Below are 56803 nucleotides of genomic sequence, written 5' to 3'. Positions count from 1 at the left end.
GCCCACCAGGTCGCATCCGTCCCGCTCCATCCGGATGATCTCGGCTGAAGTTTCCAACCTTGGCCCCTGGGTTGCGCCATACACTCCGAAACCGGAAAACGGCACGTCTTCTGCACCGGCCGCGTCTATCAGAATCTGGCGGGCACTCTCATCATAGGGCCAGGTGAAATCAATGTGGGTCACCGAGTCCAGGTCACCCTCGAAAAAGGTGCTGGCACGCCCCCAGGTGTAATCGATAATCTGATCTGGAATAACGACATGGGCAGGGCCCATATCCGGGTGGATACCGCCGACGGCGTTGACACCCACTACCGTCCGGACGCCGGCATCGAAAAGGGCCGTCAGATTCGCCCGGTAGTTTACTTGATGGGGCGGAATCCGGTGCGGATTACCATGTCGCGACAGAAAGATAACAGGCTGATCGCCAAGCCGCCCTTCCACCAGTGGCGCAGATGGACTGCCCCATGGCGTGCCTGCCTGCCTTTCACCGGTGATTTCCAGGCCCGAAAGAGTGGTCAGACCGGTGCCGCCAATAATACCAACAGGGTGCATTTTCTCCGGTGACGTCATTCTGCCTCTCCTGAATCTTCCACATCTCCGGTTGCCTGACGACTCTGCGATTTCCCGGCACTCTTGCTGGAGGAATCCGCCGCTCTTTCGTCTGAGGAGTCATCGGACTGCGATCCGGAGAGCCTCACGCCATCCGGAAGATGCAGCGTGCGGGTCGGGAAGGCCACTTCGGCACCGTAACCTTCAATGATGTCGCTGATTTTCAACAGCACATCCTGCTTCACCTCATGGAACCGGACCCACTGGGTGGTTTTGGTGAAGGTATAAACCATGATATCCAGCGAGGACGCATTGAACGCAAGGAAGTTCACGATCAGGGTCTCGTCGCTGTCAATCTCCTCGTGCTCTTGAAGCATGGCCTTGATGTCATCGACGATGGACGCCATCTGACCCACGTCGGCATACCGGATGCCAACGGTTTCGTAGATCCGGCGATTGGTCATGCGCGACGGATTCTCTACTGCGATGGTGGTGAATGCCGCATTCGGCACATAGAGCGGACGTTTGTCGAAGGTTCGGATTGTGGTCAGGCGCCAGCCGATGTGTTCAACCGTGCCTTCAATGTTCCGGTCCGGCGAACGCACCCAGTCCCCGACCTTGAATGGCCGGTCGAGATGAATAATAAAGCCACCGAAAAAGTTGGCGAGCAGGTCTTTGGCGGCAAAGCCGACGGCAATGCCACCCACGCCGCCAAATGCCAGGACCCCGGAGATGCTGTAACCCATGGATTGCATTGCAATCAGTACCGCGGTGATGATGACCACGGCCCGGGAGAGTTTGCTCACCGCGTTGACGGTGGTGTAGTCCATCGGCTGCTTCATTTTCAGGGGCGATACCAGTATCCCCTCTGCCTCCTTGATCAGGCGCAAAACCACCCAGACCAGGATGAAGATGAAACCAATCTGCAGTACCGACTCATTGGCCTTGAAAATCTCGGCTTCCGAGTATTTGTGGGCCACTTCTGCAGCCCAGTAGACCCCCTGCAGCCAGACAAACGCTACGACCGGCTTGCGAGCCGCATGCAGTAACGCATCGTCGAACAGGTTTTTTGTCTGGCTGAATTTGCGTTCAAGTGCCCCGATGATGTGGCTGGCGATATACGCCACTGTGGCCGTTCCGAAAACCAACGCAAATACGACTATGCCGACGCGCCAGGCTTCAGACAGCAGTCCGAAATTCTCGATCCAGCCATTCACCATGGCCATGAAATCCCCGATCATCGGATCCCTCTGATATGTGTATGTTTATTGAATGGAAACGGCGGTTCCAGGACCGACACGATCAAACAGATCAATAATGTCTTCGTTGCGCATCCGGACACAACCGTGGGACAGCGGCACCCCCATCGGCTCGCTGTCCGGGGTGCCGTGAATGTATATGAAGCGGCGAAAAGTATCGACACCCGGCCCACGGTTTTTGCCCCACTCACGGCCGCACAACCAGAGAATCCGACTGAGGATCCAATCACGGTCGGGATGTTCACGGGCTAGTTCGGAGCTATAGGTTTCGCCTGTCGGCCGCCGGCCACGGAATACCGTTCCTACAGGAAGCCCCGAGCCAATACTCGCGCGAACGTAGTGTTCGCCTCGTGGAGTGCAGCCACTGCCATCGTTCTCACCGGCCCCGTTGAGCCCGGTGGAAACCGGATAGGAGGCGATAAGCTCCCCGCCTCCGGTTTCAAGCCGCAGGCGCTGGAGGGTCAGATCAATGACAATGTGGACGGATGAAGAATGGATCAAAACCGGTCAGGCTCCCTTGGAGATCAAGGAGAAAGCCTAACCGACAGAGAGGAACTCAGGCAACCGAGACCCTGCTACCGGCGGGCGGAATCAGCATGGCATCTTCTGCCTGCATGCCCGCGGCCAGGAAGGGTACCAGTCGGGCGGCAATTTCCTGAACGGTGGTTTCCACACCCAGTTTGTTCTGAAGGATATCCCTCAACGCATCACTGCTGGACATGGTGAACGCCGTTGCCCCGAGCATGAACTGGATGCGCCAGTATCGATCCACCGAGGACAGTTGCGGGGTCGCTTCCTTGAGCAGCCTCATGAAACGGCTGAAAGGCTCGCTGTATTCCTGCTCCAGGAACTTGCGCAAATGGCCCTGGGACTGGGTGTAGGCAAGCCCGAGCAGGCGCATGAAAATCGAGATACCCTTCTCGTTGCGCTGGGGCATGCGCACTGCGCTTTCGGTGAGCGCCCAGAGGGTCTGGTTCAATGTGGGCGGTTTACCATCACACCGCTCCTCAAGCTCATCAAAGGCGTTTTCCAGGGTTGCGGAAAACGGCGTCAGAAAGCGCGCAAAAACGGCGTGAATCAGAGCGTTCTTTGAACCAAAGTGGTAATTGACAGCGGCCAGATTTACTTTAGCCTTACTGGTAATCATTCGGAGCGAGGTTTCCGAAAAACCCCGGTCGGCGAACAGCTCTTCGGCTGCATCGAGAATCCGGTCAACGGTATCAGAGTGCGCCATTTTATTATCTATGCCTCTAGCAAACGTCTGTTTGAAACATACGTTTGAAGCGCACTTATGTCAAGCTCTGGGCTCGGGCTCTGCCGCCACTTCTTCCCATCCCTGATCAATCGCCTCCTGGTGTCCCTCGAAAAAAGCCTTCTGGACGCGACTATAGGCTTTCTCGGCTTCCAGCAGATAGATCAGATAAAGACGCACATGCTCACGGCGCGTCAGATGCCTGGAGAGGCTACGCCTTTCGGACAACCTCAAAAGGTGGCTGAACCGGGTATTCTTTAGCGCGGGGTTGAAATCGGCCATCCGGGCGCACTGCCAGATCAGGCCATCCGAGCCTTCCAGATGCGCGACGTGCTGCCTTGCCTCGCGAAGCATCCGCTGGCGAGTCATGATCAGATCAAGATAGGAAGGTTTCGACGTGTAGATTCTTCGTACCGCCGGTATCCCCAGCAACAGAATGATCACGAAGGCACCAAAACCACCGCCTGCAATCCAGGCCGGCACAAACCCGGTCAGACCGCTCAGAAAGATCGCTGCGGCGATCAAGGAACTGAACAACCAGAGGTCCCGGCCCCGACGCGCCTCGGCCATTGTGTAGTTGTCCGGCCAACCGTTCATGGCGAGGAGGTCGAAATCCATCAGCAGTACCCGATCACACTGCCGCAGCATCAACCGGAGTCCGCGCTGCCGGGATTCTGCCAACACCCTCTCTGTCACGCCACTCCCCCCCTCCCGGGACGCTTCAGCGCCCGAAGGGCTATCAGGCTCGGCATTGGCGTCCGAGGCCTGATCGGGTGGTTCGTTTTCTGCAGCCTGGCTGGCAGATGTCGGGGCACCCGCTGTTACGGGCGCTGGCACAGGATCGGCGGCCCGGCCTGGCCTCAGTACCGGTGCCTGCGCCGGTTCATTCGCCTGGGTAGCAGCCTTACTCTGATTTTCAGCCATGGCGGGTTGTCCGGATTCAGGGGTTTAAACAAGTATCGACCATCGCAGCCGATACTTGAATTCCACTTCTCCGATCTTGGCATTGATCAGTCCGCTCGCTATCCTTGGCGCACCTGCCAGAAAGGCATCCGTACACCATATCCAACGAGGTCAGGATTATGTTCACAGGCATTGTCCAGGGCATTGCAACCATCGAAGACGTCGACGCTGAGCCCGGGCTGAGCACCTTTGCGATACGACTGCCAACAGACAAGGCAAGTGGCGTGTCCATTGGCGCCTCGGTGGCAATCAACGGAACCTGCCTGACCGTCACACGCCAACAAGACAGCGTCCTCTATTTTGACGCCATGCAGGAAACCCTGAGACTGACCACCCTGGGAGACCTGAAGACAGGAGACCAGGTCAATTTCGAACGGGCCGCCCGGATCGGGGATGAAATTGGCGGCCACCTGTTGTCTGGACACATCCACACCACAGCCCAGATCGTCGAGATTCTGCGACCGGAAAACAACGTCACCCTGTGGTTTGAAGTGCCCGACGAATGGACACGCTACATTTTTCCCAAAGGCTACATCGCCATCAACGGCGCCAGCCTGACGATAGGCGAAGTTCGAGGCAACCGGTTCAACATTCATCTGATTCCGGAGACCCTGAGGGCCACCACTTTTGGCACCTGTGAAGAAGGTCAACGGGTGAACATCGAAATAGACAGCCAGACCCAGACCATCGTCGACACTCTGGCGCGCCTGGGTTACGACCGCCCGGCCCCGACGCTTTGATTCTTTGACCCTTCAGCGTCTGCCAGCCCGGAAAACGACAAACTTGGGGCTGGCATCGAGTTGCTCTACACAAGAGAAATACCGCCGCAGGCTTCGGTGATAACCCAGGTGGCGATTTCCCACCATGAGCATGTGACCACCTGGCTTAAGGTGTTCTGACGCCTGCTCAAACAAACGCAGGGCAATATGATCACCCACTACACCGCCCTCGTGGAATGGTGGATTCAGCAGGATCAGGTCGAAAGCGCCCGCATCAGCGTCAATGCCGTCGCAGTGAGAGAAACTTGCGTGGGCCTCAGGAAATGCCTGCTCGACGTTATGACGGGCACTGAGCACTGCCTGGCTTGAAACATCGCTGAAGCGGAATTGTAAGTCTTTGCGCTCTGCTAAAGCTGCCAGGCCCAACACACCGTTGCCACAGGCCAGATCCAGCACAGAGTCGCCGGCTTGCAGAGCCGATGCTGCTTTGGCCACATGAGGCAGAAGCAAGCGACTACCGATATCCAGCCTTTCCCTGGCGAATACTGCGGGCAATGCTTGCACCGCCAGCTCACCGGTGCTGCCGGTTAATGCATACCCGCTCCAGGCACCCGGCCAGCCCGCCAGAGTCGCAGCGCCTTTGCGGCAACGAATTACCCGAGCCTTCTTGCGCGCTGGCAGAACCTGTTCCGTCTGCACCGCTTCGGCAAACACCTCGACACTTTTCGCCGGCAAATGCTTGATCATTCCTCCGGCCAGCAACACACCGGAATCCGCTATCACACCATTGAGCCAGCGCAATAACCACGCCAGATAGTCGGCCTGGCGCGGTATTCTCATCACCACCAGATCGAACGGGCCCGCCGGCGGACTGATCCAGCTACAAACCGGCCCTGGCGCAGGAAAACCGGGGTTCAATGAGGCATTGGTTAGCAGTGAGGATGGCAATACGGCGCTATCAGCAACGATGGTCGGCGAAAACTGCGAGAGCCCCAGCGCAAGCGCTCCGAACTGGTCATCCACCACCAGGATCCGGGGCTCATCGAAGCCGGCTGCGGCATCAATAGCCTGTTCCAGCAGGAGCTCGTCCGCCGCATCCCACGCCCTCAGCGTCGGATCGCCGGTACCCGGGCGGCTGAGAGTCAGCCTGCCCTGGGAAAAAACGAGTTCGGCAGTTGTCATTTCGGGCATCCTGGAGGCTTTCTGTCACAAAAGCGCCATTCTAGGCTGTTTATTCTAGAAATTAACCCTAACGTGGAAGGTGTTCACGCTGAACATCCCTTTTCCGGTTGGCTCCGTTTTTCTGGACGCGAACCTCTTGCCCCTCACCCCAGGGGCTTTTTTCGTTCAGGAACGGCGAAATGCCCGATAGACGGTAAATCGTCGATCTTCCTGCAGGCGCTCAACCGGGCCAATGCATCGCTTCATCAATGGCTCGTAGGGCAAAAAACTGTTCGCCACTAGACGAACCTCACCACCCGGCGCCAGGTGACGCACCACCTCTCGAAGAAAGCGCTCGGTCATCGACAGATCGGTTCTGACACCGGTATGAAAAGGGGGGTTGCTCAGAATGACGGGCCAGGTGCCCTCAACCCCCGAGAGGCCATCCGAGGCCAGAATACGCCCGGAGACGCCGTTGCGCTCATAGGTGGCCCGGGCACAGATAACCGCCTGGGACTGCACGTCGATTCCGTCGACCGTTACCGTGAGTCGATTCTGCCCCTCGTGCCAGCGATGCAGCCAGGCACCAAGGACACCGGCACCACAAGCAAAATCCAGCACGGGGCCAGACCGCAATGGATTTTCGTCCAGCGTCTCCAGCAGAATCCGGGTGCCCTCATCCAGCTCACCGAGACTGAAAATTCCCGGCAGCCCGGCGACTTCCAGATGTACCGTTTTGCAGTCAATACCTGTCCAGGTCATCCATTGCTCAAGCGAGAAATCCGGCAGCGACTCTACAGTCTCAGCACACCAGACCTGGCAGTGTCTGGCACTGTCGATCTTGGCCGCCTGCGGCGCCACGGCCTTGAGCTGCTTGACGGCCCCGGCAACACCTTCCTTCTTTTCACCAACAAGCACCAGCCGCGCGCCCTGCACCGCCAGCCATCGCGCCAGGGCAAGGCGTAAATCAAGCTCTGCGCGGGCTTTGGGCAAAAACACCACCAGGGTGTCAAAACTGCCGGCTGCGAGAGCCGGATCGTTGTAGCCGAAACAGACCTCCCAGCCGTCGTACCCGGCAAGCGCGGCGCAGACACCGGCATGCTCACTCATGGCCATACCGCCGGCAGGCAGATCAGACAGTAGCCCGTTGGCGGAAACGCCTAACAAAGCCACCCGCCCCTGCAAGAGATGGCGGTTTCGCAACAGGACTTCATGGGAGTTGGGCAATGACATGGATTGGTTGATCCCGCGTGGGTAGTTCAAGGACGGGATATGCTAACCGGAATGAGCCCTCGCGTCTCCCCTACAAGGTGGAGACCGGAGGGCTTTCAGAGGGTAAATACCACGGCAAACTCAGTCACTTGTAGCGGGCAACCGTTCCAACCCGCAAGGCATCTTCCGGGGACATGCCCCAGTCTTCGGACTGACTGGCTTCAGAAGGTTTCTGCCCCCGACCCCGTTGCTCCGGGCCGCCAGTCAGGTCTTTCCGCTGGTTCAGGGCAGTCAGGGCTTTTTGCATCAGTTCTTTCATGGTCTACCTCCTCGCTTACTGCAAGAACTACTCTAACAAAGCGGGAGGTGACCAACTGTGATGACGCCGAGGGTCAGGAAGTGACGCTCATCACGAATTTTTGACGCGATTTTACATTCTTTACTGAGCGATTTTCTGACGCCCGGAGCGAACCGGTCTCTCTACCAATTCATCGATACTGTTCTGGCGGACCCGCTCACGATTCTCCTCACTGGAGACCGACAGCCCCATATCCCGGAGCACACCGTCAGCCACATCGTAGACAAAGCCATGGACCGTGAGTGGCTGACCCCGCCTCCAGGCCTCCTGGACAATGTTGTTCTGGCAGACATGCCCGACCTGCTCAACGACATTGAGTTCGCACAACCGATCCACCCGGTCCTGGACACTTGGCAGATCATCCAGCACCTGTTGGTGACGATCACGGACATCCTGCACATGGCGAAGCCAGTTGCTGATCAGCCCGAATCCTTCGTTGAGCAATGCCGCTCGCACACCACCACAGCCATAGTGGCCAACCACCAGAATGTGCTTCACCTTCAACACTTCGATGGCGAACTGCAGCACCGACAGACAGTTAAAATCGGTATGGACAACCACGTTGGCCACGTTTCGGTGAACAAACAGCTCCCCTGGCATCAGATCGACGATCTGGTTGGCCGGCACCCGGCTATCCGCACAGCCTATCCACAGGTATTCCGGAGCCTGCTGATTCGACAGGCGGTGGAAAAACTGCGGATCCTGGGCCTTGATGCCATCCGCCCAGGCCCGGTTTTTTTCCAGAAGATGGTCAAGCTGACCCATTATCCCTCTCCGTTTAATGATTCCCGAGCGCCGATTGAACGGGAATGCAGACGCCAAAGCAATACTCAGTTGGTCTCAGCTTCGGCCTCCGCGTGTGGCTGGTGCATGGTGCTCTGGGCCAGATCCAGCAATTCGCGCAGGGCCACCGAGAACATGGCGTATTCCGGCTCCCGCACACCCTTGAGCTCCGACAGCATGGATTTCCAGCGATCGATCATCGGCTGATGACGCGACAGCCAGCTCTCCACACAGGCCGGGACATCTTCCGGCTTTTCTGCCAGTTTCAGAACGCCGGTGGTCAGGGCACGCTGCTGCCAGTCCAGATCCTCACGGAAACTTTCCCTGGCCAGAGCCTGCCAGTGGGAAGCCGGTTGCAGTGCTGCAATAGCGCTGGCAAACCAGTTCAGGTCCAGACGATCGCCCAGCTCATAATACAGGTTGGCAACAGTCTTCAGTGGCATACCCGAGGCTTCGTGGGCCTCGATAATGCCCAGCGATGAATACAGGTGCCCGGTACCCGAGACCACGGACGCCAGCTCTGACGGCAGGCCGGCATCCACCAGCGCCTGATGCCGCTTTTCCCAGGTGGTTTTGGCCTGGTCACCAAGATATTCCGGTAGTCCGGCGGTAATCGCCCAGACGCTGTCGGCAAAACGCTCCATGTGGTGCTGAATGCTCAGCTCCGCACGACGGTTGCGCAACAGCCAGCGCACCGAACGGCGCATCAGCCGCATCAGGTCCTGCATCAGCTCCATCTGCAACTGGGCCGGCACATGAAAATCCAGGGCCTCAATCCTGTCCCACCAGTTATCAATGCGGAACACATCCCGGGCAATGATCCAGGCCAATGCAATGGAGGCCGCATCGGCACCGGTAGACTGGTTCAAACGCTCCACAAAGGTAATTCCCATGTGGTTGACCATGTCGTTGGCAATCTGGGTCGCGATGATTTCACGGCGCAGTTGATGCTCTCCGAGCTCCTTCGAGAATTTCTGGGTCAGATCCCGCGGAAAGACCTTGTACATCTCACCGGCCAGCAGCGGGTCGTCAGGCAGAGTGCTGTCGATCAGGGTCTGCTTCAGGTCGCCTTTCACGTAGGAAATCAGAACCGACAGTTCCGGCCTGGTCAGCCCCTTCTTGTCGAGTTTGCGCTCGGACAGGGTTTCATCATCCGGCAGAAACTCCAGGGCCCGGTTCAGCTTGCCCTCGCTCTCAAAGGTATTCATCAGCCGGCGATATTCCTCCAGCCGGGTCGCCGCATCCTCACTGGCGATACTGATAGCCTGGGTCTGCCGGTAGTTGTTCTTGAGCACCAGCTCAGCAACATCATCGGTCATCTCCTCCAGCATGACGTTGCGCTGCTTGTTGGTGAGATCGCCCATGGCAACGGCCCGATTGAGCAGGATCTTCATGTTGACCTCATGGTCGGAACAATCCACGCCACCGGAGTTGTCGATGAAGTCGGTGTTCAGGCGCCCGCCGCGAAGGGCGAATTCAATCCGGCCGAGCTGTGTGAGCCCGAGATTGCCGCCCTCGCCGACCACTTTGCAGCGCAGTTCCGATCCGTTAATGCGCAGACCGTCGTTGGCCTTGTCGCCCACATCACCATGGGACTCGCTGGCACCTTTCACATAGGTGCCGATACCACCCACCCAGAGCAGGTCGACCTGGGCCTTGAGAATATGGGAAATCAGCATGTTGGGCGGCACCCGGTCCGATTTGATACCCAACAGCTTCTTCATTTCCGCGCTAACGGGGATGGACTTGGCACTCCGGCTGAATACGCCGCCCCCTTTGGAGATGAGTTTGCTGTCGTAATCGGTCCAGGCTGAGCGGGCAAGCCCGAACAGACGCTTGCGCTCCTTGAAGCTTTTCTCCGGGTCTGGCGAGGGATCAATGAAGATATGGACATGGTTGAAGGCCGCAACCAGTTTGGTCTTCTCCGAGCACAGCATCCCGTTGCCAAAAACGTCGCCGCCCATGTCACCAATACCGATGGCCGTGAATTCATCCAGCGCAGGGTTGATACCCATTTCCCGGAAGTGGCGCTCGACCGATACCCAGGCGCCCCGGGCCGTGATACCCATCTTCTTGTGGTCGTAGCCGTTGCTGCCACCGGAAGCGAACGCATCGCCCATCCAGAAGCCGTATTCCGCGGCCAATCCGTTGGCGATATCCGAGAAGGTTGCCGTGCCTTTATCGGCAGCCACAACCAGGTAATGGTCATCGTCGTCGTGGCGAATAACTCTTTCCGGCGCCGCAATTCCCGAATCCACAAGGTTGTCGGTAATATCCAGCAACCCCCGTATGAACGTCTTGTAGGCCTCGATGCCCTCGGCCTGGAAGGCCTCGCGGTCTGATGGGTCCGGCAGGCGCTTGGCGACAAAGCCACCCTTGGCACCCACCGGCACGATGACCGCGTTCTTGACCTGTTGAGCCTTGACCAGCCCCAGGATTTCCGTGCGGTAATCCTCGAACCGGTCAGACCAGCGCAAGCCACCACGGGCGACCTTGCCACCCCGAAGGTGGACACCTTCAACCCGGGGTGAATACACAAAGATCTCAAACATCGGCATGGGAAGCGGCAGGTCCGGAATCCGCGATGGATCGAACTTCACACTGATATAGGGCTTGGGACCGCCCGCCTCATCCACCTGGTAGTAGTTGGTGCGCAGCGTAGCCTGCATCAGCTCGAGATACAGCCGCAGCACCCGATCCTCACTGAGATTTTCGACATTGTCGAGACCGGCATTGAACTCTATTTCCAGTTTTTGCTGGGCCGCCTGGCTCTTGCCCGGGCTCTGGTAGCGTTCCGGATTGAAGCGGATCTCGAAAAACTCCAGCAGCATCCGGGTCAGCTCGACATGATTGACCAGCGTGTTGGAAATAAAGGTCTGGCTGTTGGAGAACCGGATCTGACGCATGTACCGGGCATAGGTCCGCAGCAGAGCGATTTCGCGCCAGCTCATGTAGGAGGACAGTAGCATCCGGTTGAAAGCGTCGTTCTCCGCCTCTCCATACCAGACGCGACGGAACAGCTCCTCGAAAATGGGCCGGATACGATGAATATCCACCACGCTGCCATGGTGAGCCTGGAGGGTGAAATCGTGGATCCAGACCGTTTTGTTGTGACGGTCGGTCACCTCAAAGGGGTGCTCACCGATAACCCGGAATCCAAGGTTGTCGAAAATCGGCATCACATCGGAAAGTGGCAGAGGCTCGTCCGGGTAGAAGAGCTTGAAATGCAGCGTGCTTTCTTCCTCTTCCAGAGCCCGGTAGAAGCTCATGGCCAGATCATGGTTATTAGACGATGCCGCGATGTGCTCCAGGTCAATGGCAGCCCGCCTGGGCGAGAACATGTCGGTGTAACTGGCCGGGAATCCCCCTGCCCACAACCGATAAAGTTCATTGCCCTGCTCTTCACCATAGGCCTCGCTCAAGGCTTCGGAAAGTCCATCCCGCCAGGATTGGGCAAGTTCAATGACCTTCTCACGGATCTCCGACGTCGGCAGTTGGCGGTTTTCAACCTGGGGAACCCGGATGGTGAACTGGACGCGAGCCAGTACCGACTCGGAAAAATGCGTGACAAACTCGACGTCCTCGGCCTCCAGCCGGTCTACCAGAACCTGCTCTACCTTCAGCCGCAATTCGGTGTTGTAGATATCCCTCGGGAAGAACGCCAGGCAGGTAACAAACTGGCCGTACACATCTTCCCGCATGAACAGCTCGATGCGGCGGCGCTCCTGGATATACAGGATACTTTTGGCCACTTTCAGCAATTCGTCCGGCTCAATCTGGAACAGCTCGTCCCTCGGATACACCGTCAGGATCTGCTCCAGTTCCTTGCCGGCGTAATCGTCACGCAGGAAACCGGACCGCTTCATGACGCTCTGGAACTTCCGACGCAGCAGGGGAATCTCGTCAGGGCGTTCGTTGTATACCCTTGCGGTGTAGAGACCGAGGAAGCGGCGCTCACCGACCACCTCACCTTTGCTGTTGAACTTCTTGACGGCAATGTAGTCAGGATACGCAGGGCGGTGGACCCGCGAACGCTGGGCAGACTTGGCGAAGATAAAGATATCATCGCTCCGGGTCATCTCATGACGGGTGCGCTGTGGCAGCTCATTCAGGCGAACCCGATCCGGGCGTTCGTTATTGACCCGGAGGATACCCAGTTCGGAATTCTCAACCCTCCGCACGACCATGCCGCTCTTATCCTTGGCAAAGTCATACTCGTCATAGCCCAGAAAGGTGAAATGATCCCGGGCCAGCCACTCCAGGAAGGCCCGGGCCTCCTCTTTCTGATCTTCGTTGATGCCGGCGGTGGTGCTGTCCAGCTCGCCCAGGATCTCGTTCACCTTCTCGGTGACGATCGGGAAATCGCTAACAGCGATCCGCACCTCGTGGAGAACATTCTGCAGTGTATCTTCCAGCTCGCGGAGGTCCTCGGGATTACTGTGTCGGTCAATCTCAAGAACAATGAAAGCCTCATAGGCTGATTCAGAGGCTTTCTTTTTCGAAGTGAGCAGTTTCTTGAGTTTGCCATCCTTTTCACGCTCAACCTGCAGGATCGAGTGCTGGATGGAATGGGTGCCAATCTCGCGCTGGTTGATGGCAATGCGCAGGGAATCGATCAGAAACGGAATGTTCGGATGCAGGATAAAAACAACGGTATGGGTCGACTGCCAGCCATCGCTCTCCAGGTCCGGATTGAAAACAGCGACGGGCGTCTCCTCGGCAGAGCGCTTTTGCAGAAACTGCCATGCGGCAAGAACGGCGCCATAGGTATCACCAAATCGTCGACTGACAAGCTCCTCAAGCGGAATATGAGCATAATGCTGTTTGGCAAACTCGCTGATTTTCCTGGCTTCGGTTTTAGAAATCTTCTTTGCGAAGGCCTCAGCCAACTGTTCAAAGAATTGATCCTTGCTGGCCACTGTCAGCGCATTCATGGTCGACCTCAGTTAGTGTGAAATAAACGTAATCGGCGTATCGTCACATAAGCATAGTCAAACCCTTGATTTTTGCCGGCCAGACGCCAAAACTTCGGCAACTACCTACGCACGATACGGGTTTCTCCGGAACATCCTCAGATACAGAGAGCAGTCATTTCCAATGTCGTTACAGCATACGTTCGGTGAGTTACGGGAACAGTTAGCCAAACGGATTATCGGGCAGGAAAAGCTGGTGGATCGCCTGCTGATAGCGCTGCTTGCCGATGGCCACCTGCTGGTAGAGGGCGCACCGGGACTGGCGAAAACCACCGCCATCAAGGCGCTTGCCGACCATCTGGAAGGCGATTTTCACAGAATCCAGTTCACCCCGGACCTGCTGCCCTCCGACGTCACCGGCAGCGAAATCTACCGCCCGGAAACGGGCCAGTTCGAATTCCAGCGCGGACCAATATTCCATAATCTCGTGCTCGCCGACGAAATCAACCGGGCACCCGCCAAGGTCCAATCCGCCCTTCTGGAAGCCATGGGCGAGCGACAGATCAGCGTTGGTATGCGCACCTTTCCTCTGGACCGGCTGTTTCTGGTTATGGCAACCCAGAACCCCATCGAACAGGAGGGCACCTACCCACTGCCAGAAGCCCAACTGGACCGGTTCCTGATGCATGTCGTCATCCACTATCCATCGGCGGAGGCGGAGAAGGCTATTCTGCAACTGGCCCGGAATGACTACCGTCATGGCCTGCCGAAAACGGACCTCCGACTGACCGCAGACCAGGTATTTGATGCCCGTGCAGAGGTAGCCAATATCTACATGGCAGAGCCTGTTGAGCAATATCTGTTGGTACTGGTACTGGCAACCCGTGACCCGGCCGCGCTGGATCCGGAACTGGCCCGGTGGACTGCCTTCGGCGCCAGCCCCCGTGGCACTATCGCCCTGGATCGCTGTGCGCGGGCACTGGCCTGGCTCGACGGCCGTGACTACGTAACGCCGGACGATGTGCGTGCCATGGCCTTCGACGTGCTCCGACACCGCATCCTGCTCACGTTTGAAGCAGAAGCCGAGGGCATGACCGCCGATACCGTTATCGAGCGGCTGATCGAGCGTGTTCCGGTGAGCGCCTGAAGCCATCGACGGAAGCAAGACACGGGAGCCGTCTGGCATGGGCAACACCGAAGCAATAACCCACATTGGCCTACCGGATCTGATCCGCCTGCAGGCAGACGCCCGGGCGCTGAAACTTCCCTCTGCCCGCCCTGTACGCTCCCGCCAGGCCGGCTTGCAGCGCTCACCCCAGCGCGGCCGGGGTATGGCGTTTGCCGAAGTCCGTCTGTACCAGCCCGGGGATGACATTCGCAGCATCGACTGGCGGGTAACAGCCAGACGCCAGGAACCACATACCAAGCTCTACGAAGAAGAACGCGAGCGGCCCGTCCTGCTCCTGTGCGATCTCGGCCCCAGTCTGTTTTTTGCCAGCACCGGCGCCTTCAAACAGGTTCGCTGTGCCCAGATCGCCTCAATTCTGGCCTGGCTCGCGTTATGGTCCGGAGACCAGGTGGGGGGCATTGTTTTCAATGGCGAGGCCCTGCACGTTCTTCGCCCTGCCCGTCGCAAAAAGTCGGTGCTTCGGCTTCTGGACACCCTGGACGAACAGCAACTCAGAGACAACCGCACACAGGTAAAGGACGAGCAATCCAGCCAGTGCAGGCTGGACACGGCGCTCACCGAGGCTCGCCGGGTCGCTCACACCGGCAGCCGGATTTTCGTGATCAGTGATTTCCTTGATATCTCGCCAGAGACGGGCACCCTGCTCGGTGCCCTGGCACGCCATAATGCTGTTAGTGCCCTTAGAATCGTGGATCCATTGGAAAAAGAGCTGCCCAAAAGCGGACGCTTCGCGGTTGCCGGCCCGGATGGTCCAGTGTGGTTCGACGCCGGAAACCCCCGGTTCCAGCGGGCCTGGCATGAGAAGGTCACCAACCATGAACAGCAATTGGAGGAATGTTTCCGTACCTCCGGGGTTACTATGGCGGAGGTATCCACAGCAGAAGATCCCGCAGTGGCCCTGAAGTTACTGCTGGGGCCTGGAGGGCGAATCGGATGAATCCGCAGGATCCGCTCAGCCAACTCAGGGACATTCACCTGCCAGAACCCGGTGGCTTCTGGCCGCCGGCGCCGGGCTGGTGGATTCTGGCAGTGCTGATCATTGCGGCGTTTGCGGCCCTGGTCTGGTTTATCCTCAAGCGACGAAAACGAAACCGTTGGTTGCGATCCGCCCGCGCCCAGCTCGCCAGCCTTGAGCGCTCAGCCAGTCCGGATCCCGCGTGGTTTACGCAACTGAATACCCTGCTCAAGCAAGCCGCCCGAGAGCGCTACCCGGACCAACACCCGGAGGCGCTGACTGGCGATGCCTGGGTGGAATTCCTTTTGACTACCGCCCCAAGGGACCGGGTTGCCTCCAGACCGGTTGCCGAGGCCCTGGTGCAGAGTGCCTGGCGGCCCAATGTTTCGGCAGAACCCACCGAAGCACTGGCGTTCGCCCGATTGTGGCTGGGAGGACAGAAATGCTGAGTCTTGCCTGGCCCTGGGTACTGGTTCTATTGCTGTTACCGCTGATCCTTAAATGGCGCAAGCCTGGAGGGCAATCGGTCGACGCACCGGTGCTACCGGTCGGCCACTGGCTGTCTGACCTGCCCGGCGTCAGTCGTCGCGGCAATGCCGTTCCACTCTGGCAGCAACTTTTGCTGTTCCTCATGTGGACCCTTCTGGTGATTGCGCTGGCACGGCCCCAGCACGTGGGTGAGCAGGTGCAGATGCCGGTTTCCGGCCGCGATCTGATGCTGGTCGTGGACATCTCCCCCAGCATGGATGAGCAGGACATGGTTCTCCAGGGCCGGAGCATTAATCGCCTGCAGGCGGTCAAGCGGGTGCTTGATGATTTCATCTCCCGCCGCCAGGGTGATCGGCTAGGTCTGATCCTGTTCGGCACTGAGCCCTACGTTCAGGCCCCCCTCACCTTCGATCTTGAAACCGTCCGAACCCTGATGCGTGAGGCGGGCCTGGGCATGGCCGGTCGCGCCACCGCCATCGGTGACGCGGTAGGGCTGGCCACCAAGCGGCTGAGAAACCGGCCCCAGGACCAGCGCGTTGTGGTTCTGCTGACCGACGGCGCCAATACCGCCGGCGAAATTACCCCTGACAAGGCCACCGAAATCGCCGCCGCCGCCAGCATTCGGCTCTACACCATCGGCATTGGCGCCGAGTCCATGGTGCAGCGCGGCCTGCTGGGCTCACGGCGGGTGAACCCGTCCAGGGATCTCGACGAAAACCTGCTGACCCGGATGGCGAAGCAAACCGGGGGGGAGTATTTCCGGGCCCGTAGTCTGCCCGAACTGGAACTCATCTACGAGAGCATTGATCAACTGGAACCCATCGAGCTGGAGGGCAAGTTCTTTCGGCCAGTGACCGAGCTCTATGTCTGGCCTGCCGGCCTTGCAGTCCTCCTGTGGCTGACCCTGTTCCTGGTTCGCCACGGGTGGCAGCTTGTCGCTGGCTCACGGCGGAGCGGGAAAGAGGAGGAAGCAAATGTGGGCTGACTTTCATTTTCTGCGACCGTTCTGGCTCTTGCTGCTCCTGCTGCTACCGATCCTGTATCTGGCATTCCGGCAAATGCGTCTGGGCGACAGTGGCTGGTCCCGGCTTATTCCGGCGCGTTTGCTATCGCCGCTGATTCGTCACGATGGCAGCTCGGGAAAAACGGCAAAATCGCCGCTGGCTCCGGCCGCCGTCGCACTGACTATCCTGTCCCTCGCACTGGCCGGGCCTGCCTGGCGGGAGGCACCCACCCCACTGAAACAACCGGGCGACAGCCTTGTGATTGCACTGGACCTCTCCCTGTCCATGCTGGCCACGGACGTGGAGCCGGATCGCCTGACCCGGGCAAAACGGAAAATCCGGGATATTCTCCAGCTTCGGGAGGGCAGCCTGACCGGCCTGCTTGTCTTTTCCGGCGACGCCCATGTGGTCACTCCACTCACCGATGATGGCCGCACCATTGAAGGCATGCTCAATGTGCTGGACCCGGTTATCATGCCAGCCACAGGTAACCGGGCGGATCTGGCCGTGGCCCGGGCAAAGGAATTGCTTGCGCAGGGTGCTCCAGGGCAAGGCCGGATTCTGCTGATCACTGACGACATCAACGATCGTTACACCGGGACGATCCGGGACACCCTTTCCGGAACCGGTTATGCGCTTAACACTCTCGTTGTCGGAACCGAGGAAGGCGGCCCCATTCCCCTGGCCCGGCGCGGATTTATCCGGGAAAACGGGGACATTGTAATCAGCCGGGCGGACCCCGGTGCGCTGGCAGAACTTGCTAAAAGCACCGGCGGCCAAAGCCATGAGCTGACCCTGGACGACACCGATATTCAATCACTGGACCTGAGCCCGAGGGACAGTGACGACTGGCAGGAATCAGAGGACGGCCTGACGGTCAGCCGCTGGCAGGATGACGGTTATTGGCTGCTCTGGCTCGCCCTTCCCCTGATTTTGTTGGGCTGGCGCCGTGGTGCCTTCAGTGCCCTCGCCCTGATCCTGTTACCGGTCTGGCCACAGCCCGCTGCTGCCATAAGCTGGGATGAACTCTGGCAACGGGAGGATCAGAGAGCCCCCGCACTGATTGAGAAGAGCCCGGAAACCGCCGCCCGGCAGCTGGACGACCCGGAATGGCGTGGTTCTGCCCTGTATCGATCCGGCCAGTTCGAGAGCGCCGCCCAGGCATTCGCCCAGTCACAGGGCCCACGTGCCAGTTACAACCGTGGCAACGCACTGGCCCGTGCCGGCAAACTGGAGGAGGCGTTGGCCGCTTACGATGCCGCCCTGGAAAAGGCGCCAGACATGAAGGATGCCCGACACAACCGGAAGATTGTCGAGGAGCTGCTGAATCAACAGCAGCAGGGTCAGGACGGCAGCCAGCAGGACTCTTCGGACTCCTCCAGCAACGAGGAAAACCAGGGCAACCAGCAGCAGAACCGCCAGAATCAGCAAGGCAACAGTGAAAGCGAGAATTCCGGCAGTTCGGGCAACAAACAGCAGCAAAGCCCCGATAACAGGCAATCTTCGTCCGGCCAGCAGGATCAGCCAGGCAATCAGGCCGATGACCAGAACCAGCAGGAGCCCGGCGAGGATGGCACTGCGCAGCAGGCATCTGGAGAGAACGAAACGTCTCCGGGCCAGGCCCAGGCGCCCGCCGCTATTTCTGAAACACCGCTGACCCAGAGCCAGGAACAATGGCTCAGGCGGGTCCCGGACAATCCGGGCGGCTTACTGCAGCGAAAGTTCCTGCAGCAGTATCAACAACGCCAGACTCCATCCGATGAGGGCGATACACCATGGTAAAACGGCTGATTACACCCGCCGTCTGTCAATTTCTTTTAATGATGCTTCTGACGGCAATCTGGCTGCCGGCCCAGGCACAGTCACAGCAGCTGACGGTAGAGCCCGACCGAACCCGTATTTACGAGGGTGAGGTTCTCACGCTGACGGTGAAGGGCAGCATGGAAATCGATATCAACCTCGGCAACCTGTTTGACTTCGACATGTCCAGCCTGCCCAAGCCCGATATCGAGAAAGTGGAACCGGATTTCGAAATCCTGGGCCAGAACCAGCAATACAGTATCCGCACCGTGAACAGCCAGATGGTCGGGGAGATTACCTGGACCTACCAGCTTGCACCGAAAACCACCGGCGAACTGACCATCCCGGCGCTCACTTTCAAAGGTGCGAAGTCACAGCCGGTAACCGTGGAAGTGGTGGATGGCTCGCCACCGGACCAGGCCGCTCCCGGCCGTGACAGCTTTATCGAGCTTTCCGCCGACAAGGATGAACTGTACGTACAGGAGCAGCTGATTCTGACCGTTCGGCTTTTCTTCCGGGGCAACCTGATTCGCGGAGAGCTCTCCGAGCCGACCCATCCCCATGTCATTATCGAATCCCTGGGCAGGCAGCAGGAATTCTCCCGCTATCGCGACGGTGTTCGGTACCGCGTTGTGGAACGCCGATATGCGCTTTTTCCCCAGCGTCCCGGGACCCTCAAGCTTCCCCCAGTCCGATTCGAGGGCCAGGCCAGAGACCCGTCCGGTAACCTTCGGTTTCTGCGGGACAGCGAAGAACTGTTCGAAGTGCCGGTCAAGGATGTCCCCGCACAATTCAGTGGAAAAACATGGCTGCCGGCAACCGGCGTAGCGCTTGAGGAATCCGGGCTTCCACCGTCTCTGGGCGTCGCCACCGGCGAAAACATCACCCGCGAGATCAAGCTGACGGCAGCCGGACTGCCTGCGGAGGCCCTTCCTCCCTTACCCGATGCCGTTCCGGATGGATTGAGAAGCTACCCCGAAGAGCCGGAGCGCCAGACCGAAACCACACCCGCCGGCCTCACATCGTCACTGAACCAGTCCGTGGCCCTGGTGCCTGTAGAAGCAGGGCAAATGACCCTGCCCGCCATTCGAATACCCTGGTGGGATACGGAAGCCGACCGTGAACGCATTGCCGTGATACCCGAGAGAACACTGACAGTGAATGACCCGAATGCCGTAGCCTCCACCGCCTCCCCGGAAAGCAACCAGGGCAATGCAGACCCGGAACCGGATGCTGGCGCCACGGAACCCCAGATTAGCCCGGCACCTGACGAAACCGGCCTCTGGCAGTGGCTCGCCCTGCTGCTGGGAATTCTCTGGGCCGGGACATTACTGGCGTGGTGGAGGTCGGGCAAACGCCGAAACGTCACCCCGCAACTGACAGAACACCGGTATGAAGATGCCGCGTTCGACCGTTTGATCAAGGCCGCGAGGGATGGCGCAGCAGTGACCCCGGAACTCGTGGTGGAATGGGCAAACCTGCACTCGCCCGGCCACGGCTTCCGTTCAGCGGCCGACGTTGTCGATCATTTCGGTGACCAGACGCTGGCCACGGAACTCAGAAGGCTCCAGGCCAGGCTTTTTGCACCCGGACACGAGAACGACGCCTGGGATGGTCGGCCATTGGCGCAGGCCCTTGAGAAGATCCGGAAACACAAGCAGGTCAACACCAGCGCCGATCTGCCTCCGCTATACCCGAAAGGCCTGTCCTGACGACTAATCGATCAGCTGCTGATCAATCACAACCGCTATCGGCCCGTCCTGGCTTTCATTGACCGCTACGGGCCCGTCGGTGCTGCCCTGCCAGTCACCCGCCTGGGCGGTGACACTGCCGGAGCGACTGAGGCGGGCTGTGACAACAACCTCGTCAACACTGGAAATGGTCGCCTGGGGTGACATCGCATAGCGATCGTCCAGGCGGATTTCCACCGGCAGCTGGTCGGCCGTCAGCCGTGCAACGGCCAGAGGTGGGCCCTGCCGGACATTGGCCTGACGGGCAAACAGGAACAGCGTGGTATCGGCGGGCACCTGATCCCGGAAGTCCTCTGCGAGAGTCACCCGGACGGTTACTCCGGCCCCGGATGCCTCTGCTTCGGCCACCTGTGCAGGTGGTTCCTCGCCAAGACGGGTGTAGGCTTCACGAATCCCTTCCCGGATCGAAGCGATCTGGGGGTGATCGGGTGCAACGGTTTCGATCCGCTCCCAGTATTCGATGGCTTCCCGATAGTTCTCCTGGCTGAAGGCATTGATGCCCAGCAATCCGAGGGCATTGACTTCATCCGGGTTCAACGCTCGAGCCTGTTCAATGGCTGCGGTGACCTCTTCCGTCATGGCACCCTGGCTACCGAAGAACAGCGCCTGGGCAGACAGACCATAAGCGACGGCTTCTGCCCTGTCGTCGTCATCCACACTGTTCGCCAGCTGCCGGAATGCCCAGGCCGCATCGTCATAACGCTCCAGGCGCATGTAGGTCCGCCCCAGCATTGCCCAGCCCTCCGGGTTATCCGGGCTGGCTTCCAGCCGCTCACGGAGCTGACCGGAAAGTTCGATCATCTGGGCCTGTCTCGAACCGTCGGTGGCGCCCATTTCCTGCATGGTGATGAATTGTTCAACCCGGTCCATCGCCCCCCAACGCTCGTAGAGGTAGACGGTGGCCGCCGGGATCAGAAGAATCGACACCAGCGCCACTGCCATGGCACTCCTTCGACCACTGATTACGGGCCTCGCCTGGCCCTGCTCCGGCACATCGTCCAGCATGCTACCGGCGAGCTCTTCCTTGAGCTGGCGATAATTCTCTTCATCCAGAAGACCGGCCTCGTATTCGCTATCGAGCTCCTTCATCCGGGAGCGATAGGCCATGAGATTCTGGTTTTTCAGGTCGGTCTGTTTCCGCGCACCCAGCCGATGGAAAAAGACCGGGTACAACACGAACAAAAGGGCAAGAATGATCAGTACCGTTGCGGCAATCCAGAAAGTGTCAGTCATGGAGTATCAGTCACAGGTTCAGAATTAATAATGAGGCGGCAGCCAGAACATACCGGGCAAAGCCAGCTTCAGGACAGCTTGTCCTCATCTGCCAGCATTTTGTCGACCCGGGCTTTTTCCTCGGCACTCAGGGCCGGGCTATCCTGCCCCGCCCGCCGGGAGCGGATGACCACGCCGGCCACCACCAGAACCCCGCCGAAGACCGCAATGGCCGGTGTGGCCCAGAGCAGAAACGTCCGACTGTCAAACTCGGGCTTGTAGCGAACGAACTCACCGAACCTGCCAACCAGGGATTCAACAATCTCCTCGTTACTGGCACCGTCTTTCATCATCCGGTAGACCGCCTCCCTCATGTCCTTGGAGATAGGCGCGTTGGAATCGGCAATGTTCTGGTTCTGGCATTTAGGGCAGCGCAGTTCCGCGATCAGGTTCTGGTAGCGCTGCTCCTGGGCCCGATCCGAAAAATCGTATACGTCAGCCACCTCGGCTGCAGCGACACCGGAAAATATCAGCGCCAACATCAAACAAACGACCCTGACCATCAGCCATTCCCCTGAACATCATTGATCACGGGCAGCAACGTCTGTTCCCAGACCGTTTCATTGACCACGCCCACATGGCGGAAGCGGACCATGCCCTCGGCATCAATCACAAAGGTTTCCGGCGCGCCGTACACACCCAGATCAAACCCGAGGGTGCCGCGGGGGTCATAGATGGTTTTCCGGTACGGATTCCCGAGACGGTCGAGCCAGACCAGCGCGTCCTCGCGGTTATCCTTGTAGTTCAGACCAATGATATTGACGCCCTTTTCCTCGGCCAGCCACATCAGGTCGTCGTGCTCATCCTTGCAGGCCGGGCACCAGGTGCCCCAGACATTCAGCAGGGAGACTTGGCCCTGGAATACGCTCCTGTCCAGCATGGCATCCGGATTGTGCAGATCCCGGAGACTGAACTCGGGAACCGGCTTGCCAACCAGGGCCGATTCAAGCTTGGTCGGATCCTTGCCAATGCCCGCGAACAGCACTATGCCGACAACAACGGCAATCAGCAGCGGCAAAAACAGCAGGAACCGTTTCATGACGCTGCTCCAGCAGACGTCGCAGAGCCTGGTTCAGGCGCGGCAGTACCGGCCGGCACTTTTTTGTCAGCTTCCTCCCGGATTCGGTATCGGCGATCAGCGATCGCCAGGAAGCCGCCGGCTGCCATGAACAGGGAGCCCAGCCAAAGCCAGCGAACCAGTGGTTTGTACTGCAGCCGGATGGCCCAGGCCTCGTCGGTGATGCGTTCACCAATGGCCACGAAGATATCCCGGAACAGACCGGCGTCGATGTCCGCCTCGGTCATGACGCTCATACCGACGGTGTATTGGCGTTTCTCGGGATGAAGCACGGATACAAGCTCACCATCCAACATGACATCGAAAGTGCCATATTGAGCCGTAAAGTTGGGGCCCTGGCGGGCACCGATATCCCTGAACGCAAATTGATAATCGCCGACAGTGGCAACATCGCCGGGTACCATACGTACGTCACGCTCGATGCCGTAGTTGGAAACCACCGTAGCCCCCGCCATGGTAATGGCCAGTCCCAGATGCCCGAGCACCATGCCGTAATAGCTGCGGGACTGCCGTTTCAAGCCGTGCAAACGACCTTTTCGGGAAGAAGACTTGTCCCAGAGATCCCAGAACGTGGCAACCGTTACCCACATGGCGGCGAAAATGCCGAGGAATGCCCAGGGCTTGAAGCCACCGTAACCGATCATGACCGCCGTGGTGCCAACGACGCTGATTGCAAGGGGCCACAGAAGCTTCCGCGCCAGCCAGCCACCATCGGTTTTCTTCCAGCGGGAGAAGATACCGGCACCCAGCAACAGGCCGGTCGCTACCGCCAGGGGGCTGAACGTCAGATTGAAGAACGGCTCACCGATCGACAGTTTGCCCAGCTCCAGGTAATCAAGCACCAACGGATACAGCGTGCCGACTGCAACCAGAAGTGTGGCCGATACCAGCAGAACATTGTTGAGCAAGAGGAACACTTCCCGAGACAAAGAGCCGTACCGGGAGCGGACATGCACCACCGGTGCCCGGAACGCATACAGCGCCAGACTGGCGATTACTGTGACTGCCAACAGGCCCAACAGGAAAGTGCCCCGCTCAGGATCAGATGCGAAGGCGTGAACCGATGTCAGTACGCCAGACCGGACAAGGAAGGTACCCAGCAGGCTGAGAGCAAAGGTGACAATGGCCAGCAGCACCGTCCAGCTTTTGAACACACCGCGTTTCTCTGTGACCGCCAGTGAATGCATCAGGGCAGTACCGGAAAGCCAGGGTAACAATGAGGCATTCTCGACCGGGTCCCAGAACCACCAGCCACCCCAGCCAAGTTCGTAGTAGGCCCACCAGCTACCCAGGGCAATGCCAAGGGAAAGGAACGCCCAGGCAACCGTAGTCCAGGGCCGCGACCAGCGTGCCCAGGCGGCATCGAGACGGCCATTAATGAGGGCGGCGATTGCAAACGCAAAGGCCACGGCAAAACCGACATAACCCATATAGAGCATCGGCGGATGCACGATCAGCCCGAAATCCTGGAGCAAGGGGTTCAGATCCGCGCCATCGGCGGGCACATTGGGCAGCAGACGGTCGAATGGGTTGGAGGTGATAACGATAAACAGCAGGAAGCCGACACAAACCATGCCCAGCACCGACAGCACCTGGGAGATCATCACCGCCGGCAGGCGGCGGCTGAAGATCGCAACCGCCAATGTCCAGCCGGCCAGCATGAGAATCCAGAGCAGCAGTGAGCCCTCGTGACCGCCCCACACCGCACTGAACTTGTAGTACCAGGGCAACAGGCTGTTGCTGTTATTGGCAACATAGGCCACTGAAAAGTCGTCGGTTACGAACGCGTGGGTCAGAACGGCGAAGGCAAGACCGATGAAAACAAACATGCCGGACGCCAGTGGCCTGGCGAACGCCTGAAGATTGTCCCTGCCAGTCAGCGAACCGGCCAGGGGGACTACGGAGAGGAGCACTGCCAACAACAGCGCGAGAATCAGTGCAAGCTGTCCGAGTTCGGGATACATCAAAGGCCTCCAGAAACCAGGCTGTCAGATAAAACGGTTAGTAGGATACGGTTTCGGCACTGCCACTGGCTTTATGCTGGCCTTTCGAGGCCTTCTCCAGTGCATCCGCGACTTCCGGCGGCATATAGTTTTCATCGTGTTTTGCCAGAACCTGATCGGCCACAAAGCGGCCGTTTTGGTCCAGTCGGCCCATGGCAACCACACCCTGCCCCTCGGCAAACAGATCCGGGAGGATACCGGTGTACTGCACCGGCACAGAGGCATTGAAGTCGGTCACTTTGAACTCAACCATCAGGCTATCCGGATCACGCAGAACCGAGCCCTCCTCAACCATGCCACCGGCCCGGATCCTGACATCCACCGGCGCTTCACCGGCAGAAATCTGGGTAGGGTCGTAAAACAGGTTAATGTTCTGTCGCAGCGCATAGGTGGTCAGACCCACAGCGATGCCCAGTCCCACCAACAGGAACAGGACAATGGTCAACCGCTTTTTTCGGATTGGATGCATCAGATATCTGCCTTTCAGTCTTGGGAAACCTTGACGCGGGTGAAAGAGGCGGCCGAAGCCGATGCGGCCTGCGGATCCTGCCGATCTGCCTGCAATTCATAACCACGACGGCAGGCCTCAATGGCGGCCTTGCGACGGCGCAGGGACCAGACCATCAGGCCGATCATCAGCAGGAAGAAGGCGGCGTAACAGGACCAGACATACGGCCCGTGACCTTCCATCACCATAAATGCCGAAAAGGAATCAAATGCCATACTTCAGCCCCTCCCGACCAACACGTAATCTTTAACCCAGCGCGTTCTCTGCTCGCGCAGAAGAATCTCGGTCTGCATTCGCAAACAGGCAAGCCAGCCGAACAGCAGGTACAGCCCGAGTACAGACAGCAGCAACGGCACCCACATCTCTGCCGGCATGGACGGCTTTTCGGTCAGCTTGAACGTCGACGGCTGGTGTAACGTATTCCACCATTCAACGGAGTACTGGATAATCGGTATATTCACCACCCCGACCAGCACAAGCACCGATACCGCCCGAGCCGCAGATTTTTCATCGTTGATGGCCCGGTCCAGGGCGATCACGCCGCCATACAGGAACAGCAGGATCAGCATCGAGGTCAGACGGGCATCCCAGACCCACCAGGTTCCCCACGTGGGCTTGCCCCAGACAGCACCGGTAAACAGGGAAAGAAAGGTCAGTACCAGCCCCACCGGCGCGACCGACTTGACGAACACATCCGCCAGCTTCATGCGCCAGACCAGGGTGACAACGGCTGCCACCGCCATCATTACGTAGACCGATTGGGCCAGGAAGGCCGTGGGCACGTGAATAAAAATAATCCGGTAGCTGTTGCCCTGAAGATAATCCTTGGGAGCAAAGGCCAGCCCCCAGACAATGCCCGCCATCAACAGCAGGATGCCGCCTGCCAGTAGCCAGGGCATCAGCCGGGCTGCAATCCCGAAGAACCATTTGGGAGAACCCAGCTTGTGAAAAAATTGCCACATCAGATGGTCACCGTCCTACCGTTACCTTGTTTTACCCGTTAGACAGACTGATACGCAGCGCCGCTGCCGATGCGAAAGGCGCCAGGGTCAATGCCAGCACCAGAAATGCGCCCATCAAAGCGAGATAGGCACCCACAGGAGCGCCTTCTGCAGCCGAAGCCACCGTGCCCGTGCCGAAGATCAGGACGGGAATGTACAGCGGAATGATCAACAGGGACAAGAGTACCCCGGCCGACCGTAATCCAAGTGTCAGTGCCGCGCCGATGGACCCGATCAGGCTCAGCACCGGTGTACCGATCAGCAGCGTTAGACACAAAACTCCGATGGAGTTCCCGTCGAGATGAACCATTACGCCCAAAACCGGCGTCAGTACCACCAATGGAAGGCCTGTTAACACCCAGTGCGCCGCCGTTTTCGCCAGTACCAGCAGAAACAGGGGCTGGGGCTGAAGCACGAGTTGTTCGAGCGTGCCGTCGTCAAAATCATGGCGAAACAGATGGTCCAGCGACAACAGCACCGATAGCAACGCCGCCACCCACAGGATACCGGCTCCGGCCTCTCTCAAAAATGACACTTCCGGGCTAACCCCCAGGGGAAAAAGGGTTACGACCATGACAAAGAACAACAGTGGGTTGAGCAGATCCTGCCGCTGCCGGAATGCTACCTTCATGTCCCGGGTAAACACAGCCTGCATCGCCGCCAGCGCTCCGACGGAATCCTGCCGCAAGGTCAGCGTTGGCCGGCAATCAGCATTCATTCGCTGCCCCTCCGCCCAGAACAATGCGCTGCATCCCCGGCAATCCGAGGTCGTGATGGGTTGTCACGACGACCGCTCCGCCTTCAGCGGCCCGCTGTTGCAGCAGGTCCTCAATGGCGGTGACACCGCTCGCGTCAATGGCGGTGAAGACTTCATCCAGCAACCAAAGCGGCTCATCGGCGATCAACAACCTCGCCAGAGCCACACGACGTTGCTGCCCTGCCGATAGGTTCCGGCAAGGCACATCCTGAAACCCGTTCAGCCCGGTACCATCCAGGGCCTGGCGCAGAAGCGGATCCGGCAGCGGGCGCCGCCCTGCCGTCAGTGCCCGCAGGTTTTCCAGGGGCGTCAGCAATGGTTTGATGCCGGGCCGGTGGCCAAGATACAGGGTATTGCGGAGGAATTCTTCACGCTGGCCGGATCTGGGCTTGCCGCACCAGAGCAGATTGCCCGACCAGGCATCATTCAGGCCTGCCAGCATCCGCAGCAAAGTGGTCTTGCCGGAGCCGTTCGGGCCCTCGACACGGGTCACCGTACCGGGCAGTATGGAGAACGACAGGTCACGGAACAGGATCCGTTCATCCCGTTCGCACTGCAGATCGACAGCCTGTAATAACGGCTCAGACATCAGGGCCCCGTAACCAGGACGATGCGCGTGAAGACGGCATCGGGTGCATTCGTGACAGCAGCGGCCATGAACAGTGTTTGCCCATGACCTGCCGGCGCGGCGTATTATAACGAAAGCGCCGGCGGATTACTCTTGTCCAACATCAAATCAGTGACGATGAAACTACCCAGCGGACAACAGCCCCCTACACCGCCAACCCAGCCTGCACCGCAGACCTCCCGGCCCGCCGTCACCACCGAAGCGGCCCGCGAGCCAGTGACGACATCTGCGCGGCAGCTGCTCGACCAGCTGCAGCTGACAAACCGGGAGACCACTCTGGCCCGGGTGGCAGAGATCATCAACCGTCAGGGCGGCGCCAGTGCGGACCTGTTACTGGACATCCGGGGCAAGTCTCTTCTCGTCCAGGCCGCCGTCGGCAAGACCGAACTGGCGACCGGTGACTGGGTAAAGGTGATGCGTGCCGGCAATGAGCTCCAGCTGATGGGCAAACTGGCGCCCGCGCCCGAAGCCGGTATCGCCCGGGCCCTCGCCCAGCGCCTGCCCTGGCAGCAGTCACTGGACGCTGGCCTAGCCAGACTGATGGGCGCACTGACACAGGGTCTCCGGCAAGATCCCGTCCCGGGCCAACTGCCCTCCTCGAGGGCCCCCCAACCACTTCCGGAAGCCGCCAGACAGGCTATCGAACAGATGGTGGCAAGATTGCCTTCCGGAAAGAGCCTGCTCCCCGGTTCCGGCGGCCAGGACTCAACACCGCAACAGGTCCGCCAGTGGCTGTCGGAAAGTGGCCTGTTCGCCGAATCACGTCTGGCCCAGACACCGACTGCCCAGTTGCCCGATCTCAAACTGGCCCTGGGCCGGGTAATCACCGCTTTGCTCGCCCAACAGGGCAGCACACCGGAACAGTTCAACCGGCTGACACCCATCTCGACGCCAGAGCTCATGCGGGCGCCACTGCAGTTTCCCCAGCCCCTGGCCACGCCCCAGGCCCCGGGCAGTGGCGACGCGCCCAGCGTGGGCCAGATGCTCCGCCTGCTGGCCGGGATGCTTAACCGGATTACCGTCAACCAATTGCACAGCCAGGTACTGACCGCTCGGGGCGGCGGCGAAGCGCCCGGCCCCGCGCCCGCGTCTACCCTGGTGCTCGATCTGCCGTGGCTGACACCCCAGAACGAGCCAAGGCTGGCGCAGGTCCGGGTCGAACAGTACCCGCAGGAAGGTGATTCGGAAACCCGATCCGCGAAAACCGCTACAGCCGAGTGGCGGCTTTCACTGACCATGGATCTGGATGAGGCTGGCCCCCTGCATTTTGACGTTGCCCTTCGACAACAGGCAGTGAGCGCGCGGGTGTGGGCAGAAAAACAGACAACCCTGCGCCAGGTGAACCAGGAGCTTCCCGCGTTGCGACAGAGCCTGACCGACCTTGGCCTGGAGGTGACGGACCTGGACTGCCGCCGCGGCACGCCCCAGAGCAGCGTTACCCGACTCGAACACAGACTGGTGGATACACGGGCATGACATCAGAAACCGAACAGCCAAGCAGGGCCGCCGTCGCCCTCAAGTACGATGGCGAGACAGCGCCCACCATCAGCGCCACCGGCACCCACGAGCTGGCGGAAGAAATCATCCGCATTGCCCGGGAGCACAATGTGCCTCTTTACGAAAATGCGGAGCTGGCCAGCATTCTGGCGCGCCTGTCACTGAACGAAGAGATTCCCGAGTCGCTGTACCGGGTGATTGCGGAAATCCTCGCGTTTGCCTTCCATATTCGCGGGCTGACGCCCGAGGACCGCAAACCCGGCACGCCGCCGGATGAATCAATGGATGAGTGAACGCAACGCCCAGGCCTGCTGCCAGTTATCACCCCGTCTTGGCGCCACCGTGGTTTCGAAGTAGTGGCGCAACCGGCGCCGGTCCTCGGGCTGGTCCTTGAGGGCAGAGCCGACGATGTGGTGCATCAGCTGCTCTACCGTGATACTTCCGCCACCGTAATACCAGGCGTTGAGACTGGCTGCGTGAGCGACCGACACGGCTTCCGCGGTGGACAGTGCCGAGCCGGCGAGACGATCGGTACTGCGCCCATCAAGGGTCTGGCCATTGCGCAGTTCGTGGAACATGGTCACCAGAATCTCGATGACCGTCTCATCAAGCTCCACATCGATGCCTGCCCGCCTGTTGGCCCTGTTCACTTCGCGGAGCACAACATCCATTTCGTCCGCCAGGTTCCGGATTGGCCGGATCTCCTCGAAGTCCATACGCCGCTTGAGGGCAGCACTCATCCGGTGCACACCCTCGTCGATACTGTTAGACGTGGCGATGACGTTAAAGCCTTCACGGGCAAGCACCACACCCTCGTCACCCGCCAGCTCGGGAATCACCACCACCCTGTCGGAAAGCACGGAGAGCAGCGCGTCCTGCAGCGCCTGGGGGCAGCGGGCAATCTCTTCAAACCGAACCATCCGCCCTTCCATCATGCCCCGCAGCAAGGGGCTGGGCACCAACGCCTTCAGACAGGGGCCCTCGGTATGCAGAACCGCCTCATTCCAGCTATACAGCAATTGCCCGACGCTGTTCACCGCGCCACCCTGGAGCGTCAGCGTGGAGCTGCCGGAAATGCCGGCAGCCAGCAATTCCGACAGCCAGGATTTGGCCGTCCCGGGCTCCCCGACCAGCAGGCAGCCGCGACTGGTGCACAGGGAAATGATAATCCGGACCACCATGGCCCGCTCGGCAACAAATTTTCGTTCAATGCCGAGCTTCTCATCCCCCATCACGAACTTTTCCACCGCACGGGGGGACATCAACCAGCCGGGGGGCACGGGTCCATGATCCATGCTCCGGAGTTTGTCCAGCTCAGCCGCATAGACCACTTCTACCGGTTCCCGCTGGGCCGCCTTGTTCATAGATTGCCTGTTACTCATTGCTGACTCCTGCGGCCGCCACGAACTTCTGGTGCCATGCGCTCCCTTGGGAGAATCCGGGGCAGTTCGGAAAGCGGGATTATGCCTTCAATCACATGATCCAGAGCGCTGTCACGCATGGTCACCAGTCCGGCATCGAGCGCACGCCAACGCAGTTCCCCGATGGGCGGCTGGCTGGAAATGGCATTTCGAATATCAGAATCCACCTCCATGTACTCGACAATCGCCACTCGGCCCTGGGTGCCGCGACCACTGCATTTATCGCAGCCGGCGCCTTCAAAACAGCGGAAATCTGCGGGCGGACCATCCGGGAACACCTCGGACAGAATCACCGGATCCGGCTCCGCAGGCTGCCTGCAATGCTTGCAGATACGCTTGGCCAGCCGCTGGGCAATAACGGCCAACAGCTCACCGGCGATGGAGTTGGGATGGATACCCAGATCATAGAGACGCTGGAGTGAATCCACCGCGTCGTTGCAGTGCAGCGTAGAAAGAACCACGTGCCCGGTCTGGGAAGCCCTGATCGCTTCCAGTGCCGTCTCCTGGTCCCGGATCTCGCCCACCAGAATCACATCCGGATCCTCCCGGACAAACGCTCTCATGGCGTCGGCGAAACCGAAGCCGATTTCCGACCGGACCCGGGTCTGCTGGATGTTATCGATGGAGTACTCGATGGGGTCCTCCACCGTAATCACTTTCCGGCGCCCATCATCGGCCAGTGTCTGCAGGCCGGCATACAGGGTGGTGGATTTTCCGGAGCCGGTCGGCCCTACCACAAGTACCAGCCCCGCCGGGTTATCCAGCAGGCGCTGATAACGCGCGCCAATCATCGACGACATGCCTAGTTCGGCAATGGTCATGGCCCGGCCGGTTTGCGGCAGCAGCCGGATGATCGCATGCTCGCCATGCAGGGAGGGTTGGGTCTGGATACGCAGATCGTAAGCCATATCGCCAAGCTGAAGCCGGGACCGGCCACCCTGGGGCAAACGATGCTCGGCAATGTTCAATTCCGCCCGTAGCTTGATCACGTTGATCACCCCTTTAATTTCCCGGGGCGATAACTGGTACTGCGGCAGATCGTGCAGATCACCATCCACCCGCAGGCGGATGCGAATCCGGTCACCGTACTGTTCGATATGAATGTCGCTTGCTTTCTCGCTTACCGCATCCAACAGGATGGCCTCGTAGACCGACACCAGATAGGGACTGACATGCTTGTTGTTCGGGTCCTTGCCTAGCAGCTGGTCCGGGCTGCCAGTCGAATCCTTCTCCTGCTCCGGGCCATGTTCGTGATCGGCTGCAAAACGGCGCCCCTTGGCGGTCAGATCAAGCGCTGACCAGAGACGGCGAAAATCGGTCGGTGTCACCAGGAGACAATCCACCACCTGGTTGGGGCTCAAGCGCTCCAGCTGGTCCGTCCGGGCATCGGGATCATCGGTGACAACGGTGATTCTGCCATCCTCTTCGGCAACAGGAATCAGCCTCGAAAGATCCAGGAATGTGCGTGAGAATCGTCGGAACAGGGCCGGCTGGAGATCCGGCAGAATCTCGTCCGCATCGGTGAAGGTCATGCCGCGCTGCCGCGCAAGAGAACGGTAGAGATCCATCTCCTCGAGATTCAGTTTGCGCCGGAGCACATCAAGAAGCCGGCAGTTCTGTTTTGCCGCCTCTGCTTTCGCCTCTGCCAGAATCTTGTCATCCACAAGACCCTGGTCAATCAGGATCTGTTCCACATTGCGGTTGAAGTCGACCCAGCCGAGGGTGCGCACCCGTTCCAGGCCTTCATTGCGGTGCACAAACATGGCAAGGCTCGGCACTGGCCCGGCGCGCCCCTCAAGGCAAACCAGATGGCCGCCCTCGCGCAACAGACGAACCAGGCTGCCAGGCTCTTTGACGAACGAGGTACAAAGGACAAAATCGCATAAGGGGTCAGGCGCAGGAGCGTCTTCAGCATTGGCGACCACCACATCGACATTGTGCATCCCGAGCCGGAAAAACCGCTCTCTGGCCGCTTCGGCAACAATTACATTTCTCTCAACGTAAATCACCCGATGTGCCAGCCCCGAGAGCACAGCGGCAAAATACCCGGAGCCACCACCCACGTGCATCACCACCTGATCCGGTTCGATCTCTGGCAGCAGTGAGAGAATATGGCTGACTGTTTCTTCGCGGGGAATGGAGTGGCCGGTTATCGAGGGAACCAGATCAGAACCGGAAACGAAATCATGGCGGGATACAGATCGGAGGGCCTCAAGGGCCCTCGGATAAAGTCTCTTCATTCAGCAGCGTCCGTAACGGCATGGTATCAGGCCGCCTGACGTTTTCTGAGTGCTGACACCAGCTCGGCCTCGGGACGGGAAATTCCGCACGTGTTCATAAGATCGTCGATATCGGCGCCGAGATCAACCAGTCGAGAGGCTTCATCATAGGAGATTCGTAGCGGATCGTTCTGGCGCATTTCATCAAGCGTGGTCCGCAGTTCGTGCAACTGGCGCTCACAGGCGACCAGCCGCTGCCCTACCCCCATGCTGCCACTGGTTGTGGCATGCAGTTCCCGGCCAAGGGTATCGCAGCGCTCTTTCAGCGTCGCCCTGAGGCTTCGCACCTGGCGACCCAGAACCAGGCCCTGAATGAAAACCAGGGACAATGCTGCCACAGTCAGCGCCCAGGGAAGGTAGGAAGGAATTTCTGCAAACATGACGGATGTCTCCCGTTAATTGCCACGGAAGGCATCCATCTTCAGGCCCGCAACGGGTTGCCCCGGATTACAGTGCCGCGATTTCAGCCCACTCGTGGTCTGACAGCATCTTGTCGAACTCGACCAGAATGATCAGTTCGCCATCCTTGTTGCACACGCCCTGGATAAACTTGGCACTTTCCTCGTTACCCACGTTCGGTGCGGTCTCAATTTCGCTGGCTTTCAGGTACACCACCTCGGCCACGGAATCCACCAGAATGCCCATGACCTGGTTGGCGGATTCCATTACCACAATCCGGGTGGCATCGGTGACTTCCGCATCCGCCAGGCCAAATCGCCGACGGGTGTCGATGACCGTAACCACGTTACCCCGGAGGTTAATGATGCCGAGCACATAATCCGGAGCACCCGGAACCGGAGCTATCTCCGTGTATCTCAGCACCTCCTGGATCTGCATGACATTCAGACCATAGGTCTCATCATCCAGCCTGAAAGTAACGTACTGCAGTACCTGATCGTCCTGGGCCTGATTGGTTTGTCCGCTCGGGGATGCCATAGCGATGTTTCTCCTATTGGGCTGCCCGGCGGGCAACCTGATCGTCAAAAAAATATCATCAGTGCCCAATACTATAGTTAAGGGCACAAACCGTGCCAGCACGGCTCGGTTTCATTCAGTAACCGTTGTTTGCGTCAGCTCAGATCCAGATGGTGCTCTCTTTCGGCCCGCACCAGCAAGTCTGCCATGGTGCGAACATCAATCAGCGCGCACATGTGGTCAATCACCGTGCCGGCCAGCCACGGCCGCTTGCTGCGGGCAGTCCGCCAGCGCACTTCATCGGGCCGAAGGGTGAAAGACTGGGCCACGTCATCACAGGCCAGTCCCCAGTCGCTGTTATCAAGGCGGATCACGAACCGGTAGTTGTCACGGGCTCCGGGCGGCACCCGCCCGGCCATGATCCATTCGGCGGAATCCACCACCCGAAGGTTCTGGTCCCGGTCGGGACGGATACCCATGTACCAGCGTGGACTGCCCGGGATCGGCCGGATCTCTTCCTCAATACGATGAATGGCACCGAGAAGAATCAGTGGCACCGCCAGCTGTAACCCGGCCACCGTAAATATAAGGCACTCGAAAGGCTGCTCTGACCACTCCGGACGGGAGGGTGGAGCAGCCGGCTCTGGTTGTGGCTCAGGCCGAGCCTCCACTTTTGCCTTCGGTACGAGCGCCTCCGGGGCCTGACGCACGACTGGCCGCACTGGTTCTGCCGGCTTTTCCGGGACCGGTCTGAGCGTTTCGGGACTTGTCGCCGGTTTTTCGACGGTTGTTACCGGGGCCGGACTTGGTCGGGTTGCTACCTGAGGCTTCCGAGGTGCCGGCTTCACCGGTTCAGGCGCCTCCGCTTCTTCCCGGAGCGCCGTGTCAGTGGCCGTGTGCAGCAGCTCGTCAAGGTAACTGGCAATGGCGGTTTCCGGGTCCGCCAGCCTTGTCAATTTATCGTCAGCCATGCTGACGCTCCTTCACCATCCCCACCCGGGACATGAGATCATCCAACAGATGGCTGTAGGCCCGGACGCCGTGGGTTTCCGAATCCAGTGCGGAGGGGGTGATACCTCCCTGGCTGGCATCCCGGAATTTGGTGTCCACGGGAATGGCAAACTGCCACAGGGATTCTCGATAGGTTTTTCGCAACAGGTTGAGGCTCTTCACCGATGCCTGGGTACGCCGATCATACAGCGTTGGCACAATGGTATAGGACAGCTCGTTTTTCTGGGAACGCATGATCATCTTCAGGGTATGGAGCATGCGTTCCAGGCCCTTGATGGCCAAAAATTCGGTTTGCACGGGAATAATCAGGTGCTGGGCCGCAGCCAGGGCATTGACCATCAGAACCCCCAGCGAGGGTGTATTGTCCAGCAGAACATAATCGAAATCGTCCCAGAGCTGGGTCAGGGCCCTGGAGATAATCAACCCCATACCCTCAACACCGATCATCCTGCGCTCCAGGGTGGCCAGGGCCGCACTCGCCGGCAACAAAGACAACCCTCTGCAACTGGTGTCAGTAATCAACTGGGCCGGGAGTCCCTCGGGCACCTTGCCCTGATGCTGGAACAGATCGAAAACGCTGTGGGCAATGGTGTCAGGATCGTAGCCGAACCAGCTGGTCAGCGAGCCGTGAGGGTCCAGATCCACAACGAGAACACGCTTGCCACGCTCGGCAAGCAGGCCGCCCAGCGCGACAACACTCGTGGTTTTACCGACACCACCTTTTTGATTGGCTACTGCCCAGATTCGCACGCTTCGATTCTCCAGAGAATACATCGGTGTGGCCGGCAATCACCTCTCGCCACAGTCCCGTTTATCGGCCATTCCCCGAGCAACTTGAACCAATCTCCGGGAAATCCGGCAAGCAGTTGCCGGCGGCTTTTTGTTAACGGGGAGTAATACAGGAACCGTGCCAATGGCTCTATACGCATCTGCCGACGACCCGGTCAGCGCATGGCTCCGCGGATGCTGGCGTCACGGGAAATCAGCAACACCACCCGCCGGTTCCTGCGCCGCCCTTCTTCCGTATCATTCCGGGCAACCGGCTGATACTGGCCATAACCCACTGCGGCAAGACGCTCCGGTTCGATGCCCTCCATCACGAGCATCCGTACCATCGACGCCGCCCGGGCGGCAGACAATTCCCAGTTGGAGGGATAGCGGGAGGTACTGATCGGCTGGTTATCGGTAAAGCCTTCCACTTTGACGGCGTTGTCCCGGTTATTCAGCGCCGTGGCGATTTTCTCGACCACTTCAAACGCGTCGTAATGGGGCTCCGCGTCGCCGCTGCCAAACAACAGACTGTTGGGCAGGTTCAGCTCCAGCCACTCGTCGCTGGTTTCCAGTGACACCACCCCCTGATTAATCAGCTCGTCGAATTCCATCGTCAGCTGGTCGGCCATGGCTCGAAGGGCTTCCGTTCGGGCCTGGGCGTCCATCTCCGGATTTCGGGGGGCTTCGGTCACTGCCGGCGGAATAACGTTCTCTGCAGGCGCGTTCAATGATCTTTGGGGCCGGTCGCCAACCTCGATGGGCTGAAAGGACCTCTGGGGCGCGTTAAACACACCGGTCAGGGTTTCGGACAGGACTTTGTACTTGCCTTCGTTGACAGACGATACTGAGTACATCACCACGAAAAAGGCAAACAGCAGCGTGATGAAATCCGCGTAGGAAATCAGCCACCGCTCCTTGTTGTGCAGATCATCCTGGGGTTGCCTACGGCGCCGCATAAGTTGGCCTGCGCATGCTTACTGCAGGAAGCCCCGCAGCCGCAATTCGATGGATTTCGGGTTTTCACCCTCGGCGATGGCAATGATGCCGTCAATCATCATGTCCTCATAGCGGGTACGTTCCCGCACGATACCGCGCATCTTGTTCGCAACCGGAAAGAACAGGAGGTTGGCCAGGGCCACACCATAGATGGTCGCCACAAAAGCGGTCGCGATCCCGCTACCCAGGGACTGCGGGTCCTCGAGGTTGGTCATTACCTGGATCAAACCCATCACAGCCCCGATGATACCGATGGTCGGGGAATATCCGCCCATGGCCTCGAACACTTTGGCGGACTCCAGATCGCGCTGCTCCCGGGACTCCAGGTCCACCTCCATGATGCCCCTGATGGTCTCGGTTTCGGCCCCGTCCACAAGCAGCTGCAACCCCTTGCGGGCAAAGGGTTCAGGCTCCCGCTCAGCAAGCCCTTCAAGACCCAGCAACCCCTGTTTGCGGGCTTTGACACTCCAGTCGATGACCTTGCCAATACCGTCTTCGAGGTTGATGAACGGCGGAACGAACACCCAACGGACCTGGGTAAAGGCGCGCTTGAGCATTGGCCAGGAGGTCTGGAGGATGGTCGCCGCCAGGGTCCCCCCGATGACGATAATGGCTGCCGGGCCATTGAACAGGGAGCCAACGGCCCCGCCTTCAAGCAGATTGCCGCCGAGTATGGCGGCAAAAGCCAGTATGACCCCGAGCAGACTCAGGATATCCATCAGCAGACACCTTCAACCAGGCGAGGCCCGATCTCGTCCAGCGAGAGCACGTCGTCAGTCAGCCCTGCCTTGGCAACGGCCATGGGCATACCATAGATAACTGACGATTTTTCATCCTGGGACCAGATGTCGGAACCGCTCTGTTTCATCATCCGGCACCCTTCTTTGCCGTCCGAACCCATGCCGGTGAGAATGACGCCCAGCGTCTTGCCCGGAAAACTCCTCGCCAGGGAGCCGAAGGTTACGTCGACACAGGGCTTGTAATTGAGCCGTTCGTCGCCGGGCAGAATACGGATCCTGGCCTGGCCGCCCCGGTTTTCGACCATCATCTGTTTGCCGCCGGGTGCCAGTAATGCAAGCCCGGGCCGCAAGACGTCGCCATCCTCGGCCTGCCGGACTTCAATCCGGCAAAGTTTGTTCAGACGTTCGGCGAAGGCCGGCGTAAAACTGGCCGGCATATGCTGCACCAGTACGAGTGGTGCCGGAAACGTGGCGGGTAACGCCGTCAATACCCGTTGCAGGGCAACCGGTCCACCGGTTGAGGTACCGATACCAACCACGGCGTAGTGCTTGGCGGCACCTCGGCGGGCATGACGCCTCGGCGCCTCCGCTTCACCGGATGAACTGGCCGGGGCTGCAGGTCTGTGGGTGTCTGGGCGCTGGCGTGGCGGGGTGTCCGGGCGTAGACGTGGCGCCGTGCCTGGTGCCCGGAAACCGGGTACCGACGGTTCGGGACGGGCCGGAGCCGCAGGCCGGTTTCCAGGCCGGCTTCGGGCCACATCCAGAATCCGCTCAATCAGGATTTTCTGGAGCTGGCTGTTGTCCCGGGCAATTTCTTCGAAATTCTTGGGCAGGAAATCGACGGCACCTGCCTCGAGTGCGTCGAGGGTCACCCGGGCGCCTTCATAGGTGAGCGAAGAGAACATGAGCACCGGTATCGGATGTTTGCGCATGATTTCGCGCACAGCGGAGATGCCATCCATGACCGGCATCTCGTAATCCATGGTGATCACGTCGGGACGCAGTTTTTCGGCCAGCTCCACACCTTCCCGACCGTTGGTTGCAGCACCAACCACCTTGATCTGGCCGGAGCTGGTCAGGATTTCCGTCAGCCGTTTGCGAAAAAACCCTGAATCGTCAACGACCAGGACAGAAACTGTCATCCACTTCTCCTACCCAATCCATCGTTCTCTGGCCTTCTCTGGCCACAGTCTCCTGACAGCGCGGCTCAGCCGTAGTGCTGCAACAGGCTTGGAACATCAATAATCAACGCAATCCGGCCATCACCGGTAATGGTGGCACCGGCCATTCCCGGCGTACCCTGAAGTGCGCGCCCGAGGGGCTTGATAACCACCTCTTCCTGACCGACCAACTGGTCGACCACAAAGCCCACCTGTTTGGTCCCCATGGCCACGATGACAACATGGGCATTCTCGGGCACCTCCTGGGAGGCACTGTTACGAACCAGCCAGCGTTTGATGTGAAACAGCGGGAAGACCTTTTCCCGAACCACAATACACTCACGCCCGTCGACGATATTGGTCTTGGTCAGGTCCAGGTGGAAGATCTCCACCACGTTGACCAGCGGCAACGCAAACGACTGGTCCCCCAGCATGATCATCAGGGTGGGCATGATGGCCAGTGTCAACGGAACCTTGATGACAATCCGGGAGCCCTTGCCCAGTTCCGATTCAATACTCAACTGACCATTGAGCTGGCCAATCTTGGTTTTCACCACATCCATGCCGACACCACGGCCGGAGACGTCTGAAATCTGGTCTTTGGTGGAAAATCCGGCCGCAAAAATCAGGTTAAAGCACTCGGAATTGGTCAGGCGATCCGCGGCATCCTGGTCGTAAATCCCTTTTTCCACGGCCTTGCGGCGCAGCACTTCCGGATCCATACCGGCGCCATCATCTTCGATGAACAGCAGAATATGATCTCCCTCCTGCTCGGCAGAAAGGGTCACGGTACCCTGGCGCGGTTTACCCGCTTTTTCGCGCACTTCCGGGGCTTCGATCCCGTGATCGACCGAGTTTCGAACCAGGTGAACCAGTGGATCAGACAGCGCTTCGACCAGGTTCTTGTCCAGGTCGGTGTCTTCACCGTGCATCACCAGGTTGACCTCTTTCTTGAGGTTCCTCGCCAGATCACGCACCACCCGCGGGAACCGGCCAAATACTTTCTTGATCGGCTGCATGCGGGTTTGCATGACTGCAGACTGCAAATCGGTGGTTACCACGTCGAGGTTGGAAACCGCCTTGTGCATATGCTCGTCTTCGCTATCCGCGCCCAGCCGCTGCAGGCGGTTGCGCACCAGTACCAGCTCGCCCACCATATTCATGATATCGTCGAGGCGCTTGGTGTCGACACGTACCGTCGTTTCCGCAGCCGGAGCATTTTCGCGAGCCGGCATGGCGGGTGCCGCCGCGCCTTTGGCTTCGGGCTTCGGTGCTTCTGCTTTTGGCTTGGCCGGCTCTTTTGGCGCTGAAGGCTTTTTAGGGGCTGAGGGCTCTTTCTGAGCTGAAGGCTCTTTCGGGGCTGAGGGCTCTTTCGGGGCTGAAGGCTCTCCCCCGGCGGTCGGGCTTCCGCCTTTGCCGTGAAGATCGTCCAGCAGTTTCTCGAATTCGTCGTCGGTGATCAGGTCATCGCCGCCACCGCCTTCTGCCTTGGCGGCCGGCTTTTCTTCTTTGCTGACAGCCTCTTCCTCGCCCGCAGGTGCACCGGCAAACTGCCCTTTTCCATGCAGTTGGTCCAGCAGTGCCTCGAACTCGTCGTCGGTAATCTCGTCGTCTCCGGAACCCTCCTGGCCACCGGAAGCCGCTCCGGAGTCTGAAGCGGGGGTCTGGTCTTCGCTTTTTTCGTCCTGCAAGGCATCCAGAAGCTGTTCGAATTCGTCGTCGGTGATGTCGCCACCGTCTTCTGCCGGTTCGCTTTCTTCCTGCTCGGGTTGAGTGGCAGCGGCAGGTGCTCCCTCGCCCTCCGGCTGGGCCAGGGCATCCAGGCGGGCAATCAGTTCGTCGGGGGCCGGTGTCAGTTCCTCGTGATTGCGGACCTGCTCAAACATGGCATTGACGTTGTCCAGGGCTTCCAGGACCACGTCCATCAACTCAGAGTCCACCTTTCGCTTGTGGTTGCGCAAGATGTCAAAAACGTTCTCGGCCGAGTGGCAGCAATTTACCAGCGCTTCCAGCTGAAGGAAGCCCGCGCCGCCCTTGACGGTGTGAAAGCCACGGAAGATGGCGTTGAGCAGATCACTGTCGTCAGGATGTTGCTCAAGATCTACCAACTGCTCTGACAGCTTTTCGAGGATCTCGCCGGCTTCTACCAGGAAGTCCTGCAAAATCTCTTCATCAGCATCAAACGCCATGCGTTACCCTCTTTATTCAGAAACCGAGACTGGACAACAGGTCGTCTACGTCGTCCTGTCCCGAGACTACATCTTCACGCTCATCGGCCTTGATCTGGGGCCCGACGCCCTTCTCCGCAGACTCTTCCTTTTCTTCAATCTGGTGCACCGTGCCCGTGAGCTGGTCCACATGACTGGCCATCACCACCAGGCTGAGCATCTGCTCCTCGACCTCTTTCACCAAGGCCGTAACCTTCTGGATAACCTGCCCGGTCAGATCCTGGTAATCCTGAGCAAGGAGGATTTCCGACAGGTTGCTGTACATGGCATCCGCGTCAGTGGCCATGCTGACGAAAAAGCGATCAATCCGTCCGTAAAGCTCACGGAACTCGGCCGGCTGCATTTCCCGGCGACGCAGACGCTGCCACTCATCACGCAAGGACGCCGCCTCATCTCTCAGGGCGTTGGCCACCGGCATGGTTTCCTCAACCAGGTCCATGGTGCGGTTGGCGGCTTCACCGGTCATCTGCACGACGTATTCGAGACGATCGGAGGCATCCGTCATCTTCGACAGTGCTTCCTGCTGTTCGGCGTTACGGGGGTCAATCTGGAAGTTCCGGATTGCTTCGTGCAAGCTCCGGGTCAATCGCCCCACCTCGCGATACAAACTCTGATCCCTGACCTCACTAAGTTCATTGATCAGGGTCATGGCTTTGGCATAATCACCCGCATTAACACTCTCTGCGAGTTCTGCTGCCTGTCGCTGGAGCTTTTCCGTCACCTCCGGTTCAAGGCCCCGATGGTTCTTTTTGCTATCGCTCATGAGAGCCATCCGACCTCTGGTTACTGGATTCTTTCAAAGATTTTCTCAATCTTTTCCTTGAGCACCGCAGCAGTGAACGGTTTGACCACATAGCCATTCACGCCCGCCTGGGCCGCGGCAACAATCTGGTCCCGCTTGGCCTCGGCCGTTACCATCAACACCGGGAGGGTTTTCAGGTTCTCGTCAGCACGAACGGCTTTGAGCAGATCGAAACCGGACATGCCAGGCATGTTCCAGTCGGTGACCAGAAAATCGTATTTGCCGCTCTTGAGCATCGGCAGGGCTGTGTTGCCATCATCTGCTTCGTCGGTGTTGGTGAAGCCCAGATCACGCAGCAGGTTCTTGATGATCCGTCGCATTGTGGAGAAATCGTCCACAATGAGGATTTTCATGTTTTTGTCCAATGGGACCTCCAGTTAGTAACACCCGGAATTCGTTTGACCTTCGCGTTCAAAGTCTAGCAGGCCGCTGTTTTAACCGCTTATTGTCAGGCCTTTGCTTCGGTTGTAAAGCATCGGTTACCAAAAACTACAGACTGCCCGTTCGCGGACACAGACTTCACGAAATCAGTTGTCCGATTCCTGGCGCCAATCCGACAGCCGTCCCCGAAGGCGAAGGGCCGCCTGGCTGTGAATCTGGCTTACCCGGCTCTCGCTGACGCCAAGCACGGCACCAATCTCCTTGAGGTTCAGTTCTTCCTGGTAATACAGGCTCAGCACCAGCTTTTCCCGTTCCGGCAGGTCTTCTATGGCCTCAGCGAGGCTGCGCCGGAAGGCATCGGAGGACAACCCCTCAAGGGGATTATCCTGCGTCTCTGTCTGTTCTATCGGCAGCTCTCCGGATTCATTGAGCTCATCGAGGCTAAAAAGTCGGCCGCTGTTGGAATCGGAAAGGTAGGAATGATACTCGGCCAGCCCCATGCCCAGCTCTTCGGCCACTTCCAGATCCTGGGCCTCGCGGCCCAGACGGTCTTCAACCGCCTTGATGGCCTGGGAAATACGGCGGGCGTTACGGTGAACGGAACGGGGAACCCAGTCACCCTTGCGGATTTCATCCACCATGGCACCGCGAATCCGGATACCGGCGTAGGTTTCGAAGGTGGCACCTTTGGTGGAACTATAGCGCTGGGCAGCCTCAAGCAAGCCGATCATACCGGCCTGCATCAGGTCTTCTAGCTGAACGGAAGCCGGCAGGCGAGCCATCAGGTGAAGGGCAATTTTCTTGACCAGCGGTGCATGCTGCTCAACGAGCTGAGACGGCTTTTGCGCACCCGACTGGTTATAGATTCCGAGGTTTTTCGCCAATGTCATGTATCCGGTTTCTTGTTTGACTGGATCCGATTCAGACTTCGACGAGCCGCTCCACAAAAAATTCCAGGTGCCCGCGGGGAGAGGACGGCAACGGCCAGCTGTCTACCTTGTCCGCCAGAGCCTTGATGGCCAGCGAGGCTTTCGCTCTGGGATACGCATCCAGCACCGCGCGCTGTCGCTGGACCGCTTTCTTTACCGCCTCATCGTAGGGGACTATGCCGACATATTGTAGTGCTACATCGAGGAAACGCTCGGTGACCCGTGTCAGTTTTTCGAACAGATGCCGGCCTTCCTGTTCATTTCGCACCTGGTTGGCAAGAATGCGGAAACGATTGGTTCCATAGTCCCGGTTCATCAGTTTGATCAGGGCATAGGCATCAGTAATCGAGGTTGGCTCGTCGCAAACCACCAGCAAAAGCTCCTGGGAGGCCCTCAGAAAGCTGACGACCGATTCGGAAATCCCGGCAGCGGTGTCCACGATCAGGACATCAATCTGATCCCCCAGTTCGCTGAAGGCGTTAATCAGTCCGGCATGCTCCATAGAGCTGAGCTGGGTCATTCTCTGGGTGCCGGAGGAGGCAGGGACAATCTTGATACCACCGGGCCCGTTCACCAGAACGTCCTTGAGGTCACAGTCCCCTGCCAGAACATCCTGAAGGTTACGGTTGGCGGTAATACCCAACAATACGTCGATATTGGCGAGCCCAAGATCGGCGTCGAGCAGCACCACTCTCCGGCCTTTCTGCGCCAGGGCAATTCCGAGGTTCACCGACACGTTACTCTTGCCGACTCCACCTTTACCGCCGGAAACTGCAATCACCTGTACCGGATGTGCTCTGCTCATACTGTTTTTTTTCTCTCGCCACGTTTCGCCGGGTGCGTTTCCGACGCCTGTATCAATCTGTCCGGTCTCAGGCGTGCTCTTTCAGGCCTTCTGCGACCGCCTGCTGTTGCTGCAATGCTTTCAGCCGATCCACGGCCAGCCGCACCAGCGGAACAGCTTCGGCGTGGTGCAGATCCTCCGGGATTTTCTGCCCGTCTGTGTAATAGGCTACCGGCAGACCGGTCTCCATCACAAACCCGAGGGACTCGCCCAACGTCAGGGCCTCATCGATCTTGGTCATCACACAGCCCGCAAGATTTGCCATCTTATAGCAATGCCAGACGGATTTCATAATCCGCGGCTGACTGGTTGCCGAGACCACCAGGTGGGTTTTCACATTGTGGTGGCTGCGAGCCAGTTCGGCCAGCTGTTCCTGATACCCTTTATCCGCACTGGTCAGCCCGGCGGTATCGATCAACACCAGGTGACGGTCTGAGAGTTCATCCAGAATATCGTCGAGACTGTGGCTCTCATCCACCACCCGAACCGGCACATTCAGGATACGACCGAACACGAACAACTGCTCGTGGGCCGCTACCCGATAACGGTCGGTGGTAACCAGGGCCACGGAATCTGAGCCATGCTTCAGCACGTAACGAGCGGCGAGCTTGCCTATCGTGGTGGTTTTCCCGGAGCCTGTCGGACCCACCAACGCGTAGGCGCCGCCCTCATCCAGCCACTCCATGCGGGAGGTCCGGACGCCGGTACACAGCATTTTCAGGGACTGTTTCCAGCCATCCTCGAGACGCCCGGCCTTGTGGCGACGGGAAATCGAGCCCGCCAACTCACTGCCAAGTCCGAATTCCTGCAAACGCTCGGCCAGCCTCTGCTGGACGGCGGTGGTTGCCGAAACCTCCGACTCCGGTTTCGGCCGATGCCCCTGCATCATGTCTTTGAGCGAACTGATCTCGGCCCGCATCTGCGCCAGCTCGTCGGAATACCCCTCCTTTGGCGCCCGCGGCAGAGGTTCAATGTCACTGAATCCGCCACCTATGGCTTCCTGAATGTCGGGAAACGACGATGCGGCGTAGCTGGCGCCCTGGGAGGCACGCTTTTCCCGAACCTCCCGGATGCGATCACGGGACCGGCTCAATTCATCCTCAAGACGTCGATGCTGATCAGCCTGCATTTCCGCAAGTCGGGACCCGTTGGTCGCTTCCTCGGCCTGATTGCCCAGGCGCTGACGCGCCATGTTTTCGTCATAGTCGAGAGCCGTCACGATTTCGACGCCGCCATCGACCCGACGGTTGGAAAGAATCACGGCATCCGGCCCCATCTGTTCGCTGACCTGTTTCAGCGCCTCTGCCATGGTCTGAGCAAAAAACCGTTTTACTTTCATGCTGCCTCTTCCTCCACCGGCAACGCCGTGCCGGCGCTGTCCGCTCTGTCATCCGCGCCGTTACTGGCCAACGGACGCCACTATCGTAATCTGTTTGTTATCCGGAACTTCCTGGTACGAGAGCACGTGCAGTCGCTCTATCCCGTAGCTGGCAAACTTCGCCAGCACCGGCCTCAGGGGCCCGGACACCAGCAGAATGGCCGGCTTGCCGAGCATTTCCTGGCGCTGGACGCTCTCCTGAAGCGAGCGCTGGAGCTTTTCAACCATGTTCGGCTCCAACACCAGGCCAATGTCTTCCTGTCCGCCGGATTGTTGACTCTGCTGAACTGACTTTAGCAATAACTGTTCCAGATCCGGATCCAGAGTAATGACCGGTATCTCCGATTCGTTGCCGCAGATGCTCTGGACAATCATCCGGCGCAGGGATTGCCGGGCCACGGTGGTCAACAGCTTCGGATCCTGACTCTTCGGATGCACATTCACGATGGCCTCGGCAATGGACCGCATATCCCGAATCGGCACCTCTTCCTTAAGCAGGTTCTGCAGCACCTTCAACAGCAGGCTGATGGAAACGGTAGTCGGTACAAGCTCCTCGGCCAGCTTGGGAGAAATCTTTTCCAGCTGGTCCAGCCACTTCTGGACTTCCTCGTGACCCAGCAGTTCGTGGGCGTGCTTCTGCAATACCTGATTCAGGTGGGTGGCAACGACGGTACTGGCATCGACGACGGTATAGCCCAGGGTCTGGGCCTGGTCTTTCTTGTCCGGCTCAATCCAGCTGGCATCGAGACCAAACGCCGGGTCCTTGCCTTCTATGCCCTCTATCTTTCCGAATACCTGACCGGGGTCGATGGCCAGCTCGCGGTCCGGATGGATTTCGGCCTCGGCGATGGTCACGCCCATCAAGGTGATGCGGTAGACGTTGGGCATCAGATCCAGATTGTCGCGAATATGGACCGAGGGCATCAGGAAGCCCAGATCCTGGGAGAGCTTTTTACGAACACCCTTGATACGACTGAGCAACTGGCCACCCTGGGATTTGTCCACCAGCGGAATCAACCGGTAACCGACTTCCAGACCGACGATATCGACGGTGGAGACGTCATCCCAGCCCAACTCCTTGGTCTCTCCGGGGGCCGGCAGCTGGCGCCCCTGATCGCCACCCGCATCACCACCCGGCGGCAGATCCCGACCCGCAGGCCGCGGTGCCGGGCCGCCAGCGCCCCTGGCCGGGAATGCGCCGTCCTCCTCGACGGTCTGCCGTTGGTGCTTCCAGATATACCAGGCAGCGCCGGCGGCCAGTGCGCCCAGACCCAGGAAAGCCACGTGGGGCATGCCGGGAATCAGGCCGAGAATGATCAGGATCCCAGCCGCTATAGACAGCGCCTTGGGTGCACTGAACATCTGCTGGAGAATCTGGCCGCCCATATCCTGGCTGGAGGTAACCCGCGTCACCATGATCGCCGCCGATGTGGACAGCAGCAGCGAGGGAATCTGTGCCACCAGGCCATCACCGATGGTCAGAAGCGCATAGCGCTCCATGGCCAGCCCGAAATCCAGACCGTGCTGCAGCATGCCAATGGCGATACCGCCAATGATGTTAATGGCCAGAATCAGCAGGCCGGCGATGGCGTCGCCCTTCACAAACTTGGACGCACCGTCCATGGAGCCGTAGAAATCCGCTTCCTGCGCAATCTCGGCACGGCGATGCTTGGCTTCGTCCTGATTGATCAGGCCGGCGTTCAGGTCGGCATCGATCGCCATCTGCTTGCCGGGCATGGCGTCCAGGGTGAAACGGGCGCTCACCTCGGACACACGGCCGGCACCCTTGGTTACCACCAGGAAGTTGATAATCATGAGGATCGCAAACACCACCAGACCCACGGCGTAGTTGCCGCCAATCAGGACCGCGCCGAAGGATTCGATCACCTTACCGGCGGCGTCGCCGCCTTCGTGGCCATTCAGTAGAACGATACGGGTCGAGGCGACGTTCAGGGCCAAACGCAGGAGCGTGGCAACCAACAGAACAGTGGGGAAAGAGGCGAACTCCATGGGCCGGAGCGCGTACACACACACCAGCAGAATGACAATCGATAGGGTGATGTTGAACGTAAAGAACACGTCCAGGAGAAACGCCGGCATGGGCAGGATCATCATGCCCAGCAGCCCCATCAGCATAACGGGGATGCCAAGATTCCCCCGCGTCAGGGTTTTGACGTTATTGAGGACTAAAGCTCTGTCCATGCCGGATACTTCTCCGATTGACTGTGCCTGCTGGCGTTTTGAAGGTCGAAAATCTGACACCGGAGCGTCGTTTGGAAGGGTTATCGCAAGATCCGTACCAGCCCTTAGTGGATTTCCGTGAACCGGCCATTTGCGGCCTGACTCGCCTGGCCAGATGCGGTATCCTTGCGCCATTTAATTGCGACGCTAAAACCCCAACCAGACACACAGGTGACCCCATGCCAATCCACGAGGTAAAACACCCTCTGATCCGCCACAAGCTCGGCATCATGCGCCGTGCGGATATCAGCACCAAGAATTTCCGGGAGCTGGCACAGGAAGTTGGTGCACTTCTGACCTACGAGGCCACCAAGGACTTCAACCTGCAGGAAAAGACCATCGAAGGCTGGGCCGGTCCAGTCAATGTGGAACAGATTCACGGCAAGAAAGTCACCATCGTTCCGATCCTGCGGGCCGGCCTTGGCATGCTTGACGGTGTCCTCAGCCTGATCCCGGTGGCACGGGTGAGTGTTGTCGGCCAGATCCGCAACGAGGAGACACTTGAGGCCAGCACCTACCTCGAAAAGCTGGTAGGCGAACTGGACCAGCGCATGGCCATGATTGTCGATCCGATGCTCGCCACCGGCGGCTCCATGATCTCCACCATCGACCTGCTCAAGAAAGCCGGCAGCACCGAAATCCGCGCTCTGGTCCTGGTAGCTGCACCCGAAGGTGTCAAAAAGGTTCTCGAGACCCATCCGGATGTGTCTATCTACACGGCCTCCGTAGACGAACGCCTGAACGAGAAAGGTTATATCCTTCCGGGCCTCGGCGATGCCGGCGACAAGATCTTCGGCACCAAGCAGAAGGACGTTTAAGCATGCAGGACCATTCCAACGACCCGGTCTGGAAACAGGCCATTGCCGGCTCCCAGATGCTTCTGGTGGCCTTCGGCGCCCTGGTGCTGATGCCACTGATCACCGGCCTGGATCCGAACGTCGCCCTGTTCACCGCAGGCCTGGGCACCCTGATCTTCCACGTGGTGACCGGCGGTCAGATCCCCATCTTCCTGGCATCTTCCTTCGCTTTTATCGCCCCGGTTATTGCTTCCAAGGGCCGGTTCGGCATGGAAGAAACCCTCGGCGGCCTGATGGCCGCGGGTATTCTCTACATTTTCCTGAGTGGCCTGGTACGCCTTCGCGGCACCGGATTTGTCCGGCGCCTGCTCCCGCCAGTCGTCATCGGTCCCGTGATCATGACCATCGGTCTCGGCCTGGCACCGGTTGCTGTTCACATGGCCTCCGGCCGTACCGGTGATGGTGCCAACCAGCTGATTCCTTATGACACTGCCATCTGGATCGCGATGATCTCTCTGGCCGTGACCATCATTATGTCTGTCTGGGCCAAGGGCATCTTCCGCCTGATTCCGATCATGTTTGGCGTGATCACCGGCTACATCCTCTCCGCTTTTGCCGGCATCGTAGATACCACGCCCATCAAAGAAGCCGCCTGGTTTGCCGTTCCCAACTTCGTTGCGCCGGAATTCAGCTGGGGCGCCGTGCTGTTCATGATTCCGGTAGCCATCGCACCGGCCATCGAACACATTGGCGACGTGCTGGCCATCGGCAACGTAACCCGCAAGAACTATCTGGAAAAGCCGGGCCTGCATCGCACCCTGCTGGGCGACGGCCTGGCCACCAGCGCCGCCTCCATGCTCGGCGGGCCGCCCAACACCACCTACTCGGAAGTCACCGGCGCGGTCATGCTGACCAAGAACTTCAACCCCAAGGTCATGTGGTGGGCCGCCGGCGTTGCCATCGTCCTGGCCTTTGTTGGCAAGTTCGGCGCGGCACTGCAGACCATCCCGGTCCCCGTCATGGGCGGCATCCTGTGCCTGCTGTTCGGCTCGATTGCTGTGGTGGGCCTGAACACACTGATCCGCCACCAGGTGGATCTGTCACAGTCCCGCAACCTGGTTATCGTGGGTGTCACCCTGGTGTTCGGTATCGGCGGCATGGTGCTCGGGCACCTGGAAGGCATCGCCCTGTGCGCGGTGGCTGCCATCATCCTGAACCTGATCCTCCCCGGCAGCCGCGAAGCCTGGGGTAAAGCGGTTTATGAGCAGAAAGCGGACTGATAGCTCCGGCATCAGCTTCACTGCCCTGTATACCGGTGCCGTCTGGCACCGGTACGGGCTTTCTGACGATACCCTGGCGACGGAAAAAGGCCGTTGGCTTTACCGCCTGATGTCCCCCTTCGAGGCCGCCAGCAAGGCGGCCATCGGCGGCAACATCCGTACCTTCCTCCTGCAACGGCACCTGATCATTGATCACCTGATTGATCAGGCCATCCGCGACAAAGGCATCACCCAGGTGCTGGAAATCGCCTGCGGAATGTCGCCGCGGGGCATCCGCTTACGCCAGAAACACCCCCTTCTCCACATGGTCGAAGCCGACCTGCCCGACATGGCGGCTCGCAAGGCGCTTCGCCTGATGGCCACTGGCCGCCTCGGCGACCATCACCAGGTCACGCCGATCGATATCCTCGCGGACTACGGTGAGTACCAATTGGAGAAGGTCATTGACCGGGTGTTCGAGAACAACGAGCCGGTAATCATCGTTACCGAAGGCCTGACCAGCTATTTTTCACTGGAGACCATCACCGAGTTCTGGCGCAGACTGGCCGCCGCCATGGCCAAACGTCCAGGTTCGGTTTACCTGTCCGAAAGCTACTACCAGCCGAGCCAGCCGCTACTAAACACCACCCTGAAAGTACTCGGCGGCGTCCTCGGGGCCGTTACTCGCAGCCAGGTATCCTTTCATTTCCAGACCGACGAGCAGGCACGGGAGCATTTTCTATCCTGTGGGTTCGCCTCGGCCACCGTGCACGATCCGCGATCCTGGTATGGCGTGCTCCCCATTCCCGAAAGCCGCGGGGAGCCGATGGTTCGGGTTATAGAGGCTGGTTGCTGACTTTCTGGAATTGCAGCCTGATAGTTTTCAGGGATGCGTGGTGGTGGAAGGCCTTTCCAGGACACGCTACGAGCACATCCATGTGCGCTTGGCTGTGGCCATCCATGGCCACAGACAGTCCTCGAAAGGCCTTCCACCACCACTTGTCTAACGACTCTGATAACGCCCGGAATCGCTTTTTTAAACGGCTGATTATGCTGACTTGGAAACGTAGGTTGGATTAGGCGGAGCCGTAATCCAACAAATGAGATCAAAGCCAGAGTGGCATTGTCGGATTACGGCTTCGCCTAATCCGACCTACGATTCTGGTTGTTGATGCGATATCGAATCGTCTGGAAGCGGCTTGTCGGGTGGGCCTCCCAAAAATGTCGGCGGCCAAGGATGGCCGACGCCAAGCGCACATGGATGTGCTCGTAGCGTTTTTTGGGAGGCCCACCCGACAACCCGCCAGCACCCAAACCCGCAGGCTACCAAAAGGAACCCAACTCCAAACTCAGACATCCCGCCGCAAATCCGAAGGAATCGGGAAATCAGGCATCCCAGGCTTCGGCCCACGCCCTTTTCGGAACTGCCGAAGCTGGAAGACATAGGCGAGCACCTGGGCAATGGCCATGTAAAGGCCATCGGGAATCTCCTCGCCGATGTCGGTGTTGTGGTACACCGCCCGGGTCAGCGGCGGTGTTCTCAGGATCTCGACTTTGTTCTCGCGGGCGATTTCCATGATCTTGAAGGCAACCTCATCGGCCCCCTTCGCCACCACAATCGGCGCGGCCATCGCCTTCTGATCGTATTTCAGGGCGACGGCGTAATGGGTCGGGTTGGTGATCACCACATCTGCGGTCGGCACATCCTGCATCATGCGGCGCTGGGCCATTTCGCGCTGGAGCTGCCGGATCTTGCCTTTCACCTCCGGTTTACCCTCGGTGTCCTTGTATTCGTCCTTCACCTCCTGCTTGGTCATCCGCAGCTTTTTCTGGTGATCGTAGATCTGGAAGGGCACGTCGATCGCCGCGATGATGATGGTGGCGCAGGAGAGCAGGAAGAAACTCCAGGCAATGGTCCAGAGCACATGCTCCATCGCCGGCACCACTGGTTCCTCGGCGATGGACAACAAATCCTCGGTGCGCAGGTCCAGGATAAGGATAGCCAGCGCCATAACGAGGCCGACCTTTGCGATGGCCTTGACCAGTTCGATCAGGGAGCGCATTGAGAACATGCGTCCCAGGCCCTTGATCGGATCCATGCGGTTGAATTTGGGGGCCACGGCTTTGCCGCTGATCAGCAGACCGCCAATGCCGATAGAGCCGAAGATGGCTGCGATCAGCAGCAATACCAGAATGGGCGAGAGAGCCCAGGCGGCTTCCTTGGAGGATTCGATAAGCTGTACGCTCATGTGGCGCATGTCGAAGATGGCCGAGCGCTCGATCACGAAGCTGTCGCGCATGATCGCTTCGAGCGAGGCTCCGAGGCTGGCGCCAAACATCAGCATGCCGCCGGCGCCAGCCAGCAGCACGGCCATGGTGGCCAGCTCCTTGGAACGGGCAGTCTGGCCCTCCTCCTTGGCCTTTTCAAGCCTTCGGGGGGTGGCCTCTTCCGTTTTTTCCTGACTGTTGTCGTTTTCTTCGGCCATGAGTCTCTACGGCTGCCCCTGGAGTCCCCGCATGAAATCAAAGGTTTCTCGGGTGTACTGATCGAAGTGCGGCAGAAAATTGGCGTGCAGCACCCATATGGCAAACAATCCAAAAATCAGGCCAATCGGGAAGCCCAGGGCGAAGATGTTCATCTGGGGCGCGGCACGGGTCATCACGCCGAAGGAGATGTTGACGATCAGCACCGCAGTCACCGCCGGTAACGCCAGGAGCATGGCGGAGGCAAACATCCAGCTGATCCGGTGGGCGAGTTCCCAGACGCCGGTTTGGCCGAGACCCTCCATGCCGATGGGCAGGGTGCGAAAGCTCTCGATAAAGACTTCGAAGGCCACCAGGTGCCCGTTCATGGCCAGGAACAGCAGGGTGATGGTGATGGTGTAGATCTGGGACAGCACAGGCACGTTAACGCCGTTGGCCGGATCCACCATGGAAGCGAAGCCCAGGCCCATCTGCATGGCGATCATCTGGCCGGCGATGACGAAGAGTTGCCAGAGCGCCGTGAGCGCGAAGCCCATGCCAACGCCAATAAGAATCTGTTGAAGCGTAATCACTACCGCATCAGCACTCAAAGCTTCCACCTGAGGAACGGGCGGAATCATCGGTGCGATAAGGATGGTCATCAACAGCGCCAGCCCGAGGCGCACACGCGCAGGCACCAGCTGGGTACCGAAAATGGGGATAACCATCAGGAAGCTGGCCAGGCGGAACAATGGCCAGATATGCTGGCCGACCCATTGGCCGATAACGTCCGCGCTGATTTCCGCCGGTATCATCCGTCAGCCGATCAGGTAAGGAATGTTACCGAACAGCCGGTTGGCGTGGTCCAGCAGCTGCGTGAGCATCCAGGGGCCCCAGACGATGATAACGATTAGTGTGACCAACAGGCGCGGCAGGAAGCTGAGGGTCTGTTCGTTGATCTGCGTCGCCGCCTGAAAGGTACTGACCACCAGACCGATAACCAGCCCCGGGCCGATGATGATCGACGCAAGGAGGACAATCATCCAGAGGGCTTCGCGCAGGATGTCGATTACGGTTTCCGGAGTCATGAGGCCTCCTATATTCCATAACTGGCAGCGAGGGTGCCCATGATCAGTGCCCAGCCGTCCACCAGTACAAAGAGCATGATCTTGAACGGCAGGGAGATGATGATCGGCGACAGCATCATCATACCCATGGCCATGAGCACACTGGCCACTACCATGTCGATAATCAGAAACGGAATGAACAGGATAAACCCGATCTGGAATGCGGTCTTGAGCTCACTGGTCACAAATGCCGGCATCAGGATCCAGAAAGACACGTCCTCGGGGGTGTCGTACTGCACGTCGGAAATCCGCATGAACAGCGCCAGGTCACTCTCTCGGGTCTGCTCCAGCATGAATTTCCGGAACGGCTGGCTGGCCAGCTCCACCGCCTCCAGGGAAGTCACTTCTTCCTGCATATAGGGTTGCAAACCGACCCGGTTGGCCTCTTCCAGCACCGGCTTCATGATGAAGATGCTGAGAAACAGGGCCAGCCCCAGGAGAATCTGGTTCGAGGGGGTGGACTGCAAGCCGATGGCCTGACGCAGGATGGCAAACACGACGATGATGCGCGTAAATGACGTCATCATCATGAGCATGGCCGGCAGGAAGGTGAGCGCTGTCATCAGCGCCAGGATCTGCAGGGTAACCGAGTATTCCTGCGCGCCCTCGCCTTCTCCGGGCGTGACGGTAAACGCCGGTATACCCGGGATGCCCGACGGCTCCTGGGCCAGGGCCAGCGGTGCCCAGGCCAGGCCGGCCAATACAATCAGGGATGGAAGCAGTCGCTTGATGGTTACCGCAAGCATGGGGCTAGTCGTTCCTTGTCGGGGAGGTCCAGGACTTGCCGATCATGCCCTGCAGGCGCCGGGCAAAATCGCTGGAACCGGCGTTGCCGGCGTCGACAACCGGCTCGTCGAACACATGCAATGTCCGTATCGCCGATGGCGTAATCCCCAGCAGGATCTGCTGGCCACCCACCTCGATCAGGGCGATACGCTCGCGAGCACCGATGGCCATTACCGACACCACTTTGATGGCGTTGTTGTTCATGCCGGTCATGCCGTTCATCCGGCGGATGATCCAGGCGCAGCCATAGATGACGGCAACCACCGCCACCAGGCCCAGGCCCAGACTGACAATGGTGCCGACGGTATCCGGGGCACGCACCGGGGAATCAGACGCAGCAGTCTTTGCGGTTTCCTGGGCAAAGGCCGGAGACATAACCAGCAGCGGCAGTACGGCAATCAGTCTGGACCACATGTTACTTCTGCAACCGCTTGATACGTTCGCCCGGGCTGATCACATCGGTCAGACGGATACCGAACTTCTCGTTCACCATGACCACCTCGCCGTGGGCAATCAGCGTACCGTTTACCAGCACATCCAGAGGTTCACCCGCCAGCCGGTCAAGCTCGATCACCGAGCCCTGGTTGAGCTGGAGCAGGTTCCGTATGGGGATCTGGGTGTTGCCCACTTCCATGGAAATGGTGACCGGTATGTCGAGGATGACGTCAATGTCCGGAGCCGGGCCACCGCCCTGGGCGGGTTCGCTGCCGGCATCGAATTCCTCCATGGGAGCAGCCTGAACGTCATCGTCGGCCTCACCGGTCTCGCCGGCCTCCGCCATCGCAGCGGCCCACTCGTCCTCCCGGTCGCCCTCGTCACCAGACTCTTCCATGGCGGCTTCCCACTCGGCTGCCAGCTTCTCGTCTTCGCTGAGTTCCTGCTCGTCTTTCTTGTCGTCGTCAGCCATTGCGTCCCACCTTCAATTGTTTCTTTACCTTGGGCACTGATGCCCGTTCATGAATTCGCAGTGCCAGTTTTCCGTCACGGGTCCCCAGCGTGGCCTTGTAGATCGGAATTCCGTTGGCAGTAACTGTCAGGTACTCGGGAATCTCCACCGGGATGATGTCGCCGGCTTTCATCTTGGCGATATCCCGCAACGATATCCGACGGCGACAGACCGTGGTATTGATCGGTACGTTGACCTCTTTAATGTCCTCCTGAAGCGCGTTCACCCAGCGCTCGTCAACATCATCGATATCACTCTGCACCCCGGCATCAAGCACGTCGCGGATAGGCTCGATCATGGAATAGGGCAAGGCAAAATGCAGTTCACCGCCGCCACCATCAAGTTCAATGTGGAAGGTGCTCACCACGACCACCTCGCTGGGGCTGACAATGTTGGCCATCGCCGGGTTGACCTCGGAGCTCAGGTATTCGAAGTCCACCTTGAGTACCGCATGCCAGGCTTCCTTCATGTCATGGAACACCTGGTCCAGCACCATCTGGACAATGCGGGTCTCGGTCGGAGTGAACTCACGACCCTCGATCTTGGCGTGCCGCCCTTCCCCACCGAAGAAATTGTCCACCAGTTTGAAGACCAGCTTGGCATCCAGGACGAACAGCGACGTGCCGCGCAAGGGGCGGACCTTGCACAGGTTCAGGCTGGTGGGCACGTAGAGGGTGTGGATGTACTCGCCAAATTTCATGATCTGGACGCCGCCTGTCGAGACATCCGCGTTGCGGCGCATCAGGTTGAAAAGACTGATCCGGGTATAGCGGGCAAACCGTTCGTTGATCATTTCCAGGGTCGGCATCCGGCCCCGGACGATGCGATCCTGGCTGGCAAGATCGTAGGACTTTATGCCGGTATCATCGGTTTCTTCATAGGTATCAATGTCACCGTCATCCACCCCATGGAGGAGGGCATCGATTTCATCCTGTGACAACAAGTCCTGCATACGTAGTCCTGCCCCTGAAGTACCGTGGCCCGTGCGCTATTGCACGACAAAATTTCTGAATAACACCCGTTTGATAGCGGGCTCGCCTTCCTGCTCCAGCACCTGATTGACGGTAGTCAGCATCCGGTCGGCCAGGCTGCTCCGACCCTCGGGTGTCTGCAAGTCATTGAAATCGCTGCTCCCAAGAACCGTAACCAACTGGCTTCGAATCAAGGGCATATGCAACTTGGCGGCTTCCAGTGCCTGTTGATCCGTAGACTCGAGCGCCAGATAAACCTGGGCATACCGCTGACGGCCTTCCGCCTGAACGGTGGTTACCACCGCCTTGTCCATCAGGTAGTAGCTGCTGGGTACAAAGGTTTGCTCTGCAGTCTCGGCCGCTTCGCCCTCGTCATCCCCCATGCCCGGCAAACCGTCACCAAGGAACCAAAGAGTGCCCACCACAGACAACACTATCGCCAGGATCACCACCACGACCAGCATGATGATCAGCTTCAGTTTTCCTTTCTTGGCGGGAGCCGCTTCAGATTCGTTATTTTCAGCCATAGTCTTTGATTTGCCAGAAATCCGTCAGAGAGCGAGTTTTTCCCTGACTTTTCAGGATTGGATGCAAAGGGCGGGCCAGAATGCCCAACCTTCCCGTTCAGAACAGCAGTTTAGCGTTGCCGGGAAGGATGGGCAAAAGAGATTGAAGGAGAAACTCGGAGGGTGTCAGGCGAAGATATCCACTTCGCCTTTCCAGCTCAGATCCAGGCTGCCAGAGCCGGTGTTGTCGTCGTCCTGATCGCCAGCAGCCAGCGACGCCGAATCTGCACTTGAGCCATCACCGCTTCCTGTACCCTGTTCGCCGGTCTGCTGCCGGGGAGAATCAGAAACGTCGAAGCCGGCCAGAGACAGCCCCTGCTCACCCAACATGTCCCTCAGCCGGTGGGAGTGAAGTTCCAGTTGGTCCCGGACCACCGGATTCGCGGAATGCACGGTAATGTTCGCCTGCTCATTCTGCACCCGTACCTTTACCTCCATGGGGCCCATATCCGGGGGTGTCAGGTGGATTTCTGCAACCGACATGTTGCGGGCGGTCAGCCAGCTCAGCTTGCCGACCAGCTTGTCGCCCCATTCGGCATGGCCGACCGGCACGTCGATGGAGGTGGCATAACCTCGCAACGGCGCAGCGTTCTCGGCTGCCAGTTTGGCCGCCCGATTAGCGCCATTGGCCACCTGCTGCGAGACGAGATCCATGGCCGACTGAAAGCGGCCAGAGCCGATCAGCGAGCCG

Annotated in this window: 56 protein-coding genes (2 of these 56 only partly in view); 12 read left to right on the top strand and 44 right to left on the bottom strand. The window is 59.1% G+C overall.

Annotated features, from left to right (window positions below):
- The 5 genes in view from QZ534_RS06970 to QZ534_RS06950 are tightly spaced (at most 60 nt apart) and all read right to left on the bottom strand, a layout consistent with a single transcriptional unit that may run on beyond the window.
- Nucleotides 1-570, bottom strand: the 5' portion of a protein-coding gene (locus tag QZ534_RS06970) for an S-methyl-5'-thioinosine phosphorylase (protein WP_296933081.1). Its footprint begins 219 nt before the window's first position; 570 of the gene's 789 nt are visible here — the first part of the coding sequence; its start codon is at nt 568-570; its stop codon lies beyond the left edge, outside the window.
- Nucleotides 567-1790 (bottom strand): mechanosensitive ion channel family protein, encoded by a 1224-nt coding sequence (locus tag QZ534_RS06965; RefSeq protein WP_296933078.1) that lies wholly within the window; start codon nt 1788-1790, stop codon nt 567-569. Before QZ534_RS06965 ends, QZ534_RS06970 begins: the two co-directional genes overlap by 4 nt.
- Before the next feature lie 24 nt (nt 1791-1814).
- On the bottom strand, nt 1815-2309 hold the full coding sequence (locus tag QZ534_RS06960; protein WP_296933077.1) for a L,D-transpeptidase: 495 nt from the start codon (nt 2307-2309) through the stop codon (nt 1815-1817).
- Nucleotides 2310-2364: 55 nt separating this feature from the next.
- Nucleotides 2365-3042: a TetR/AcrR family transcriptional regulator gene (locus QZ534_RS06955; protein ID WP_296933074.1), complete on the bottom strand. Its 678-nt coding sequence runs from the start codon at nt 3040-3042 to the stop codon at nt 2365-2367.
- Nucleotides 3043-3102: 60 nt separating this feature from the next.
- Nucleotides 3103-3984, bottom strand: a complete 882-nt coding sequence (locus QZ534_RS06950) for a hypothetical protein (protein WP_296933072.1) — start codon at nt 3982-3984, stop codon at nt 3103-3105.
- A gap of 158 nt (nt 3985-4142) precedes the next feature.
- Between QZ534_RS06950 and QZ534_RS06945 the strand changes: the two genes are divergently transcribed.
- A complete protein-coding gene (locus QZ534_RS06945; RefSeq protein ID WP_296933070.1) occupies nt 4143-4763 on the top strand; it encodes a riboflavin synthase subunit alpha in 621 nt (206 codons plus the stop codon).
- 12 nt (nt 4764-4775) lie between these two features.
- Here QZ534_RS06945 and QZ534_RS06940 read toward each other — a convergent pair whose 3' ends face one another.
- The 5 genes from QZ534_RS06940 to QZ534_RS06920 form a co-directional block, all read right to left on the bottom strand.
- On the bottom strand, nt 4776-5924 hold the full coding sequence (locus tag QZ534_RS06940) for a methyltransferase (RefSeq protein WP_296933068.1): 1149 nt from the start codon (nt 5922-5924) through the stop codon (nt 4776-4778).
- Between the two features lie 165 nt (nt 5925-6089).
- Nucleotides 6090-7136 carry a class I SAM-dependent methyltransferase gene (locus tag QZ534_RS06935; protein ID WP_296933066.1) on the bottom strand — a complete coding sequence of 349 codons (1047 nt, stop codon included), beginning with the start codon at nt 7134-7136 and terminating at the stop codon, nt 6090-6092.
- A gap of 124 nt (nt 7137-7260) precedes the next feature.
- Entirely contained in the window at nt 7261-7434 is a 174-nt protein-coding gene (locus tag QZ534_RS06930; protein ID WP_296933064.1) for a hypothetical protein, read from the bottom strand.
- Nucleotides 7435-7554: 120 nt separating this feature from the next.
- A complete protein-coding gene (can, locus tag QZ534_RS06925; protein WP_296933062.1) occupies nt 7555-8238 on the bottom strand; it encodes a carbonate dehydratase in 684 nt (227 codons plus the stop codon).
- Between the two features lie 65 nt (nt 8239-8303).
- Nucleotides 8304-13190 (bottom strand): NAD-glutamate dehydrogenase, encoded by a 4887-nt coding sequence (locus tag QZ534_RS06920; RefSeq protein ID WP_296933060.1) that lies wholly within the window; start codon nt 13188-13190, stop codon nt 8304-8306.
- Nucleotides 13191-13353: 163 nt separating this feature from the next.
- Here QZ534_RS06920 and QZ534_RS06915 point away from each other — a divergent pair, with 163 nt between their 5' ends.
- From QZ534_RS06915 to QZ534_RS06890, 6 genes are read left to right on the top strand one after another with little or no spacing between them, the layout of a single operon-like run.
- On the top strand, nt 13354-14316 hold the full coding sequence (locus QZ534_RS06915; protein ID WP_296933058.1) for a MoxR family ATPase: 963 nt from the start codon (nt 13354-13356) through the stop codon (nt 14314-14316).
- Between the two features lie 37 nt (nt 14317-14353).
- Nucleotides 14354-15295, top strand: a complete 942-nt coding sequence (locus QZ534_RS06910) for a DUF58 domain-containing protein (RefSeq protein WP_296933055.1) — start codon at nt 14354-14356, stop codon at nt 15293-15295.
- Nucleotides 15292-15762: a DUF4381 domain-containing protein gene (locus QZ534_RS06905; RefSeq protein WP_296933053.1), complete on the top strand. Its 471-nt coding sequence runs from the start codon at nt 15292-15294 to the stop codon at nt 15760-15762. The genes QZ534_RS06910 and QZ534_RS06905 overlap by 4 nt, the downstream gene beginning before the upstream one ends.
- A complete protein-coding gene (locus QZ534_RS06900; RefSeq protein ID WP_296933052.1) occupies nt 15756-16787 on the top strand; it encodes a VWA domain-containing protein in 1032 nt (343 codons plus the stop codon). Before QZ534_RS06905 ends, QZ534_RS06900 begins: the two co-directional genes overlap by 7 nt.
- Nucleotides 16777-18588: a VWA domain-containing protein gene (locus QZ534_RS06895; RefSeq protein ID WP_296933050.1), complete on the top strand. Its 1812-nt coding sequence runs from the start codon at nt 16777-16779 to the stop codon at nt 18586-18588. Before QZ534_RS06900 ends, QZ534_RS06895 begins: the two co-directional genes overlap by 11 nt.
- Nucleotides 18589-18626: 38 nt before the next feature.
- The gene (locus tag QZ534_RS06890) at nt 18627-20318 is read left to right on the top strand and encodes a BatD family protein (RefSeq protein WP_296933048.1); all 1692 of its coding nucleotides are present in this window, start codon (nt 18627-18629) and stop codon (nt 20316-20318) included.
- Between the two features lie 3 nt (nt 20319-20321).
- On the opposite strand, the gene ccmI is transcribed toward QZ534_RS06890, so the two are convergent.
- The 9 genes from ccmI to ccmA all read right to left on the bottom strand — a co-directional run bounded on the left by ccmI (nt 20322) and on the right by ccmA (nt 27565).
- Entirely contained in the window at nt 20322-21590 is a 1269-nt protein-coding gene (gene ccmI, locus QZ534_RS06885; RefSeq protein ID WP_296933047.1) for a c-type cytochrome biogenesis protein CcmI, read from the bottom strand.
- Between the two features lie 68 nt (nt 21591-21658).
- Nucleotides 21659-22132 (bottom strand): cytochrome c-type biogenesis protein, encoded by a 474-nt coding sequence (locus tag QZ534_RS06880; RefSeq protein ID WP_296933045.1) that lies wholly within the window; start codon nt 22130-22132, stop codon nt 21659-21661.
- Nucleotides 22132-22668, bottom strand: coding sequence for a DsbE family thiol:disulfide interchange protein (locus tag QZ534_RS06875; RefSeq protein WP_296933044.1), 537 nt, complete (start codon nt 22666-22668; stop codon nt 22132-22134). Before QZ534_RS06875 ends, QZ534_RS06880 begins: the two co-directional genes overlap by 1 nt.
- The gene (locus QZ534_RS06870; protein ID WP_296933042.1) at nt 22665-24671 is read right to left on the bottom strand and encodes a heme lyase CcmF/NrfE family subunit; all 2007 of its coding nucleotides are present in this window, start codon (nt 24669-24671) and stop codon (nt 22665-22667) included. Before QZ534_RS06870 ends, QZ534_RS06875 begins: the two co-directional genes overlap by 4 nt.
- A 37-nt stretch (nt 24672-24708) precedes the next feature.
- Entirely contained in the window at nt 24709-25179 is a 471-nt protein-coding gene (ccmE, locus tag QZ534_RS06865) for a cytochrome c maturation protein CcmE (RefSeq protein ID WP_296933041.1), read from the bottom strand.
- A 14-nt stretch (nt 25180-25193) separates the two neighbouring features.
- Entirely contained in the window at nt 25194-25433 is a 240-nt protein-coding gene (gene ccmD, locus QZ534_RS06860; protein ID WP_296933040.1) for a heme exporter protein CcmD, read from the bottom strand.
- A 3-nt stretch (nt 25434-25436) separates the two neighbouring features.
- A complete protein-coding gene (ccmC, locus tag QZ534_RS06855; RefSeq protein ID WP_296933038.1) occupies nt 25437-26180 on the bottom strand; it encodes a heme ABC transporter permease CcmC in 744 nt (247 codons plus the stop codon).
- A 31-nt stretch (nt 26181-26211) separates the two neighbouring features.
- Complete coding sequence (ccmB, locus tag QZ534_RS06850) at nt 26212-26937, bottom strand: heme exporter protein CcmB (protein ID WP_296933037.1); 726 nt, start codon at nt 26935-26937, stop codon at nt 26212-26214.
- Nucleotides 26927-27565, bottom strand: a complete 639-nt coding sequence (gene ccmA, locus QZ534_RS06845) for a cytochrome c biogenesis heme-transporting ATPase CcmA (protein WP_296933035.1) — start codon at nt 27563-27565, stop codon at nt 26927-26929. Before ccmA ends, ccmB begins: the two co-directional genes overlap by 11 nt.
- A gap of 156 nt (nt 27566-27721) precedes the next feature.
- Here ccmA and QZ534_RS06840 point away from each other — a divergent pair, with 156 nt between their 5' ends.
- Together QZ534_RS06840 and QZ534_RS06835 are read left to right on the top strand one after the other, a co-directional pair.
- Entirely contained in the window at nt 27722-29080 is a 1359-nt protein-coding gene (locus QZ534_RS06840) for a flagellar hook-length control protein FliK (RefSeq protein WP_296933033.1), read from the top strand.
- Nucleotides 29077-29394, top strand: coding sequence for an EscU/YscU/HrcU family type III secretion system export apparatus switch protein (locus QZ534_RS06835; RefSeq protein ID WP_296933032.1), 318 nt, complete (start codon nt 29077-29079; stop codon nt 29392-29394). The genes QZ534_RS06840 and QZ534_RS06835 overlap by 4 nt, the downstream gene beginning before the upstream one ends.
- Here the strand turns inward: QZ534_RS06835 and QZ534_RS06830 are convergent.
- The 16 genes from QZ534_RS06830 to flhA all read right to left on the bottom strand — a co-directional run bounded on the left by QZ534_RS06830 (nt 29380) and on the right by flhA (nt 47158).
- Nucleotides 29380-30483 carry an AAA family ATPase gene (locus QZ534_RS06830; RefSeq protein WP_296933030.1) on the bottom strand — a complete coding sequence of 368 codons (1104 nt, stop codon included), beginning with the start codon at nt 30481-30483 and terminating at the stop codon, nt 29380-29382. The genes QZ534_RS06835 and QZ534_RS06830 overlap by 15 nt on opposite strands.
- Nucleotides 30480-32762 carry an ATPase, T2SS/T4P/T4SS family gene (locus QZ534_RS06825; RefSeq protein ID WP_296933028.1) on the bottom strand — a complete coding sequence of 761 codons (2283 nt, stop codon included), beginning with the start codon at nt 32760-32762 and terminating at the stop codon, nt 30480-30482. Before QZ534_RS06825 ends, QZ534_RS06830 begins: the two co-directional genes overlap by 4 nt.
- A gap of 26 nt (nt 32763-32788) precedes the next feature.
- Entirely contained in the window at nt 32789-33181 is a 393-nt protein-coding gene (locus QZ534_RS06820; RefSeq protein WP_296933026.1) for a DUF2802 domain-containing protein, read from the bottom strand.
- A gap of 67 nt (nt 33182-33248) precedes the next feature.
- Complete coding sequence (locus QZ534_RS06815) at nt 33249-33737, bottom strand: chemotaxis protein CheW (RefSeq protein ID WP_008173094.1); 489 nt, start codon at nt 33735-33737, stop codon at nt 33249-33251.
- A gap of 134 nt (nt 33738-33871) precedes the next feature.
- Complete coding sequence (locus QZ534_RS06810) at nt 33872-34687, bottom strand: chemotaxis protein CheW (protein ID WP_296933023.1); 816 nt, start codon at nt 34685-34687, stop codon at nt 33872-33874.
- A complete protein-coding gene (locus tag QZ534_RS06805; protein ID WP_296933021.1) occupies nt 34680-35477 on the bottom strand; it encodes a ParA family protein in 798 nt (265 codons plus the stop codon). The genes QZ534_RS06810 and QZ534_RS06805 overlap by 8 nt, the downstream gene beginning before the upstream one ends.
- A 194-nt stretch (nt 35478-35671) precedes the next feature.
- The gene (gene motD, locus QZ534_RS06800; RefSeq protein ID WP_296933019.1) at nt 35672-36454 is read right to left on the bottom strand and encodes a flagellar motor protein MotD; all 783 of its coding nucleotides are present in this window, start codon (nt 36452-36454) and stop codon (nt 35672-35674) included.
- An 18-nt stretch (nt 36455-36472) separates the two neighbouring features.
- Nucleotides 36473-37213 (bottom strand): flagellar motor protein, encoded by a 741-nt coding sequence (locus tag QZ534_RS06795; protein ID WP_296933017.1) that lies wholly within the window; start codon nt 37211-37213, stop codon nt 36473-36475.
- Nucleotides 37213-38376, bottom strand: coding sequence for a chemotaxis response regulator protein-glutamate methylesterase (locus QZ534_RS06790; RefSeq protein WP_296933015.1), 1164 nt, complete (start codon nt 38374-38376; stop codon nt 37213-37215). Before QZ534_RS06790 ends, QZ534_RS06795 begins: the two co-directional genes overlap by 1 nt.
- A 65-nt stretch (nt 38377-38441) precedes the next feature.
- Nucleotides 38442-40583 carry a chemotaxis protein CheA gene (locus QZ534_RS06785; RefSeq protein ID WP_296933013.1) on the bottom strand — a complete coding sequence of 714 codons (2142 nt, stop codon included), beginning with the start codon at nt 40581-40583 and terminating at the stop codon, nt 38442-38444.
- 16 nt (nt 40584-40599) lie between these two features.
- Entirely contained in the window at nt 40600-41385 is a 786-nt protein-coding gene (locus QZ534_RS06780; protein ID WP_296933012.1) for a protein phosphatase CheZ, read from the bottom strand.
- Nucleotides 41386-41405: 20 nt separating this feature from the next.
- Nucleotides 41406-41789, bottom strand: a complete 384-nt coding sequence (gene cheY / locus QZ534_RS06775; RefSeq protein WP_008173086.1) for a chemotaxis response regulator CheY — start codon at nt 41787-41789, stop codon at nt 41406-41408.
- A 162-nt stretch (nt 41790-41951) separates the two neighbouring features.
- A complete protein-coding gene (locus QZ534_RS06770) occupies nt 41952-42695 on the bottom strand; it encodes an RNA polymerase sigma factor FliA (protein WP_296933009.1) in 744 nt (247 codons plus the stop codon).
- A gap of 31 nt (nt 42696-42726) precedes the next feature.
- On the bottom strand, nt 42727-43539 hold the full coding sequence (locus QZ534_RS06765; RefSeq protein ID WP_296933007.1) for a MinD/ParA family protein: 813 nt from the start codon (nt 43537-43539) through the stop codon (nt 42727-42729).
- 67 nt (nt 43540-43606) lie between these two features.
- Nucleotides 43607-44917: a flagellar biosynthesis protein FlhF gene (gene flhF, locus QZ534_RS06760; RefSeq protein ID WP_296933005.1), complete on the bottom strand. Its 1311-nt coding sequence runs from the start codon at nt 44915-44917 to the stop codon at nt 43607-43609.
- 60 nt (nt 44918-44977) lie between these two features.
- Nucleotides 44978-47158, bottom strand: a complete 2181-nt coding sequence (gene flhA / locus QZ534_RS06755) for a flagellar biosynthesis protein FlhA (RefSeq protein ID WP_296933004.1) — start codon at nt 47156-47158, stop codon at nt 44978-44980.
- A 218-nt stretch (nt 47159-47376) separates the two neighbouring features.
- On the opposite strand from flhA, the gene upp reads away from it, so the two are divergent.
- Genes upp through QZ534_RS06740 form a run of 3 tightly spaced genes read left to right on the top strand, consistent with a single transcriptional unit; the run spans nt 47377 to nt 50109 of the window.
- On the top strand, nt 47377-48015 hold the full coding sequence (upp, locus tag QZ534_RS06750) for a uracil phosphoribosyltransferase (protein WP_296933002.1): 639 nt from the start codon (nt 47377-47379) through the stop codon (nt 48013-48015).
- 2 nt (nt 48016-48017) lie between these two features.
- Nucleotides 48018-49274 (top strand): uracil-xanthine permease family protein, encoded by a 1257-nt coding sequence (locus QZ534_RS06745; RefSeq protein WP_296933001.1) that lies wholly within the window; start codon nt 48018-48020, stop codon nt 49272-49274.
- On the top strand, nt 49255-50109 hold the full coding sequence (locus QZ534_RS06740; protein WP_296932999.1) for a class I SAM-dependent methyltransferase: 855 nt from the start codon (nt 49255-49257) through the stop codon (nt 50107-50109). The genes QZ534_RS06745 and QZ534_RS06740 overlap by 20 nt, the downstream gene beginning before the upstream one ends.
- Nucleotides 50110-50602: 493 nt before the next feature.
- Here QZ534_RS06740 and flhB read toward each other — a convergent pair whose 3' ends face one another.
- The 9 genes from flhB to QZ534_RS06695 all read right to left on the bottom strand — a co-directional run.
- Nucleotides 50603-51739 (bottom strand): flagellar biosynthesis protein FlhB, encoded by a 1137-nt coding sequence (gene flhB, locus QZ534_RS06735; RefSeq protein ID WP_296932997.1) that lies wholly within the window; start codon nt 51737-51739, stop codon nt 50603-50605.
- A gap of 6 nt (nt 51740-51745) precedes the next feature.
- Nucleotides 51746-52531, bottom strand: a complete 786-nt coding sequence (fliR, locus tag QZ534_RS06730; protein WP_209396877.1) for a flagellar biosynthetic protein FliR — start codon at nt 52529-52531, stop codon at nt 51746-51748.
- A gap of 3 nt (nt 52532-52534) precedes the next feature.
- Entirely contained in the window at nt 52535-52804 is a 270-nt protein-coding gene (gene fliQ, locus QZ534_RS06725) for a flagellar biosynthesis protein FliQ (protein ID WP_008173075.1), read from the bottom strand.
- 8 nt (nt 52805-52812) lie between these two features.
- Nucleotides 52813-53589 carry a flagellar type III secretion system pore protein FliP gene (fliP, locus tag QZ534_RS06720; protein ID WP_296932994.1) on the bottom strand — a complete coding sequence of 259 codons (777 nt, stop codon included), beginning with the start codon at nt 53587-53589 and terminating at the stop codon, nt 52813-52815.
- Nucleotides 53590-53593: 4 nt separating this feature from the next.
- On the bottom strand, nt 53594-54043 hold the full coding sequence (gene fliO, locus QZ534_RS06715; RefSeq protein ID WP_296932992.1) for a flagellar biosynthetic protein FliO: 450 nt from the start codon (nt 54041-54043) through the stop codon (nt 53594-53596).
- 1 nt (nt 54044) lies between these two features.
- A complete protein-coding gene (fliN, locus tag QZ534_RS06710) occupies nt 54045-54536 on the bottom strand; it encodes a flagellar motor switch protein FliN (RefSeq protein WP_296932990.1) in 492 nt (163 codons plus the stop codon).
- A complete protein-coding gene (fliM, locus tag QZ534_RS06705; RefSeq protein WP_296932989.1) occupies nt 54529-55527 on the bottom strand; it encodes a flagellar motor switch protein FliM in 999 nt (332 codons plus the stop codon). The genes fliN and fliM overlap by 8 nt, the downstream gene beginning before the upstream one ends.
- A gap of 36 nt (nt 55528-55563) precedes the next feature.
- Entirely contained in the window at nt 55564-56073 is a 510-nt protein-coding gene (locus QZ534_RS06700; RefSeq protein WP_296932987.1) for a flagellar basal body-associated FliL family protein, read from the bottom strand.
- A 165-nt stretch (nt 56074-56238) separates the two neighbouring features.
- A protein-coding gene (locus QZ534_RS06695) for a flagellar hook-length control protein FliK (protein WP_296932985.1) crosses the window boundary here: on the bottom strand, nt 56239-56803 show its end. Its footprint extends 623 nt past the window's final position; the window shows 565 of its 1188 coding nt (coding positions 624-1188); the start codon falls outside the window, past its right edge; the stop codon is at nt 56239-56241.

Origin of the sequence: uncultured Marinobacter sp. (assembly GCF_913055835.1) — a bacterium.
In the GTDB taxonomy this organism is placed as follows: Bacteria; Pseudomonadota; Gammaproteobacteria; order Pseudomonadales; family Oleiphilaceae; genus Marinobacter.
Note: the sequence above shows the minus strand (reverse complement) of the source record. Positions and strands in the feature narration are given on the sequence as shown.

What these genes read in the sequence shown, in the direction of transcription:
- QZ534_RS06965 (WP_296933078.1), bottom strand. Translation starts at nt 1,790, where the DNA reads ATGATCGGGGATTTCATGGCCATGGTGAATGGCTGGATCGAGAATTTC.
- QZ534_RS06955 (WP_296933074.1), bottom strand. Translation starts at nt 3,042, where the DNA reads ATGGCGCACTCTGATACCGTTGACCGGATTCTCGATGCAGCCGAAGAG.
- QZ534_RS06950 (WP_296933072.1), bottom strand. Translation starts at nt 3,984, where the DNA reads ATGGCTGAAAATCAGAGTAAGGCTGCTACCCAGGCGAATGAACCGGCG.
- QZ534_RS06945 (WP_296933070.1), top strand. Translation starts at nt 4,143, where the DNA reads ATGTTCACAGGCATTGTCCAGGGCATTGCAACCATCGAAGACGTCGAC.
- QZ534_RS06940 (WP_296933068.1), bottom strand. Translation starts at nt 5,924, where the DNA reads ATGACAACTGCCGAACTCGTTTTTTCCCAGGGCAGGCTGACTCTCAGC.
- QZ534_RS06935 (WP_296933066.1), bottom strand. Translation starts at nt 7,136, where the DNA reads ATGTCATTGCCCAACTCCCATGAAGTCCTGTTGCGAAACCGCCATCTC.
- QZ534_RS06930 (WP_296933064.1), bottom strand. Translation starts at nt 7,434, where the DNA reads ATGAAAGAACTGATGCAAAAAGCCCTGACTGCCCTGAACCAGCGGAAA.
- can (WP_296933062.1), bottom strand. Translation starts at nt 8,238, where the DNA reads ATGGGTCAGCTTGACCATCTTCTGGAAAAAAACCGGGCCTGGGCGGAT.
- QZ534_RS06920 (WP_296933060.1), bottom strand. Translation starts at nt 13,190, where the DNA reads ATGAATGCGCTGACAGTGGCCAGCAAGGATCAATTCTTTGAACAGTTG.
- QZ534_RS06915 (WP_296933058.1), top strand. Translation starts at nt 13,354, where the DNA reads ATGTCGTTACAGCATACGTTCGGTGAGTTACGGGAACAGTTAGCCAAA.
- QZ534_RS06910 (WP_296933055.1), top strand. Translation starts at nt 14,354, where the DNA reads ATGGGCAACACCGAAGCAATAACCCACATTGGCCTACCGGATCTGATC.
- QZ534_RS06905 (WP_296933053.1), top strand. Translation starts at nt 15,292, where the DNA reads ATGAATCCGCAGGATCCGCTCAGCCAACTCAGGGACATTCACCTGCCA.
- QZ534_RS06900 (WP_296933052.1), top strand. Translation starts at nt 15,756, where the DNA reads ATGCTGAGTCTTGCCTGGCCCTGGGTACTGGTTCTATTGCTGTTACCG.
- QZ534_RS06895 (WP_296933050.1), top strand. Translation starts at nt 16,777, where the DNA reads ATGTGGGCTGACTTTCATTTTCTGCGACCGTTCTGGCTCTTGCTGCTC.
- QZ534_RS06890 (WP_296933048.1), top strand. Translation starts at nt 18,627, where the DNA reads ATGATGCTTCTGACGGCAATCTGGCTGCCGGCCCAGGCACAGTCACAG.
- ccmI (WP_296933047.1), bottom strand. Translation starts at nt 21,590, where the DNA reads ATGACTGACACTTTCTGGATTGCCGCAACGGTACTGATCATTCTTGCC.
- QZ534_RS06880 (WP_296933045.1), bottom strand. Translation starts at nt 22,132, where the DNA reads ATGGTCAGGGTCGTTTGTTTGATGTTGGCGCTGATATTTTCCGGTGTC.
- QZ534_RS06875 (WP_296933044.1), bottom strand. Translation starts at nt 22,668, where the DNA reads ATGAAACGGTTCCTGCTGTTTTTGCCGCTGCTGATTGCCGTTGTTGTC.
- QZ534_RS06870 (WP_296933042.1), bottom strand. Translation starts at nt 24,671, where the DNA reads ATGTATCCCGAACTCGGACAGCTTGCACTGATTCTCGCGCTGTTGTTG.
- ccmE (WP_296933041.1), bottom strand. Translation starts at nt 25,179, where the DNA reads ATGCATCCAATCCGAAAAAAGCGGTTGACCATTGTCCTGTTCCTGTTG.
- ccmD (WP_296933040.1), bottom strand. Translation starts at nt 25,433, where the DNA reads ATGGCATTTGATTCCTTTTCGGCATTTATGGTGATGGAAGGTCACGGG.
- ccmC (WP_296933038.1), bottom strand. Translation starts at nt 26,180, where the DNA reads ATGTGGCAATTTTTTCACAAGCTGGGTTCTCCCAAATGGTTCTTCGGG.
- ccmB (WP_296933037.1), bottom strand. Translation starts at nt 26,937, where the DNA reads ATGAATGCTGATTGCCGGCCAACGCTGACCTTGCGGCAGGATTCCGTC.
- ccmA (WP_296933035.1), bottom strand. Translation starts at nt 27,565, where the DNA reads ATGTCTGAGCCGTTATTACAGGCTGTCGATCTGCAGTGCGAACGGGAT.
- QZ534_RS06840 (WP_296933033.1), top strand. Translation starts at nt 27,722, where the DNA reads ATGAAACTACCCAGCGGACAACAGCCCCCTACACCGCCAACCCAGCCT.
- QZ534_RS06835 (WP_296933032.1), top strand. Translation starts at nt 29,077, where the DNA reads ATGACATCAGAAACCGAACAGCCAAGCAGGGCCGCCGTCGCCCTCAAG.
- QZ534_RS06830 (WP_296933030.1), bottom strand. Translation starts at nt 30,483, where the DNA reads ATGAGTAACAGGCAATCTATGAACAAGGCGGCCCAGCGGGAACCGGTA.
- QZ534_RS06825 (WP_296933028.1), bottom strand. Translation starts at nt 32,762, where the DNA reads ATGAAGAGACTTTATCCGAGGGCCCTTGAGGCCCTCCGATCTGTATCC.
- QZ534_RS06820 (WP_296933026.1), bottom strand. Translation starts at nt 33,181, where the DNA reads ATGTTTGCAGAAATTCCTTCCTACCTTCCCTGGGCGCTGACTGTGGCA.
- QZ534_RS06815 (WP_008173094.1), bottom strand. Translation starts at nt 33,737, where the DNA reads ATGGCATCCCCGAGCGGACAAACCAATCAGGCCCAGGACGATCAGGTA.
- QZ534_RS06810 (WP_296933023.1), bottom strand. Translation starts at nt 34,687, where the DNA reads ATGGCTGACGATAAATTGACAAGGCTGGCGGACCCGGAAACCGCCATT.
- motD (WP_296933019.1), bottom strand. Translation starts at nt 36,454, where the DNA reads ATGCGGCGCCGTAGGCAACCCCAGGATGATCTGCACAACAAGGAGCGG.
- QZ534_RS06795 (WP_296933017.1), bottom strand. Translation starts at nt 37,213, where the DNA reads ATGGATATCCTGAGTCTGCTCGGGGTCATACTGGCTTTTGCCGCCATA.
- QZ534_RS06790 (WP_296933015.1), bottom strand. Translation starts at nt 38,376, where the DNA reads ATGACAGTTTCTGTCCTGGTCGTTGACGATTCAGGGTTTTTTCGCAAA.
- QZ534_RS06785 (WP_296933013.1), bottom strand. Translation starts at nt 40,583, where the DNA reads ATGGCGTTTGATGCTGATGAAGAGATTTTGCAGGACTTCCTGGTAGAA.
- QZ534_RS06780 (WP_296933012.1), bottom strand. Translation starts at nt 41,385, where the DNA reads ATGAGCGATAGCAAAAAGAACCATCGGGGCCTTGAACCGGAGGTGACG.
- QZ534_RS06770 (WP_296933009.1), bottom strand. Translation starts at nt 42,695, where the DNA reads ATGACATTGGCGAAAAACCTCGGAATCTATAACCAGTCGGGTGCGCAA.
- QZ534_RS06765 (WP_296933007.1), bottom strand. Translation starts at nt 43,539, where the DNA reads ATGAGCAGAGCACATCCGGTACAGGTGATTGCAGTTTCCGGCGGTAAA.
- flhF (WP_296933005.1), bottom strand. Translation starts at nt 44,917, where the DNA reads ATGAAAGTAAAACGGTTTTTTGCTCAGACCATGGCAGAGGCGCTGAAA.
- flhA (WP_296933004.1), bottom strand. Translation starts at nt 47,158, where the DNA reads ATGGACAGAGCTTTAGTCCTCAATAACGTCAAAACCCTGACGCGGGGG.
- upp (WP_296933002.1), top strand. Translation starts at nt 47,377, where the DNA reads ATGCCAATCCACGAGGTAAAACACCCTCTGATCCGCCACAAGCTCGGC.
- QZ534_RS06745 (WP_296933001.1), top strand. Translation starts at nt 48,018, where the DNA reads ATGCAGGACCATTCCAACGACCCGGTCTGGAAACAGGCCATTGCCGGC.
- QZ534_RS06740 (WP_296932999.1), top strand. Translation starts at nt 49,255, where the DNA reads ATGAGCAGAAAGCGGACTGATAGCTCCGGCATCAGCTTCACTGCCCTG.
- flhB (WP_296932997.1), bottom strand. Translation starts at nt 51,739, where the DNA reads ATGGCCGAAGAAAACGACAACAGTCAGGAAAAAACGGAAGAGGCCACC.
- fliR (WP_209396877.1), bottom strand. Translation starts at nt 52,531, where the DNA reads ATGATACCGGCGGAAATCAGCGCGGACGTTATCGGCCAATGGGTCGGC.
- fliQ (WP_008173075.1), bottom strand. Translation starts at nt 52,804, where the DNA reads ATGACTCCGGAAACCGTAATCGACATCCTGCGCGAAGCCCTCTGGATG.
- fliP (WP_296932994.1), bottom strand. Translation starts at nt 53,589, where the DNA reads ATGCTTGCGGTAACCATCAAGCGACTGCTTCCATCCCTGATTGTATTG.
- fliO (WP_296932992.1), bottom strand. Translation starts at nt 54,043, where the DNA reads ATGTGGTCCAGACTGATTGCCGTACTGCCGCTGCTGGTTATGTCTCCG.
- fliN (WP_296932990.1), bottom strand. Translation starts at nt 54,536, where the DNA reads ATGGCTGACGACGACAAGAAAGACGAGCAGGAACTCAGCGAAGACGAG.
- fliM (WP_296932989.1), bottom strand. Translation starts at nt 55,527, where the DNA reads ATGCAGGACTTGTTGTCACAGGATGAAATCGATGCCCTCCTCCATGGG.
- QZ534_RS06700 (WP_296932987.1), bottom strand. Translation starts at nt 56,073, where the DNA reads ATGGCTGAAAATAACGAATCTGAAGCGGCTCCCGCCAAGAAAGGAAAA.